Below are 56708 nucleotides of genomic sequence, written 5' to 3'. Positions count from 1 at the left end.
CGGTGGGCAACCGGCCGCGGCCAGCGCCTCCAGGGCGGCGGCCCGTACGAGCACGTCCCGGTCGCGCAGCAGCGGAGCCAGCAGCTCACGCGCCCGGGCGGCGCGGCCGTCGGCGGCGGGGGCCGCGAGCGTGGCCAGCGCACCCGCCGCCGCCACCCGCACCTCGCGGGAGGGGTCGGCGGTGGCGGGCGCCAGCGCGTCGAGGGCGTCGACGGAGACCAGGGCCCGTACGGCCTGCAGGCGCACCTCGGTCTCGGAGTCCGTCAGCGCCCGTGCGAACAGCCGCGCCCCGCCGAGCCGCAGCGCGCGCAGCACCTCCAGCGCCGCCGCGCGCACCGTCGGATCGGACACCTCCAGGGCACGCACCAGCGGATCGCGCAGGTCCGGTTCGGGCGGCAGCACCTCGACCAGCTCCCGCAGCGAGGCGGCGGCCCCGGCCCGCACCTCGGCGTCCGGGTCGGCCAGCGCCGCGGCGAGCGCCGGACCGGTGCCCGAGGGCGCGGTCTCGGTCAGCGTGGCGACGGCGGACCGGCGGACCGCGGGGTCGGGGTCGGCCAGATAGGGCTGGAGTGCGGGCAGACCCGGCTGCTCCTCGGCGAGGGCGAGAAGTTCGAGGATGCGCGGGGAGGCGGTGGCGGATGCCCCGGTCCCGCCGCCGTCCGTGCCGGGCGCCCGCTCCGCCCCCCTCGGCGGGGTCTCGCGCGGCCCGGCCGTGGCGACGTGCTCCGGGTGCACCTCGCCGAGCCGCCGGGACGGCCCGCCGACGGGGGAGTACTCCGCCACCGGGACGAGGTAGGGCGCCACGGGCCGCGCGGTGAACTCCATCGCTCCCGACGCCGACTTGCGCAGATCCAGATGGTGCAGCCAGGACGCGTCGTCCCGCTGCGGATGGTCGGTGCGCTCGTGGTACAGCCCCCACCGGCTCTCGGTCCTGGCGAGGGAGGAGCGGGCGGCCATCTCGGCGCAGTCGCGGATGAAGCTCACCTCGGCGCAGCGCATCAGCTCATGGGGGGTCTGGGCGCCCATCTCGGCGAGGTCCCGGCGCATCCGCTCGAACGCCTCGACGGCGAGGGAGAGCCGGGCGCCGCTCTTGGGCGGGGCGACATAGTCGTTCACCATGCGGCGCAGCTTGTACTCGACCTGGGGCTGCGGCGGGCCGTCGGGGTTCCGCAGCGGGGCGTAGATCAGCTCATGGGCCTCGGCGAGCTGGTCGGGCGGCAGTTCGCCCTCGTAACGGCGGTGCCGGGAAGCGTCTGCGCCCGCCAGATCGCCGAAGACAAAGGCTCCGATCATGTAGTTGTGCGGTACGCAGGCCAGATCACCGGCGGCGTACAGCCCCGGGACCGTGGTGCGGGCGTGCTCGTCGACCCGTACGCCGGAGGCCGAATGGCCGCCGCACAGCCCGATCTCGGAGATGTGCATCTCCACGTCGTGGGTGCGGTAGTCATGGCCGCGTCCGGCGTGGAAGGTGGCGCGGGTGGGGCGTTCGGTGGAGTGCAGGATCGACTCCAGCGCCGCCACGGACTCCTCCGGGAGGTGGCTGAGCTTGAGATAGACCGGACCGCGTTCGCTCGCCACTTCCGCCGCGAACTCGGCCATCATCTGGCCCGACCAGTAGTCGGAGTCGACGAAGCGCTCACCGTGCCGGTTGACCTGGTAGCCGCCGAACGGGTTGGCGACATAGGCGCAGGCCGGGCCGTTGTAGTCCTTGATCAGCGGGTTGATCTGGAAGCATTCGATACCGGTGAGTTCGGCGCCCGCGTGATACGCCATGGCGTAGCCGTCGCCCGCGTTGGTGGGGTTCTCGTAGGTGCCGTAGAGATAGCCGCTGGCGGGCAGGCCGAGCCGGCCGCAGGCGCCGGTGGCGAGGATCACGGCCCCGGCCCGGACGGCGACGAAATCCCCGGTGCGGGTGTGGAATCCGGCGGCGCCCACGGCCCGGCCGTCTGAGGTGAGCACCCGCACCGGCATCACGCGGTTCTCGATGCGGATCCGCTCCCGCATCTCGCGGCGGCGCAGTTGCCGGTAGAGGACCTTCTTGACGTCCTTTCCCTCGGGCATCGGCAGGACGTACGAGCCGGAGCGGTGCACCTGGCGGACCGCGTACGCGCCGTGCTCGTCCTTCTCGAACTTCACGCCGTACCGCTCCAGCCGCTTGACCATGTCGAAGCCGCGGGTCGCGGTCTGGCGGACGGTGGACTGGTCGACGATGCCGTCGTTGGCTCGGGTGATCTCGGCGATGTAGTCGTCGGGTTCGGCCCGGCCGGGGACGACCGCGTTGTTGACGCCGTCCATGCCCATGGCGAGCGCGCCGGAGTGCCGGACGTGCGCCTTTTCCAGGAGGAGGACCGAGGCGCCGTGTTCGGCGGCGGTGAGCGCCGCCATGGTGCCGGCCGTGCCGCCGCCGATGACGAGGACGTCGCAGGACAGCTCCTCGACCGTCTCGGGTGCGGGGATCTCCATGATGTCCGAATGCTCCGTGCTTTCCGTGCTTTCCGTGCTCTGTGGGCTTTCCGTGCTGTTCGTGGTCTCCATGGCGGGACCTTTCACATACCGAGGGATGCGAGGACCTGGCGGCGCAGCGCGACGGTCGCGGCGGCGTCATGAGCGGCGCGCTCCCGCGGATGCGGTACGTCCAGCACCCGGCCGGCCTCCGCCCCACCGCCGAGCAGGGCGACGCGGTCACCGAGGAACAGCGCCTCGTCCACGTCGTGGGTGACGAAGACGACCGTGGCACGGGTGCCGCGCAACACCTCGACCAGCAGCCGCTGCATCCCGGACCGGGTCTGCGCGTCGAGCGCGCCGAACGGCTCGTCCATGAGGACCGCGCGCGGCTCGCCGACGAGCGCGCGGGCGAGCTGCACCCGCTGCCGCTGGCCGCCGGAGACACGGTGCGGGTATCGCCGCAGGTGGTCGCCGAGCCCGACCCGCTCCAGCCACCCCTCGGCCCGGGCGCGGCGCTCGGCCCGCGGCACGCCCCTAATGGCAAGCGGGAGTTCGACGTTGGCACGCACGGTGCGCCACGGGAGCAGCGCGTCCTCCTGGAAGACCAGCGCACGGTCGGCGTGCGGCCGGGTGATGGGTGCGCCGTCCTGGGTGACCCGTCCGCCGAGGGGCGGCAGCAGCCCGGCCAGTGTGCGCAGCAGGGTGGACTTGCCGCAGCCGGACGGGCCCACCACAGTGAGGAGTTCACCGGGGGCCACCTCCAGGTCGAGGCCATGGAGGACGGGCGCGCCGGGGCGGCCGAGCGCGACGTCCTCCAGGCGCAGCCGTACGCCCGGCGGGGCGGCCCGGTCCCTCGGCGGGGCGGGGGTGGTGGCGACATCGGGCGTGCTCACGGGGTACCTGCTTCCTTGCGCCGGGGCGTTGCCGGTCCCGCGGTCTCGGTGCGGGGCAGCCATCGGGTCAGCCGCCGCCCGGCCAGCTCGACCGCGGTGGAGGTGAGCCAGCCGAGCAGACCGATGGTGGTCATGCCGACGAAGACGCCCGGATAGTCGACGATCGTGTAGTCCTGCCAGGTGCGGTAACCGACGCCGTACGCGCCGGAGATCATCTCGGCGGAGATCACACAGATCCACGAGACGCCGATGCCGACGGAGAGCCCGCCGAGGATGCCGGGCAGCGCGCCCGGCAGCACCACCGAGCCCAGCACGCGCCGGCGGCCGCCGCCCATGGTCAGCACCGCCTCCTCCCAGACCGGGCTGAGCGCGCGGACCGCGTGCCGGGTGCTGACCATGACCGGGAAGAAGGCGGCGGTGAAGGTGATGAAGACGATCCCCTGCTCATTGCTGGGGAACAGCAGGATCGCCACGGGGACCAGTGCGATGGCGGGGATGGGGCGCAGGACTTCGAGGACCGGGCTCAGCAGGTCGGACGCGAGGTGTGAACGGGCGATGGCGGTGCCGACCGCCACGCCCAGGACCGCGGCGAGCGCGAACCCGGTGAGGATGCGGGTGAGGCTGTCGGTCAGGTCCTGCCAGTAGGCGTCGGTGCCGACGCGGTCGGCGAACTCCCGGGCGACGTCGGTCGCGGTCGGGAACTGCGCGAAGCGCAGCCACAGATTGACGTCGAGCGAGGTGAGCAGCTGCCACAGGCCGAGGGCGGCCAGCAGCGACCCGGCGCGCAGGGCGTAGCGGGGCCAGGGGCGGCGGCGCGGGCGCTGCGCGGCGGGGGCGGCGGGTGCGGACGTCGGCCGCAGCGGAGTCGTGGGCGCCGTCATCCCGACTCCTTCAGGGCCGTGGCGTACGAGACCGTGCGGGCACCGGGGTGGGAGGCGCTCCAGGTGCGGGCGTTCGCCGGGGTGACGAAGGCGCGCAGCCCGGCGCCGTCCTTGACCCAGACCGCCCGGTCCGCGTACCAGAGGGTGCCGGTGGCGGCGTCGGGCACATACGCGGCCCGGATCAGGTCGCGGTGGGTGCTGGCGAACCGCAGCAGCTCGGCGGGGGTGCGGAAACTCCGGGTCCGCTCCTCGCCCTTGAGCCAGATCTGACTGGACGAAGCGGGCGGTGTGGTGCGCAGCGCCTTCGCGTAGGCGTCCGTGCTTCCGTACGCCCGCTTGATGTAACGGTCGTCGACAAAGGAGTTCACGTCCACCGGGCCGACCAGTTTGGCCGCGCGCAGCACCGGGACGTCCTTCTTGAGGGCCGCGATCAGCGAGGGCTTGAGGGTGGGGTCGAAGGTGGCGATACCGCCGGCGCCGTTGTAGAGGTAGACCACCTCCGGTGGCAGCCCGGTGGCCTTCGCGACCTTCCGCGCGGCGGGCAGCGGGTGGGCGCGCAGATAGCGGGTGGCGTCGATCTGGGCGGCGAGGAACGCCTTGACGACGGCCGGGCGCTCATCGGCGAACTTCGCGCGCGTGGTGACACCGTGGAAGGTGGGGAGGTTCAGCCGCGCCCCGTCGTACAGCGCCTTGGCCTTGCCCTGGAAGGCGAGCAGCCCCGGCCAGGCCACGAACTGCGAGAGGGCGTCCGCGCTGCCCGCCTGGAGGGCCGAAGCACCGACGGCGGGCTGCTGGTTGAGCTTGTGGATACCGTCTTCCGGGTCGATGCCCGCCCGCTGGAGGGCCCGTACGAGCGTGCCGTCGGCGGCCGAGCCGACACTGGTGGAGACCTGCTTGCCGCGCAGCTCGGACAGTTCGCGAAGATCGGAGCCGGGGCGGGTGACGATGGTGTTGAGGCCACCACGCAGGTTGTAGCCGGTGACGGAGACCAGACGGGTCGGGGCGTTCAGCTGCTTGCCGCGGCCGGAGTTGATCAGGAGCGGGAAGTCGCCCATCGAGCCGATGTCGACCTTCCCGGCGACCATCTGCGCGGTGATCGGCGCGCCGGTGGCGTAGTCCTGCCACTTTACCTTGTAGGTGTGGCCGTCGCGGCGGCCGAGGGCGCGCAGTTCGCGTTCGAAGGAGCCGAGCGCGCGCAGCAGGGTGCCCGCGGTCACGGTGTTGATCGTCTTGGACTGGTAGCCGACGGTGACCGTCACGGTCTTGCCGCCGGCTTCCGCGTCGCCGCCGCAGCCGGTGAGGGACAGCAGCAGTGCGCCGGTGGCGACAGTGGCCGGGAGGGTGGTGCGCTGCATCGGAGAGCCTTTCACCGCAGGAGATAGGGCATGTTGACCGTGACCGCGCCGGTGGGACAGCGGGCGGCGCACGGGCCGCAGTACCAGCACTCGTCCACGTGCATGTACGCCTTGCCGCTGTCGGGGTGGATCGCGAGCGAGTCGAGGGGGCACATGTCCACGCACAGGGTGCAGCCGTCGATGCACTTCGACTCGTCGATCGTCACGGGCACGTCGGCACGCTGGGGCGCGAGAGGCATGGCTGTCTCCAGGGAGGGCGGAACGGGAACGGAAAGGGGTGGAACCGCGGCGGAACAGGGACGGAACGGGGGCGGGGCAGGGGCGTCAGCCGGTGCGGCGCAGTTGGCCGCTCATGGTGATGCGGTCGCCGCGGAACCGGATGAACTCCAGGTCCACGGGGCGGCCGTCGGCCAGGTGGGTGAGACGCTCGGTCATCAGGACGGCGGCACCGCGCGGTGCCTGAAGGACGGCGGCGGAGTGCGCGTCGGCGTTGACGGCCTCGAGGGTGATCTCGGCGGTGCCCAGATCCTGTCCGGTGATCTTCTCGATCAGCCGGAAGACATCGGTGTTCTCCAGGTCGGCGCCGAGGAGCTCGGCGCCGATGTCCATCGGGATGTAGGTGAGGTCGAGGGAGAGCGGAAGCCCGCCCAGCCGCCGCAGCCGCTCGATGTAGAGGACGTCCGCGCGGGCGGGGACGCGCAGCCGGTCGGCGACGCAGGACGGCGCGGGCACGGGTCCTACGGTCCGTACCTCGTTGCTGACCCGGCCGTGCTCGTGCAGGGTCTCGGCCAGCCCCATCAGCCGGTCGAGGCCGTGCCGGTACTTCTCGCCCACGACCACCGTCCCCACCCCCGGCAGCCGCTCCACCAGGCGTTCGGCGCGCAGCAGGTCGAGCGCCTGGCGCACGGTGTTGCGGGAGGCGCCGTAGTCCGCGCCGAGCGCGTCCTCCAGCGGCAGCACACCCCGGGGAAAGCCGCCGGTGAGGACCTGGTGGCGGAGCAGATCGGCGAGTTGCCGCGCCTGGTCGGCGCGGAGCCTGCGGCGGCGCGCGGCGGCGACCGGCGGGGCGTGCTCGCGGGTGCGGTCGCGGGTGCGTTCGGCTGGCATCGGCCGACTCCGAGGTGTGCTGGGTGGACGGCGGGTTGTGTTCGGACCATACCGAGGGGGTCGCCGCGATGGTGTTGCCGAAGTGTTGCGCCACTTGACGGCGTCTTCGATACCGCCCTGACCTGCGGCTTTGTTCTTCTTGTCGCAAGATCTGCCACTACGCGGCGAGCCCCCCGGCGCTTTCGCCGGGGGGCTCGGGGACGCGGTCGTGGTGCCGCGGGTGCCGCTGGGTGCGGTCGCCTCAGCTGGTGGGGAGGTCGGGCATACCGGTCGGCAGACCGGAGGGCACCGAGGTGGGAAGCCCGGTCGGGAGGTCCTTCGGGGAGGCCGCCTTGGTGAAGGTGTCGTTCTCCGAGAGCGCCTCCCAGTCGACGGTGAGCGTCTTGCCGTCCCCGCTCGGGGCCACCTTGCCCATGGTGCGGTCGGCGTTGCCGTCGCTGCACTTGAGCATCAGCCTCTTCTCACCGGTGTCGGTGTACTCACCGGAGCAGGTGTGCTTGCCCGCGACCAGGGCCGCCTTCTCGCCGCTGATGGACAGCACCAGCGTCTCGTTGCCGCTCTTGGCGACGTAGGCGCCGGTCAGCTGGGCGCCCGCGCCCCCCTCCGCCGGGGCGCTGGACTGCGAGGCCGACGGGGTGTCCTTGGAGGTGTCCTTCTTCCCGTCGTCGCTGTCGCTGCCGCAGGCCGTCAGCAGCAGGGCGGCCGCGGCCACCGTTCCGGCGACGCTCACTGCCTTGATCACGCACATCTCCTCGGTTGTTAGGGCAGGGGCACGACAACGTAGCAGCCGCTCAGGGGGTCGCCGGAACGACGTGGCCGGTCACCTCACCCAGACCGATGCGGGCGCCGTGCGGGCCCGGTGCCCAGGCGGTGAGGGTCACTTCGTCGCCGTCCTCCAGGAAGGTGCGGCTACCGTCGGGCAGCCGCACCGGATCGCGTCCGGCCCAGGTGAGTTCGAGCAGACAGCCGCGCTCGGTGGGGCGCGGGCCGCTGACCGTGCCGGAGGCGAAGACATCGCCGGTGCGCAGCGAGGCGCCGTTCACGGTCATATGGGCCAGCTGCTGGGCGGCGGTCCAGTACATGGTGGAGAACGGCGGGCGGGAGATGGTGTGGCCGTTGACGGCGACCTCGATGCGCAGGTCGAGGCCGCCGGGCTCGGCGGCGGAGTCGTCGAGGTAGGGCAGCAGCGGGAGATCGCGGGCGGGCGGGGCGGTACGGGCCGGGGCGAGGGCGTCCAGCGGGGTGATCCAGGCGGCGAGGGAGGTGGCGAAGGACTTGCCGAGGAAGGGGCCGAGCGGACGGTACTCCCAGCTCTGGATGTCGCGGGCGGACCAGTCGTTGAGCAGACACAGACCGAAGACGTGGTCCTGGAACCCGGAGAGCGGCACCGGTGTATTCAAAGGGGAAGGGGCGCCGACGACGAAAGCCACCTCCGCTTCGAAGTCGAGGCGCAGGGAGGGGCCGAAGACCGGAGTGGGGGAGGACGCATGAGGTGTGGAGGGTGTGGCCGGGGACGCCGCGGGCGGGGCGGACGGCAGATGCTGGCCCTGGGGGCGCACGATCGGGGTGCCGGAGACCAGGACCGTGCCGGCCCGGCCGTGGTAGCCGATCGGCATGTGCTTCCAGTTGGGGGTGAGCGCGTCGCCGTCCGGGCGGAACATCCGCCCCACATTGGCGGCGTGGTGCTCGCTCGCGTAGAAATCGGCGTAGTCGGCCACCTCGATCGGGAGGTGGAGGGCGAGGGTGGTGAGGGGGTGCATCAGCGGCTCGATGGTCGGCCGGTGCGCCGGGTTGGTCAGCCAGTCGAGCAGCTCGGCGCGGACCGCCTGCCAGACCGGGCGGCCCGCGGCCATCAGCGGGTTGAGCGAGGCGGCGCCCAGCAGTTCGGCGTGCGGCGAGGCGGTGGCGGCCGCCGCGGCTCCCGCGTCCAGCACATGACTCCCGTAGCGCACACCGATCCTGCGCAGATGCGGCGCGTGCGGCGTGGTGAAGACGCCATAGGGGAGATTGTGCGGCCCGAAGGGATCTCCTTCGGGCAGATCGAGCGGGCTTCGCTGCGGCATGGATGCTGCCTCGCCTTCTCCTCGTCACCGTGGTGGCCAGGCCACACCCTACGGCGCGAGGGGCGTCGGAGGAGGGGGTGCCGGATGCTGCCCGAAGCGCCGGCGATGTCCGGACAGTTCTTGCTGGAGGCAGTCATTCCGAAGTAGCGCCCTGCATGGGGTCACACACAGCCGGGGGGAGCCATTGCGGTCCTGGCCGCCGCACGCGGGGGATGACGGCATGTGCGTCGGTGGTCGACAACAAGGAGCTGGCCCAGATGGCGGCCCAGTCCCTCAAGCGGATCCGGTTCAGTGGCACCGTCGGTCCGGACTGGCGCTTCGACCGGCGCGACGGCCGGTACAAGCTGCTGGACGCGGAGCGCCAGCCGCGCGGCTGCGGCCCGAATCGCCCTTCGGCCGCCCCTGGTCGCCGTACGCGCTGTCGTACCACGCGGCCGGGTTCCGCAATCTGCCCGCAACGGCCCGGGAGTATCTGGTCCGCGGGGTGCTGGGCCGCAAGGGCGCCTGGTGGCCGCGGGGCCGGTGCGCCGGGCGGGTGCAGGTCACCCAGGGGCCGCACATCCACCGGGTCACCGTGGAGGGTGACGGCCGGCCGGTGCTCTCGCTGCGCGGTGCGGGCGGCCGCGTCGCCGCGGTCGGCGAAGGCGGTGGTGGCGGCCGCCCACGGATGACACAGCGGGGCCCGTTCCCCGGCCGTTCACCGAACGGCCGGGGAACGGGAGGAATGATCTGCTGGTGATCGCGGTACTGCGTGGGGATGCCGGTCGCTCAGGGGCATGGACGCTGTGAGGCGCACAAGGCGGGAAGCCGCCCACAGTGATCGATACCCGACCGGATACGCTGCCTGTTGGTGAAGGCAGCGACACATCGACATTCCGCGTGATCGTAGGCAGACAGGAGTACCCCGTGAGCGTCATCGGGCCCCTTGGGCTGAGCGTGCGGGACCAGACTCTGGAAGCCGACACCCAGGCCGGGCTGACGGCTGTCGAAGAGGGCCTGTTGGAGGCCACCAAGAGTGATGTGCCCTTCATCACCGAGGCCGCCCAGCATCTGGTGCGGGCGGGCGGGAAGCGGTTCCGTCCGCTGGTGGTGCTGCTCGCCGCGCAGTTCGGCGATCCGCACGCACCCGGTGTGGTGCCCTCCGCCGTGGTTGTCGAGCTGACCCATCTGGCGACGCTGTACCACGACGATGTGATGGACGAGGCGGAGGTGCGGCGCGGGGTGTCCAGCGCCAACGCCCGCTGGGGCAACTCGGTGGCGGTGCTCACAGGCGACTTCCTCTTCGCCCGGGCCTCGCACATCCTGGCCGACCTCGGCCCGGAGGCGGTCCGGATCCAGGCCGAGGCGTTCGAGCGGCTGGTGACCGGCCAGATCCTGGAGACCGCCGGACCGCGCGACGGACAGGACCCGATCGAGCACTATCTGGATGTGCTGGCGGGCAAGACCGGCTCGCTCATCGCCGTCTCCGGACGGTTCGGCGCGATGATGTCCGGCGCCGACGAGTCGATCGTCAACATCCTGACCCAGTACGGCGAGCGGCTGGGCATGGCCTTCCAGCTGGCCGACGACGTGCTGGACATCGCCAGCGACAGCCATGAGTCGGGCAAGACCCCCGGCACCGATCTGCGCGAGGGCATCGCCACCCTCCCCGTACTGCATCTGCGGGCCCGGGCGGCGGCCAGCGGTACGGCCGAGGACCGTGAGCTGTGCGAGCTGCTCGCCGGGGACCTCACCGATGACGCCCGTCATGCCGAGGTGCTGCGGCGGCTGCGGGCCCACCCGGCGCTGGAGGAGGCCCGCCAGGACACCCTCCGCTATGCGGCGGAGGCCCGTTCGATGCTGGCGCCGCTGCCCGAGGGTGCCGCGAAGGCCGCCCTCGAGGGGCTGTGCGACGCGGTGGTGCACCGCGCGGGCTGATCCCGCCCGGCCCGCCCGTGCCGTTCCCCCAGGGGCTCCCTCTTCCCCGGGGTCTCCCGGGGAAGTACGGCCTCGCCCGTCCGGCGATGGTTGTCATACCCGAGCATGAGAGCGCACTTGATCCTGCGGGCTGACGCCAGGAGGCGGTCTATTTGGTGGGATGAAATCACCACCACCGGGCGGGAACGGGCGACAATGGCCCGAGAGGTGGACGAGTGCAGGCTGACAACCGCCGCCCACGACGGAGGTAGAGCACATATGGCACGGATCCGACCGACACAGGTCGCGGACGACGGCTTCTGGGACGAGGGGCCCCCGACACGACGTACGAAGGCCGCCCGGTACGCCGTCCCGGTCGCGGTCGCGGGGGTTGCGGCGGCCACGATAGGGCTGGTACCGGCCCTCGCCAGCAGCGGTGACCCCGATCTGCCGAAGATCTCGGCGGAGAAGCTCATCAGCAAGATGGCCGCATCGGACACCGAGCGGCTGTCCGGCTCGGTGAAGATCACCACCGATCTGGGACTGCCCTCGCTGCCCGGCGGCGGTTCCTTCTCCGGCGTCGGCGGCGGAGCGGGCGGGGAGGGCGGTGACGGCGGCGCCTCCGCCGCACCCGAGTCCAAGCTGATGGAGCTGGCCTCCGGTTCGCACACCCTGCGGGTGGCAGCGGACGGACCGGAGCGGCAGCGGGTGTCGATCATCGAGAACGCCGCCGAGTACAGCCTGATCCACAACGGCGACGAGACCTGGGCGTACGACAGCAAGTCCAACGCGGTCTTCCACTCCACCGCCCCGAAGGGCACCGGAGCCGAGAAGGACCACCGGCGCGAGCTGCCCAAGGACCTCGAGGACGTCACCCCGCAGCAGTTCGCCAAGCAGGTGCTCGCCTCCGTGGACGACACCACGGACGTCACGGTCGACGGCACCACCCGGGTCGCCGGGCGGGACGCCTACGAGCTGCTGATCAAGCCCAAGTCCGGCGACACCACGGTCGGCTCGATCCGGATCGCGGTGGACGCGGACAACGGCACCCCGCTGAAGTTCACCCTCGCCCCCAAGAGCGGCGGCAAGGCCGTGGTCGACGTGGCCTACACCAAGGTCGACTTCGGCAAGCCCAAGGCGGGCACCTTCGACTTCACCCCGCCCAAGGGCGCCAAGGTCACCGAGGAGAGCGACCACAAGCGCGGTGCCAAGGACGGGATGAACGGCAAGGACGCGCAGGAGGCGCTGTCCGGGCTGAAGGTGATCGGCGAGGGCTGGGACAGCATCGCCCGCATCGACGGCCCCGAGGGCGGCACGCCCGCGGCACCGGGCCAGGGTGGCGACGGCGGAGCGGACAAGGAGGCCGGAGCGTTCCTCGACGGCCTCGGCGAGAAGGTCAAGGGCGACTTCGGGGCCGGCCATGTCTTCAGCACCCGCCTGGTGAACGCCCTGCTCACCGACGACGGCAAGGTCTTCGTCGGCGCGGTCGACAAGGACGCCCTGGTCGCCGCAGCCAACAAGGCCAAGTGAGCCGTCCGGCCGGTCAGGACGGAACGCGCCACAGCACTGACGCACCGCAGCACTGACGCACCACAGCAGTACGGCGAAGGGGAGCCCGTGGACGGAACCGGGGCCGCGGTCGAGACCCGCGGGCTCACCAAGCGCTACCGGGGCGGTCAGCTCGCCGTCGACGGGCTTGACCTGACGGTGCCGCGGGGCAGCGTCTTCGGCTTCCTCGGGCCCAACGGCTCGGGGAAGACGACGACCATCCGCATGCTCATGGGTCTGATCGAGCCGACCTCCGGAGCGGCCCGGCTGCTCGGCGAGCCCATGCCGCGCGCCGCCCGGAGCGTGCTGCCCAGGGTCGGGGCCCTCATCGAGGGCCCCGCCCTCTACTCCCATCTGACCGGCCGGGACAATCTGCTGCGCTACGACGCCGCCGACCCCACCGCCGATCCGCGCACCCGCCGCGCCCGCGCCGCCTCCGCCCTGGACCGGGTGGGTCTCGCCGCGGCGGCCGGGAAGAAGGCCCGCGCCTACTCGCTCGGCATGAAGCAGCGCCTCGGCCTGGCCGCCGCCCTGCTCCAGCCGCGTGAGCTGCTGATCCTCGACGAGCCGACCAACGGCCTGGACCCGCAGGGCATGCGCGAGATCCGCAGTCTGGTGCGGGCGCTGGCGGGGGAGGGGACCACGGTCTTCCTCTCCTCCCATCTGCTCGACGAGATCGAGCAGGTCTGCACCCACGCGGCCGTCATGGCCCAGGGAAAGCTGATCACTCAGGGCACCGTGGCCGAACTGGCCGCGAGCAGCCGCGGCCGGCTGTCGGTCACCACTCCGGATCCGACGGACGCGGTCCGCGTCCTGAAGGAGCACGGGGTGACCGATCTGGTGGTGCTCGACGAGCGCGTGCTCGGCGAGCTGCCCCGGACCCCCCTGGAACTGGCGGATCTCAACGCCGCACTGGTACGCGAAGGGGTGCGGGTCCGGGCCTTCGGCACCGAGCGCGCCTCGCTGGAGGACGCCTTCGTGGCGCTGACCGGGGAGGGTTTCGATGTCGCGGGCTGAGGCCGGAACACCGGAGGCACCGGCGGTGCGCCGACCGCGTCCGCTGTGGACATCGGCGCTCTTCCGCAGTGAGCTGACCACCACCTTCCGGCGCTGGCGGACCCTGGCCCTGCTCGGGGTGCTCGCGGCCGTTCCGGTCCTCATCGGCATCGCGGTGAAGATCGAGACCAGCGATGGCGGCGGGATCGGACAGGGCGGCGGGGGCGGCGGCGAGGGAGAGGCCCCGGCGTTCTTCTCCCAGATCACCAACAACGGGATCTTCCTGGTCTTCGCCGCGCTGGCGGCGACGCTGCCCGTCTTCCTGCCGATGGCGATCGGTGTGATCGCCGGGGACTCGATCGCGGGCGAGGCGGGCTCCGGGACACTGCGCTATCTGCTGGTGGCGCCCGCGGGCCGGACCCGGCTGCTGCTGGCCAAGTTCACCGCCGTCCTGGCCTTCTGCCTGCTGGCGACGCTGGTGGTGGCCGTCACCGGACTGGCGACCGGGGCGCTGCTCTTCCCGCTCGGGGACATCACCCTGATCTCCGGCACCACCGTCCCGTTCGGCGACGGGCTGGTGCGGGCCCTGGGCGTGGCGGCCGTCGTGGCGCTGTCGCTGGTGGGGATCGCCACGGTGGGCGTGTTCATCTCCACCCTGACCAACAGCGGTATCGCGGCCATGGCCACGACCGTGGGGCTGGTGATCACCACGCAGATCCTGGACACCATCCCGCAGCTGCACGCGATCCACCCGTATCTCTTCCCGCACTACTGGCTGAGCTTCGCGGATCTGCTCCGGGACCCGGTCTACTGGGACGACCTGGTCAAGAACCTGGGGTTGCAGGGGCTGTACGCGGCCGTGTTCGGCTCGGCGGCCTGGGCCCGGTTCACCGCGAAGGACATCACGGCCTGAGCCACCGGGCCGAACACGGCGCGATACCGACGGGGGGCGGGCGATCAGGCGCCGCTCAGGGTCCAGACCGCGTACCCGATGGCGTCGCTGTTGCGGTCCAGGGCGGTGTCGTTGATGTTGCTCGTGGTGTCACAGGAGCGGTGGTAGCAGCTGTCGAACGGCTGCCCGGAGGTACCGCCCCACTTCTGGGCCTGGGCCGCCGTCTTGCGGTAGTCGGCGCCGCTGAACAGCCCGCCCACCGGGATGCCCGCATCCTGGAACGAGGCGTGGTCCGAGCGGCCGTCGCCCTCGGTCTCGGGCTCGGTGGCGATGTTCTGGGCGGCGAAGTACTGCTTGAACACCGACTCGATGCCCGGGTCGTCGTCGTAGACGAAGTAGCCCGGGTTGGGCGAGCCGATCATGTCGAAGTTGAGATAGGCGTCGACCTTGGCGCGGTCGGTGGAGGACAGCCGGTTGACGTAGTTCCTGGACCCGACCATTCCCTTCTCCTCGGCGCCCCACCAGCCGAACCGCAGATGCTTGGTGGGCCGGGCCCCCGTGCGGGCGACGGTGAGCGCGGTCTCCAGGACGGCGGCGGACCCCGAGCCGTTGTCGTTGATGCCGGGCCCCGCGGAGACGGAGTCCAGATGGGCCCCGGCGAACACCACGTTGTTGGTGTCCCCGCCGGGCCAGTCGGCGATGAGGTTGTAGCCGGTGCTGCCGAAGTAGCTGAACTGCTGCACGGTGGTGGTGAATCCGGCGGCGTCCAGCTTGGCCTTGATGTAGTCGAGGGACGCCTTGTAGCCCGGGCGGCCGTGCGCGCGGTTGCCGCTGTTGGCGGTGGCGATGGACTGGAGCTGGCCGAGGTGGGCCTTCACATTGGCCACCGGGATGTCCGGTGCGGCCAGGGCACTGCCGGACGCCGCGGGGCGGGTGGCCGCCGCGGCGGTACCGCCCGGTGCGGCCGTGGGCGCTGCCCCGACCAGGGCGGCGATCGCGGTGCCGACGGCCGCGGCGGTCGTGGTGCGGCGCAGCCAGGATCTTCGGGGAGTGGTGGGGTGCCGATCTGCCGATGACGACATGGGGGGCTCCGAATTCCGAACGAGGACAGGACGGAATGACGTGACGCTGTGTGATACACGTGCCCGTGGGGGGCGATGGAGCGGTGAACCGGCGGCGCGGTGGTGATGCGGCTGATGGTCCGGGTGGTGCTGACTCCGCGTCAAGAGCGGAAATCGGACATCAGCCGCCGGATATCGAGCCGCCGTGCTTCTCCGGGGCCGTACCCGGGGCGAGGTCCGGCACGGCGTCCGGGACAGCGTCCGGAGCGGCGTCGGGGGCGGTCTTTGGACCGGCGCCCGGGATGACATCGGGCATCACTCCCGCGGCGGCCCCGGCGACCGCCTCCGGTACCGCATCGGAACCGGAGGCGGCACCGGCCGGGGACAGTCCCGCCCGCGCGGCGACGTCGGCCAACTCCCGCCGCGCCCGGTGCGAGGTGTGCAGCGCGTCCCAGGTCAGCAGGGTGAGCGCAAGCCAGACCAGGGCGAAGCCCGCCCACCGCTCCGGCGGCATCGACTCGTGGAAGACCACCAGACCGAGGGTGAACTGGAAGATGGGCGCGATGTACTGGAGCATCCCGATCGTCGACAGCGGAAGCCGCACCGCGGACGCCCCGAAACAGATCAGCGGCAGCGCGGTGATGACACCGCAGCTCGCCAGCAGCGCCGAGTGGCCCGCGCCCCCGCTGCCGAACGTGCTGTCGCCGCGCGCCCCGAGGAACACCAGGAAACCGAGGGCGGGCAGGAACTGGACGGCGGTCTCGGCGGCCAGCGACTCCAGCCCGCCCAGCCCGATCCGCTTCTTCACCAGACCGTAGGTGGCGAAGGTGAAGGCGAGGGTGAGCGCGATCCAGGGCAGTTTGCCGTAGCCGATGGACAGCACCACCACGGCCAGCGCCCCGACGCCGACCGCCGCCCACTGCGCCGGGCGCAGCCGCTCACGCAGCAGCAGCACCCCGAAGGCGATGCTGACCAGGGGGTTGATGAAGTAGCCGAGGGCGGTCTCGACAACGTGCCCGCTGTTGACGCCCCAGATGTACAGGCCCCAGTTGACCGAGATGACGCTCGCGGCGATCGCGATCAGGCCCAGCCGCCGGGGCTCCCGCAGCAGCGGCCGGATCCAGGCCCAGCGGCGCAGCGCGAGCAGGATCAGCCCGACGGCCGCCAGTGACCACACCATCCGGTGGGCGAGGATCTCCACCGCGTTCGCGGGCTCCAGCAGCGGCCAGAAGAGTGGCACCAGCCCCCACATGCCGTAGGCGGCGAAGCCGTAGAGGAGCCCGGCACGGTCCTGTTGCTGCGGCTTCATAACCCCTCCCCGACGCGTGGGACGTCCCTGGTGACCTGATGAAGGTAGCGCCCGGGAAGCCGCCTGTCATTTCCGTCTCATGAATACGGTGATGACAGAGGAGGGGATGGTGCGACGGGTCAGCCCTGGGTGGCCGTGAGGTCCCCGAGAGCCGCCGTGACCGCGTCCGCCAGCGGTGTGGTGGGACGGCCGATGAGCCGGGACAGTTCGCCGGGGGCGGCCGCCAGCCGGCCGCGTGCCACCGCGGTGTCGGCGTCCACGAGGATGTCGGCCACCGGCCCGGGGACCCCCGCGCCGGTGAGGACGGACCGGTAGGCCTCCGCGGAGACCGGGTGGTAGCGGATCTCCCGGCCGGTCCGCTCGGCGACCACGGCGGCGTACTCCGCGAAGCTCCAGGCGATGTCGCCGGACAGTTCGTACGCCGTGCCCGCGTGGCCCTCCCCGGTGAGCACGGCCACCGCCGCCGCGGCGTAGTCGGCCCGGGAGGCGGAGGCCACCCGGCCCTCGCCCGCCGCACCGACGACCGCGCCGTACTCCAGGACGGGGCCGAGGTTCTCGGTGTAGTTCTCGTGGTACCAGCCGTTGCGCAGCAGCACGTACGGCAGTCCGGACGCGGTGATGGCCCGTTCGGTGACCTGGTGCTCCTCGGCGAGGGCGAAGTCGGCGGTGGGCGCGCCGAGCACGCTGGTGTAGGCGAGCAGTGCGACTCCGGCCTCCCGGGCGGCGTCGATCACGGCTCGGTGCTGCGGGATGCGGCTGCCGACCTCGCTGCCGGAGATCAGCAGCACCCTGTCGCCCGCGGCGAAGGCGCCCTGGAGGGTGTGGGGTTCGCTGTAGTCGGCCCGGTGCAGCCGTACGCCGCGGGAGGCGAGGGCGGTGGCCTTCGCGGGGTCGCGGACCACGGCGACGATCCGGTCGGCGGGCACCTTCTCCAGCAGTCCCTCGACGACCAGGCGGCCGAGGTGGCCGGTGGCTCCGGTGACAACGATGCGCATGGCGTTTTCTCCCTGTTCATACGGTTCGCATGTGCTTCGCCGGCCACCCTAGATTCAGCACTAACCAGCCGAAAGTACCCACTTCAACGTAAGGTACTGTCATGAACGTAAGTGAAAAGCTCCAGGCCATGGCGGCTGCCGACGGTGACCCCATGGCCTGTCCGGCGCGGCTCATCGTGGAGCACCTGACCAGCCGCTGGGGTGTGCTGGTGCTGGCCGTGCTGCTCGACGGCACCCACCGCTTCAGCGAGCTGCGGCGTACGGTCGGCGGGGTCACCGAGAAGATGCTCGCCCAGACCCTCCAGACCCTGGAGCGGGACGGCTTCGTCCACCGCGAGGCGCATCCGGTCATCCCGCCGCATGTGGACTACTCGCTCACCGACCTCGGGCGCGAGGCCGCGCGGCGGGTGTGGGCGCTGGCCTGCTGGGCGGAGGAGCAGGCGCCGCAGGTGCTGGCCGCCCGCGAGACGTACGACGCGGCCAAGTCCGGCGGCTAGCGACGACCGAGCCGCCTCTTCCGCCGCCCCATCGCCCGTACCGCCCGGCCGACGTCGAACGGCAGGATCGTCACCGCCACCCCCGGCAGATGTTCCAGCGCCTTCGCCAGCGCCTCCGCCGTCCCCCGGTGGAGCAGTTTGCCCAGCGGTGAGGAGTAGGTGCGGCGCGGCACCAGCAGGGTCAGCGCGGTCCGGCCGTCCCCGGTGGTACGGGCCGCCAGCTCCATCACCGTATGGCGCAGCCGCCGGTCCGGGCACTCCACGACCTCCAGCGCCACGGTCACCCCCGCGGTCCGCTCCCACCGGGCCATCAGCCGGCGGGCATGGGTCTCGTCGACCATGATGTGCAGCGCCCGCACCTCGTCGGGCCGCAGCTCATGGGCGTAGCGCAGTGCCTCGACCGTGGCGAGGTCGATGCTGTCCGCCAGGACGTACACCACATGGCGGTGCCAGTGGGAGGCGTCGTCGCCGGGGCTCGGGACCGCCTCCAGGGCCGCGGCCTCCGCGCGGTACTCGCGGTTGATCCGGATCAGCGCCCAGACGCCGAGCGGGAAGACCACCACGACCAGCCAGGCCCCCTCGGTGAACTTGGTGACCGCGAAGATCAGCACCACCGCCGCGGAGACCACCGCGGTGGTGAGGTTGACCGCGACCTTCCGGGTCCGGCCCCGTCCCCTGCGCCGCAGGTGATAGGCGGTCAGCCCGGACCCGGCCATGGTGAACGCGGTGAACACCCCGATCGCGTACAGCGCCACCAGCCGGTCCACATTGGCGTCCGTGACGACGAGCAGCGCGAGCGCGACGACCGCCAGCGAGATGATCCCGTTGGAGAAGGCCAGCCGGTGGCCGCGCCGGGTCAGCTGCCGGGGCAGAAAGCGGTCCTCGGCGACAAAGCTGGCGAGGAAGGGGAAGCCGGTGAACGGGGTGTTGGCACCGGTGTAGAGGATGAGCGCGGTGGCGAGCTGGACGAACGCCAGCCCCAGCGCGCCCGGCACCCCCTCACCGAAGACCAGATGGGCCTCCTGCGCGAGCACGGTCGGGGTGCCGTCCCGGTAGGGGATGGCGTGGGTGAAGTGGGCCAGCGCCGAGACGCCCAGCACCAGCGTGCCCAGGACGCAGCTCATCGCGACCAGTGTGCGGCGGGCGTTGACGCCCTGGGGCTCCCGGAAGACGGAGACGCCGTTGGAGATCGCCTCCAGACCGGTCAGCGAGGAGCCGCCGTTGGCGAAGGAGCGCAGCACCATGAAGAGCGAGGCACCGTAGAGCCAACCGCCGTCCGGCTCCCCGAGGGGCACGGCGCCCGCGGCATGCACATCGGCGTGCGGCAGTTGCCCGGTGAGCCCGCGGACCACCCCGATCACCAGCATCAGCCCGACGGCGAGGATGAACAGATAGGCGGGGACCGCGAAGACCCGTCCCGCCTCGCGCAGTCCGCGCAGATTGCCGTAGGCGAGGATCACGACCACCAGGGCGCTGAGGGGCAGTTGGAGATGGTCGATCCCGGTCCAGGTGCCGCCCAGCAGATGGGCGAAGGAGATGATCGCGTTGGTACCGGCCGAGACCTGGACGGCGACGGTGACGATGTAGTCGACGAGCAGCGCGACCGAGGCGATCTGCGCGATATCGGGGCCGAAGTTCTCCCGGGCGACGATGTACGAGCCGCCCGCGCGGGTGTAGATCGTCACCACATCGCTGTAGCAGAGCGTCAGCAGGAGCAGCACCAGCAGGATCGCCCCGGTGACCGGCAGGATCAGGGTGAACGCCGCGACCCCGATGACCGGCACCAGCACCCGCAGCATCTCCTCGCTGCCGTAGGCCGTGGAGGAGATGCAGTCCGAGGCGAGCACGCCCAGCGCGACGGGATTGCGCAGCTTCTCGCGGGTGATGCGCTCGGTGACCAGGGGCGGGCCGAGCAGCCGTCGCTTGACGCGGTAGCCGAGGCGGTCGGGCGGCTGGAGCGGGGCGGCGGTGTCGGCCATGGGCTTATGACAGCCGCTGCCCGGCCGGGCCGCGGTCCGACGCTCCGGCCGGGCGGCCCCCTGCGCCCGGACGTACGAACGGGCCCCCGCGCCCGGACGGACGAACGCCCCCGCGGGCGCCGGAACGCTCGCGGGGGCGGATGCGGTGCGGGGTGCGGCTCAGCCGACGACGGTCCAGGTGTCGTTCCCCGCGAGCAGCGCGGCGAGGTCGCCCTTGCCCTTCTGCTCGACGGCGGCGTCGAGTTGGGTCGCCATGTCGGTGTCGTAGACCGGCCGCTCGACATCGCGCAGCACCCCGATGGGGGTGTGGTGCAGGGTGTCGGGGTGGGCCAGCCGCGACAGCGCGAAGGCGGTGGTGGGGGAGGCGGCGTGGGCGTCGTGGACCAGGATCCGGTCCTCGTTCTCCGCGGTGACCGTGACCACCTCCAGATCGCCGGTGGCCGGATCGCGCACCACACCCTTGTCCTGGTCGGCACCGAAGCGGATCGGCCTGCCGTGCTCGAGCCGGATGACGGCCTCTTCGGCCTGCTGTTTGTCCTTGAGGACCTCGAAGGCACCGTCGTTGAAGATGTTGCAGTTCTGGTAGATCTCCACCAGCGCGGTGCCCGGATGGGCGGCGGCCTGCCGCAGCACCCCGGTGAGGTGCTTGCGGTCGGAGTCCACGGTGCGGGCGACGAAGCTCGCCTCGGCGCCCAGTGCCAGCGACACCGGGTTGAAGGGCGCGTCGAGCGAGCCCATCGGCGTGGACTTGGTGATCTTGCCGACCTCGGAGGTCGGGCTGTACTGCCCCTTGGTCAGACCGTAGATGCGGTTGTTGAACAGCAGGATCTTCAGGTTGACGTTGCGCCGCAGGGCGTGGATCAGGTGGTTGCCGCCGATGGACAGCGCGTCGCCGTCTCCGGTGACCACCCACACCGACAGATCGCGGCGGGAGGCGGCCAGCCCGCTGGCGATGGCCGGGGCGCGGCCGTGGATGGAGTGCATCCCGTAGGTGTTCATGTAGTACGGGAAGCGGGAGGAGCAGCCGATGCCGGAGACGAAGACGATGTTCTCCTTGGCCAGGCCCAGTTCCGGCATGAAGCCCTGGACCGCGGCCAGGATCGCGTAGTCCCCGCAGCCGGGGCACCAGCGCACTTCCTGATCGGACTTGAAGTCCTTCATGGACTGCTTGGCTTCTGCCTTGGGGACGAGCGAGAGCGCCTCGATACCGGGCACCCCGTGCGCGATGGTCTCAGTCATCGATGGCCTCCTTGAGGGCCGCGGCGAGCTGCTCGGCCTTGAACGGCAGCCCCCTTACCTGGGTGAAGGAGCGGGCGTCGACGAGATAGCGGGCGCGGATGAGGGTGGCGAGCTGGCCCAGGTTCATCTCGGGCACCACCACCTTGTCGTAACGGCCCAGCACCTCGCCGAGGTTGGCCGGGAAGGGGTTGAGATGGCGGAGATGGGCCTGGGCGATCCGGTCGCCCGCGCCCCGCACCCGGCGGACCGCCGCGGTGATGGGCCCGTACGTCGAACCCCAGCCCAGCACCAGGGTGCGGGCGTCGCCGGTGGGGTCGTCCACCTCGAGGTCGGCCACCCTGACGCCGTCCACCTTGGCCTGGCGGGTGCGGACCATGTGGTCGTGGTTGGCCGGGTCGTAGGAGATGTTGCCGGTGCCGTCCTGCTTCTCGATCCCGCCGATGCGGTGCTCCAGACCGGGCGTGCCGGGCACGGCCCAGGGGCGGGCGAGGGTCTCCGGGTCGCGCTTGTACGGCCAGAACACCTCGGTGCCGTCGGCCTGCACATGGTTGGGCCCGGTGGCGAACTGCACCCGCAGATCGGGCAGATCGTCGATCTCCGGGATCCGCCAGGGCTCCGAGCCGTTGGCCAGATAGCCGTCGGAGAGCAGGAAGACCGGGGTGCGGTAGGCCAGTGCGATCCGGGCCGCGTCCAGGGTGGCGTCGAAACAGTCGGCCGGGGTCCGGGGGGCCACGATCGGCACCGGCGCCTCGCCGTTCCGCCCGTACATGGCCTGGAGCAGATCGGCCTGCTCGGTCTTGGTGGGCAGACCGGTGGAGGGCCCGCCGCGCTGGATGTCGATCACCAGGAGCGGAAGCTCCAGCGACACCGCGAGACCGATGGTCTCGGACTTCAGCGCCACACCCGGGCCGGAGGTGGTGGTCACGGCCAGTGCCCCACCGAAGGCGGCGCCCAGCGCGGCACCGATGCCCGCGATCTCGTCCTCGGCCTGGAAGGTGCGCACACCGAAGTTCTTGTGGCGCGACAGCTCATGGAGGATGTCGGAGGCCGGGGTGATCGGGTACGAGCCCAGGAACAGCGGCAGATCGGCCTGGCGCGAGGCCGCGATCAGCCCGTAGGACAGGGCCAGGTTGCCGGAGATGTTGCGGTACGTGCCCGCCGGGAAGGCGGTGGTGGCCGGTGCCACCTCGTAGGAGACGGCGAAGTCCTCGGTGGTCTCGCCGAAGTTCCAGCCCGCCCGGAACGCCGCGACGTTGGCCTCCGCGATCTCCGGCTTCTTCGCGAACTTCTGGCGCAGGAACTTCTCGGTGCCCTCGGTGGGCCGGTGGTACATCCACGACAGCAGGCCGAGCGCGAACATGTTCTTGCTGCGCTCCGCCTCCTTCCGGGACAGCCCGAATTCCTTCAGGGCCTCGATGGTCAGGGTGGTCAGCGGCACCGGGTGGACGTTGTAGCCGTCCAGCGAGCCGTCCTCCAGCGGACTGGTCTGGTAGCCCACCTTCGCCATCGGGCGCTTGGTGAACTCATCGGTGTTGACGATGATTTCGGCCCCGCGCGGCACATCGCCCAGATTGGCCTTGAGCGCGGCCGGGTTCATCGCGACCAGCACATTGGGGGCGTCGCCGGGGGTGAGGATGTCGTGATCGGCGAAATGCAGCTGGAAGCTGGAGACTCCCGGCAGCGTTCCGGCGGGGGCGCGGATCTCGGCCGGGAAGTTCGGCAGGGTGGACAGGTCGTTGCCGAACGACGCCGTCTCGGAGGTGAACCGGTCGCCGGTGAGCTGCATACCGTCACCCGAGTCACCCGCGAACCGGATGATCACCCGGTCCAGACGGCGGATCTCCTTGGCCCCGTCCGGCGTTCGCTGCCCCCCGGCGGGCCCGGGCCCGCCCTGCTGATCGGCTGGTTCGGCCTGCTCGGCCGGGCTACTGACCTGGCTGGTCACTGCTTCGGACCTCCCTTGAGGCGGCGCTCCTGGACAGTCGGTGCCGACCGGTTGTCCCATGACCATCGTACGTCGGTAAGGGTCGCCTTCCTTGGCTGGATCACATGCTGGACATCGTTATCTGGACCCTTTATGTCACGGTTTGACACGACGTGTACCCTCCCCCGTGTAGTCATTTCCGCTGATCCCCCGTTCAGCCTTTGGCCCCGCTTTGGCGCCGGGCCCGCCTCGCACACCCCCACCCGGCCCAGGGCTCTGACGGCAGGTCACACCGGTGGTCACGGTGTTGATCGGTCGATCAGGAATTGAGATACGTCAGCACCGCGAGCACCCGACGGTGATCCCCGTCACTCGGGGACAGCCCCAGCTTCAGGAAGATGTTGCTGACGTGCTTCTCGACCGCCCCGTCGCTCACCACCAGCTGCCGGGCGATCGCCGAGTTCGTCCGGCCCTCGGCCATCAGCCCCAGCACCTCCCGCTCCCGCGGGGTGAGCCCGGCCAGCACGTCCTGCTTGCGGCTGCGGCCCAGCAGCTGGGCGACCACCTCGGGGTCGAGCGCGGTGCCGCCCTCGGCGACCCGCACCACCGCGTCCACGAACTCGCGGACCTCGGCCACCCGGTCCTTCAGCAGATAGCCGACCCCGTGGCTGCTGCCCGCCAGCAGCTCCGTCGCGTACTGCTCCTCCACGTACTGTGACAGCACCAGCACACCCAGTCCCGGATGGTCGCTGCGCAGCCGGACGGCCGCCCGTACCCCCTCGTCGGTGTGGGTCGGCGGCATCCGCACATCGGCGACCACCACATCCGGCAGCGCGCCGTCGTCCGCCAGCTCGCGGATCGACTTGATCAGCGCTTCGGCGTCGCCCACCCCCGCGACGACCTCATGTCCACGGTCGGTCAGCAGCCGGGTCAGGCCCTCCCGCAGCAACACCGAATCCTCGGCGATGACCACCCGCACTCTGTCCTTCACGATGCACGGCCCCCGTTCGTTCGGTTCGTCGGGACCAGCATCCCAGGGTTCGGACGCCCGCGTCGCGCGGATCCGGCGGTACAGGGGTGGGCAGGGGGCAGCGGGTCCCGGCCGTCAGCGCCAGGGCAGCTCGGCGGTGACCGCGGTCGGGCCGCCGGGCGGGGAGTGGACGATGAGGATGCCGTCCACCGCGTCGAGCCGCTCGGCCAGACCGGCCAGGCCGGAGCCGACGGAGGTGTTGGCTCCGCCCCGGCCGTCATCGGTGATCTGGAGCATCACCCGGTCCTCGGCCCGCCACACATCGACCTCGGCGGTGCGGGCGCCGCTGTGCTTGCTGATGTTCTGGAGGAGTTCGGAGACGGTGAGGTAGGCGATGCCCTCGATGGCGGGCGCGGGCCGCTCCGGCAGTTCGACGGTGACGGTGACGGGGACGGTGCAGCGGGCGGCGAGGGCGGAGAGGGCGGGGCCGAGTCCGCGGTCGGTGAGGATGGCGGGGTGGATGCCGCGGGCGAGGTCGCGGAGTTCCTGGAGGGCGAGTTTCACCTCGCCGTGGGCTTCGTCGACCATTCTTGCGGCGGCTTCCGGGTCCTCTTCGAGTTTTTCCTTGGCGAGACCGAGGTCCATGGCGAGGGCGACGAGGCGGGCCTGTGCTCCGTCGTGCAGATCGCGTTCGATGCGGCGCAGATCGGCGGCGGCGGTGTCCACCACCGTCCCCCGGTCCGACTCCAGCTCCGCGATCCGCCGCTCCAGCTCGTCCGAGGGCGACAGCAGCCCGCGCACCAGCGCCCGGTCCACACTGGTAAGCCCACGGGCGATCCAGGGCAGCACCGGCCAGGCGACGAACAGCGAGGTCAGCGCGATGACGAAGGTGAGCACGCCCCAGGGCAGCCGGATGAAGCCGTACAGGGTGCTCCGCCAGCCCACCGGGTCCCGCAGACTCGTCCACAGCCAGCCGAAGAAGCTCTGGCCCCGCACATGCGGCAGCCGGCTGGGCTCGTCCACGTGCACCGAGAGCAACGCCCTGGCCCGCGACCGCTCGAACCGGCCGTACAGCCGCCCGCCGACCAGCCCGGCGGCCAGCAGCGGCAGCCCCACCACCGTGATCGACAGCCCCACGCCCACGCACAGCCATGTGACGGCGTAGACGAAGCCGACGATGCCCACCGGCAGATTCAGCAGCAGATGGGCGATCTCCCGCCATGTCTGCGCGGGAAAGGCGAACGCGGGCGGACGGGGCAGGCGCTCGTCCGCGCCACCGGCGTCGGAGCCGGAGAATCCGGCGGCTGGGCCGGAGGAACCGGAAGAACCCGAGGAACTGGAGGTCATAGCAGCCAAGAGTGCCGGGCCCGGAAGCCCGGCGCCATGGGGTGCGTCGCCGGGCCGGACGTAGGGCTAACCCCACCCGATGCGGGACGTATCACCACAGGCCGCGGGGCGTGGCACCACCGCGTGGCGGTCCCGCTCCCACCGCATGCCGGACGGGCGGACCAGCCAGGGACCGTCAGGGCCTAGACTCCCGTCCGTACGGATCGTCGAACACACGAGGTCGACGAGGAGCGGGCCAGACAGCCAGGACAGGGAGCGAGGGGCGGACGTGCCGGAGGCGACGACCGTGCGCACCACCACCAGCGTCCAGCTCGCGGCCGACTACTTCCACGGTTACGCGGTGGTCGGTCTGCTCGGAGCGGTCGGGGTGATCTTCGTAGCGGTGGCCTTCGGGGCCGGGCGGTTGCTGCGCCCCGTGGTGCCGACCCCCGAGAAGCTGCTGACGTACGAGTGCGGTGTGGACCCCGTGGGCGAGGGCTGGGCACACACCCAGGTCCGCTACTACGTCTACGCTTTCTTGTATGTGATTTTCGCGGTGGACTCGATCTTCCTGTTCCCGTGGGCGACGGTCTTCGCCGCCCCCGGCTTCGGTGCCGCCACGCTGGTGGAGATGTTCATCTTCCTCGGGTTCCTCGCCGTAGGTCTGCTGTACGCATGGAAGAAGGGCGTCCTGGAATGGACGTGACACCGACGCCGACTCCGGTCCCGACGCCGACTCCGGTGGACCTTCCGGAGCCCCGCCGCCTCGGCGCGCTCGCCCGGCTGGCCCCCGAGCCGATGAAGGTGGTCCTGAACTGGGGCCGCCGCTACAGCCTGTGGGTCTTCAACTTCGGCCTGGCCTGCTGCGCCATCGAGTTCATCGCGGCGTCCATGGCCCGCCACGACTTCATCCGGCTCGGCGTGATCCCCTTCGCGCCGGGGCCGCGCCAGGCCGACCTGATGGTCGTCTCCGGCACGGTGACGGACAAGATGGCGCCCGCGGTGAAGCGGCTGTACGAGCAGATGCCGGAGCCGAAGTACGTGATCTCCTTCGGTGCCTGCTCCAACTGCGGCGGCCCGTACTGGGACTCCTACTCGGTGACCAAGGGCGTCGACCAGATCATCCCCGTCGATGTCTACGTCCCCGGCTGCCCGCCCCGGCCGGAGGCCCTGCTCCAGGGCATCCTCAAGCTCCAGGAGAAGATCGCCCGCGAGTCGCTGGGCGAGCGCTACGGAGCGGACGCCGCCGCGGGCCGTCCCTCCACGGCCGCGCTCCGCAGCGGCCTGGTCACGCCTCCGCAGCAGCCGCCGCAGCCTCCGGCGCAGGAAGACACCCGATGACCGAGCAGCGACCCGAACCCATGGAGCCCTCGGAGGAGACGGCGCGGACAGCCGGGACCCCGGCCGCGCCGCCCGTGGGCTGGCTGCCGCGGTCCGCAGCCGAGCTGTTCGGCGAGGGCGCCACGGCGGAGGAGGCCTACGGCCTGCTCACCGTCGACGTTCCCGCCGACTCCTGGACCACGGCGCTGGAGACGGCCCGCGACACCCTCGGCTGCACCTACTTCGACTGGCTGAGCGCGGTCGACGAGCCGGGCCAGGGCTTCCGCGTGGCCGCGTACGTCGTCGCGCTCGCGGGCCCCGCGGGCCCGGGCCCGGCGGTGCGCACCCTGCTGGTCCGCACCACCGTGCCGCACGACGCGCCCACCCTGCCGACCGCCACCGGCGTCTACGCCGGTGCGGTCTGGCACGAGCGCGAGACCCACGAGATGTTCGGGATCGGCTTCACCGGCCATCCCCATCTGGCACCGCTGCTGCTCCCCGACGGGTTCGAGGGCCATCCGCTGCGCAAGGACTTCGTGCTGGCGGCCCGGGTCGCCAAGGCATGGCCGGGCGCGAAGGAGCCGGGGGAGTCCGACCACGGCGGCCCCAAGCGGCGGCAGATGCTGCCGCCGGGCGTTCCCGACCCCAACGAGTGGGGGCCGCTCAAGGGCCAGCTGCCGCCCGCCCCGGCCCGTCCGGCCCGTGGCGCCCGTGCGGCGGGTGGAGCGGCGGGCGAACGCCCCGCGCGCGGCACCCGCACCGCGAGCGCGGGCTCGGCCGGCCGGCAGACGGCGGCCGCTGCCGCCGAACCGACGGCAAAGACCCCGGCGGGTACCGCCGAGCGCCCGGTGCGGCGCACCCGCACCGCGAGCGGGGGCTCGGCCAGTCAGCGCGAAACGGCGGCCCCGGACGCGGCGGCCCCGGACGCGGCGGCCCCGGCCGAGCGCCCGGCCCGCCGGGTACGCAGCGCCGGTGGGGGCTCGGCGAGCCGGCGCGCGGAGACCCCCGAGACCCCGGCGGCGGACGCCGCTGCCCCGGCCGCGCCGGAGCAGCCCGCGCGCCGGACACGGTCGTCCGACGCCCCCTGGCACCATGCCCGTCCGGCGCACGACGACGAAGCCCCGGGCGACAAGGCGGCGCCGGCCGAGGCGGCGCCGGACACGGCCGAGGCGGCGCCGGACCGCGCCACGTCCGGGAAACCGGAAGCCGAGGAACAACCCCGCCCGTCCGGCGAGGACCACCGCGCCGACGAGAACACCACCGACGACCAGCCAGGAGGCACCGGGTGAACGACGTCCTCGACGTCGCACTGCGACTGCTCGCCCTGCTGCTGGCCTTCCTGGTCCTCCCGCTGGTCGTCGGGCAGACCGAGCACAAGGTGATGGCCCATATGCAGGGCCGCCTCGGACCCATGTACGCGGGCGGCTTCCACGGCTGGGCCCAGCTCGTGGCGGACGGTGTGAAGTTCGCGCAGAAGGAGGACGTCGTCCCGAACGGGGCCGACCGGCGTATCTTCCAGCTCGCGCCCGCCGTCGCCCTGCTCCCGTACCTCCTGGTGCTCGTCGCGATCCCGATCGGCCCCGCCGAGGGCGCCGTCGGCCAGTTCGTGGACGCCGGGATCTTCTTCGTGCTCGCCGTGATGGGCGTCGGCGTCCTGGGCTCGCTGATGGCGGGCTGGGCCTCGGCCAACAAGTTCTCGCTCCTCGGAGGCCTGCGGACGGCCGCCCAGCTGATGGCCTACGAACTGCCGATGCTGCTCACCGCGGCGTCCGTGGCGATGGCCGCGGGCACGGTCTCGCTGCCCGGCATCCTCGACGCCTTCGAGTGGTGGTGGGTGCCGTGGCAGATCGTCGGCGGGGTGGTGTTCTTCACCGCGGGCCTCGCCGAGCTGCAACGTCCGCCGTTCGACGCCCCGGTGGCCGACTCCGAGATCATCTTCGGTGCGTACACCGAGTACACCGGGCTGCGCTTCGCGCTGTTCCTGCTCGCCGAGTACGCGGGCATCGTGATCCTGTGCGGGCTGACCACCGTGCTTTTCCTCGGTGGCTGGCACGGCCCGTTCGCCGATGACCTCGGCTGGCTGTGGACCCTGCTGAAGACGGCCGTCCTCGCCTTCGTGGTGATCTGGCTGCGGGTGACCTATCCCCGGCTGCGCGAGGACCAGCTCCAGCGGTTCGCCTGGACCTGCCTCATCCCGCTCTCCCTGGCCCAGATCGCCTTCACCGGCGTCATCAAGGTGGTGATCTCCTGATGGGCATTCCCGGTTCCGGTCTGGCCAAGGGCCTGGCCGTCACCCTCCGCACGATGACCCGGAAGTCGCACACCGCGCAGTATCCGGACGCACAGCCCGAACTGCCGCCCCGCACCCGCGGGGTGATCGGGCTGTTCGAGGAGAACTGCACGGTCTGCATGCTCTGCGCCCGCGAGTGCCCGGACTGGTGCATCTACATCGACTCCCACAAGGAGACCGTGCCCCCGGCCGCCCCCGGCGGGCGCGAGCGCAGCCGGAACGTGCTGGACCGGTTCGCCATCGACTTCGCGCTGTGCATGTACTGCGGAATCTGCATCGAGGTGTGCCCGTTCGACGCGCTGTTCTGGTCGCCGGAGTTCGAGTACGCCGAGACCGACATCCGCGAGCTCACCCATGAGCGGGACAAGCTCCGCGAGTGGATGTGGACGGTGCCCGCACCGCCCGCGCTCGATCCGGCCGCGGAGGAGCCGAAGGAGCTCGCCGCCGCCCGCAAGGCCGCCGACAAGCTGGCCGCCGCGGAGGCGGCCGCGGCCGCCGAAGCCGCCGCGTCCCCCGATGCCGACGGCGGCACCAACGGCGACACCCCCGGCGCGAACGGAGCCGCATCGTGAGTTCCGCAGGTTCGCTCGCGGCAGCCACCGGCCGCGAGCTCGCCGGGCACGGTCTGGCCGCCGGCGGCCACGGCTTCCTGTCGCCCACGGGTGTCGAGATCGCCTTCCTCCTGGTCGGCCTCGCCACCTTCGGCGCGGCCGTCGTCACCGTCACCACCAAGCAGCTGGTGCACGCCGCCCTCTGGCTGGTGGTCGCGCTCGGCGGTCTCGCCGTGGAGTACCTGCTGCTGACGGCGGAGTTCATCGCCTGGGTGCAGGTGCTGATCTACGTCGGCTCCGTCGTGGTCCTCCTCCTCTTCGGGCTGATGCTCACCAAGGCGCCCATCGGCCGCTCGCCGGACGCCGATTCGGGCAACCGCCCGGCCGCGCTCGCGGTGGCCCTCGCCGCGGCGGCCGCGCTGGTCTGGGTGGTCGTGGACGCCTTCCGGACCACCTGGATCGACCTCGACAAGGGCGTACAGGGCTCCACCGCCGTCTCCGGGGCGAGCCTCTTCCGGTACTGGGTGCTGCCGTTCGAGGCGCTGTCCGTACTGCTGCTCGCCGCGCTCGTCGGCGCGATCGTCCTGTCCCGCAAGAGCGGCGACAGGAACGCCGGTACCGGTGGAACCAACAGCGGCAAGGAGAAGCGCTGATGCACCTCGCCTACCCCGCCGTCCTCGCCGTCCTCCTCTTCTGCACCGGCCTCTACGGCGTGCTCGCCCGCCGCAACGCGATCCTGGTGCTGATGTCGGTCGAGCTGATGCTCAACGCCGTCAACCTCAACCTCGTCGCCTTCGACGTCTGGCTCCGCGACACCCTGCACGCGGGCCAGGCCCTCACCCTGTTCACCATCGCCATCGCCGCCGCCGAGATCGGCATCGGTCTCGCCATCGTCCTCCTCGTCCACCGCAACCGCGGCACCGCCGACGTCGACCGGCTCCGGGACCTCGCCGACCCCCCTCCGTCCGGCACCCCCGCTGACGACAGCGTGACAGCCCCCACTGACAACGGCGCCGACCAGGCAACTCCCGTTCGGAGGCAGACCGCGTGACGACCACGACCGCCGCCGTTCTCGTCCCCCTGCTGCCCTTCCTCGGCGCCCTGGCGGGTCTCGGGGCGGGCCGCCGCGCCCCCGGCTTCGTCCGCCCGCTCGCCGTACTGCCCACCCTGGCCGCGGCCGCGCTCGCCGTGCTCGTCGCCGTACGCCAGGGCGGGGGAGCGGGCTCCGGGACCGCGCCCCTCCACGCCTCGACCCGGCTGGCCGACACCGGCTCGGTCCCCATCGACCTCGCCCTGAACGTCGACGGTTTCGCCGCCCTGGTCGCCGTCCTCGTCGGCGTCGTGGCCTGCTGCGTCCAGATCTACTCGACCGGCTATCTGCGCGACGACCCGCGCTACCCCTCCTATGCCGCGCTGGTCTCCCTCTTCACCTCCGCGATGCTGCTCGTCGTCTACTCCGACGACCTCATCGTGCTGCTGGTCGGCTGGGAGATCATGGGCATCTGCTCGTACTTCCTGGTCGGCCACTACTGGGAGACCGCGGCCGCCCGCTCCGCCTCCCTCAAGGCGTTCCTGGTCACCAAGCTGGGCGATGTCCCCTTCCTGATCGGCCTCTTCGTGCTCGCGGGCGACACGGGAACGTATCGCATCAGCGGGATCGTCACCCGGCTCACCTCCGACTCCGGTGCGCCGCTGGACCATCCGACCCTGATCGCGCTGCTGCTGCTCGCGGGGGTCGCGGGCAAGTCCGCGCAGTTCCCGCTGCACACCTGGCTGCCCGACGCGATGGCCGGTCCCACCCCGGTCTCCGCGCTCATCCACGCCGCGACCATGGTCGCGGCCGGTGTCTACTTCATCGCCCGGCTGCTGCCCGTCTTCCTCTCCTCCGCCGCCGCGCTGGCCGTGCTCGCCGCCACGGCGGCCGTCACCATGGTCGGTTCGGCGCTCGCCGCGCTCGCCCAGGACGACATCAAACGTGTCCTCGCCTACTCGACCGTCGGCCAGCTCGGCTACATGACCGGTGCGCTGGCCGTCGGCGACCGCGGCGCCGCCGTCTTCCACCTCATCGCGCACGGCGCGTTCAAGGCGCTCCTCTTCCTCGGCGCCGGCCTGATCATCCACGCCGCGGGGACCAACTCGCTCTCCGCCATGTCCCGGATGAGCGGCCTCACCAAGCGGATCCCCGACGCCTTCTGGACCGTGACGGTCGCCCTGCTCGCGCTCGCCGCCCTCCCGCCCTTCGCGGGCTTCTTCTCCAAGGAGGCCGTCCTCGGCGCCGCCGAGCACGCCGCCACCGGCCACACCACGGACGTCCCCGAGGGCGTCGGCTGGACCGTGCTCGTCGCCGGGCTGCTCACCGCCCTGCTCACCGCCGGGTACGCCGCCCGGCTGTGGCTGATGGCCTTCCAGGGCAAGGGCGAGCCCGCCCCGGACCACGGCAGGCAGCCGGTCGCCATGAACGCGGTGCTGTGGGTGCTCTTCCTGCCCACCGCCGGGCTCGGCCTGACCTACGGCGTCCTGCCGGACTGGTTCGACGGCGGGAGCCTCACCCCGACCCTCACCACCTCCGTCCTGGGCACCGGGGCGGCCCTCGCCGGAGCGCTGGTGATGTACGGCGCCTGGCGGCACACCTCCGCCCGCGCCGCCCGTCTCCCGCTCGGCGCGGTGGCCGCCCACCCGGACGCCGCCGACGCCGTCTCCGAGGCCGAGGCCATCGCCACCCACGAGGCCGCCTACGGCTCCGTCGCGGCGGCGGCCGACCCGGCCGACCCCGGCCGCCTGCTGCTCGGCCCGCTGCACCGCCACGCGGCCACCGGCTTCCACCTCGACGCCCTCTACAGCGCGCTGTTCGTCCGCCCCGTGCGCGCCGCCGCCGGTCTCGTCCGCTTCCTCGACCGCGAGGTCGTGGAGACCTATGTGCGCGGCGCGGCCGGTGCGCCGGGCCTGTTCGGCGCGGCCGTCCGCCGCGCCCAGAACGGCAATGTGCAGACCTATCTCGGCGCACTGCTCGCGGGCTCCCTCGTCCTGGCCGTCGCCGCCGTCCTCGTCGCAGCGGGAGCCTGACCCGTGAACCACACCGCCCTGCACGTCCTGCTCCTGGCCGTCGTCGTACTGCCGCTGCTCGGCTCCGTCGCCGCCCTGCTCCCGGCCCCGCCCGGGCTGCGCGGCCGCGACCCCCGGCAGGCCGTGCTCCGGCACGGCGTGACCGTCACCGGTGCGGTGCTGGCCGCCACCGTCGCCCTGGCCATCGGGTTCGACCACGGCCACCCGGCCAGGATGCAGGCGCAGACCGACGTCAGCTGGATCCCGGCGCTGGACATCCGGATCCACCTCGGGGTGGACGGCGTCTCGCTGCCGCTGCTGGTGCTGACCGCGCTGCTGACCTTCCTCTGCGCGCTCTACGGCTACTACAACCAGCCCGCCGGGCCGTCGCCCAAGGCGTTCGTCGCGCTGCTGCTGCTCCTGGAGGGCGGCACCCTCGCCAGCTTCGCGGTCCTGGACCTGATGCTGTTCTTCCTGGCCTTCGAGACGGTGCTCATCCCGATGTACTTCCTCATCAACCGATGGGGAGGCGCCGAACGGGAGCGCGCCGCCTGGCGGTTCATCCTCTACACCCTGCTCGGCTCCGTCGTCATGCTGCTCGGCCTCCTCCTCGTCGGCCTCAAGGGCGGCACCTTCGACATGGTGGCCCTCGCCGCCCCTGCATCCGATAGCGCCTCCGGCGCGGGCGGCTCCGGACTCGGCCACACCACTCAGCTGATCGCCGCCCTGGCCATCATCGTGGGACTGGCCGTCAAGGCCCCGATGTGGCCGCTGCACAGCTGGTTGCCCGACGCCCACACCGCCGCCCCCACGGTCGGCTCCGTCCTCCTGGCGGGCGTCCTGCTCAAGATGGGCACCTACGGGCTGGTCCGCATCGTGCTGCCGATGACCCCCGACGGCGCCCACACCTACGCGCCCTACCTCGCCGCGTTCGCCGTCGTCGGCATCCTCTACGGATCGCTCGCCTGTCTGGCGCTCGCCCGCACCGGGGCCAGGGGCGACCTCAAGCGGCTGATCGCCTACTCCTCCGTCGGCCACATGGGCTTCGTGCTCCTGGGCATCGCGACCCTCACCCCCACCGGGGTCAACGGCGCGCTGTTCGCCAACATCGCCCACGGCCTGATCACCGGGCTGCTGTTCTTCCTCGTCGGCGCGCTCAAGGACCGCACCGGCACCACCGACCTCGACCAGCTCTCGGGCACCACCGGCGCGGCCCTCTACGGGCGCGCGCCGCGCCTGGGCGGACTGCTCGCCTTCGGCGCCGTCGCCTCGCTGGGGCTGCCCGGGCTCGCCGGGTTCTGGGGCGAGATGCTCGCCATGTTCGGCGCGTTCGACCCCGCCGACGGCCTCAGCCGCCCGGCGTACCTCACCTTCATGGCGCTCGCCGGTTTCGGCACCCTGCTGACCGCCGCGTACATGCTCGTCGTCGTACGGCGCGTATGCATGGGCGACCACCCCGCCGAGCCCGGACAGCACCCCGCCGAACCCGGGGCCGCACGGCCCGCCCTGGCCGACGTCCGCGGCCACGAGGCCGCCGCCTGGAGCCCCCTGGTGGCCCTCACCGTCCTCGCCGGACTGTGGCCCGCGGCCCTCCTCGGCCTCAGCGACCCGGCCGTGCAGCAGCTCCTCGCGGGAGGCAAGTGATGACCCCGATCGCCCCGGGCCCCTCCGGGCTCGCCGCGGACTCCACGGCGCTGGCCGGCAGCCTGGTCCAGTCGGTCGACTGGCTCGCCATCGCCCCGCCCACCCTCGCCGCCGTGGCCGCCCTGGTCTGCCTCGTCGCCGACCTCTTCCTGCCCGAGCGCCGCAAGCCCCTCCTGGGCTGGCTGGCCGTCGGGGGCCTCGCCCTGGCCGCGCTCAGCCTGCTGCCGCTGCTGGACGGCGACCGCTCCACCTTCTGCCTGACCTCCGACGCCGACGTATGCAGCTACACGGCCGACAGCTTCGCGCTCGTCGTCCAGTTCCTGGTGCTCGGCGGGGCGCTGCTCACCGCGCTGCTGTCCATCAGCAACGTCGCCGATCTCAAACTCCCCGCGGGCGAGTTCTGGTTCCTGCTGCTGTCCTCCGCCTCCGGCGCGGCCCTGCTGCCCGCCTCGCGCGATCTGGCGACCCTCGTCATCGCCCTGGAGGTGGCCTCCCTCCCGGCCTTCGCCCTGGTCGGCATGCGCCGCGGCGACCGCCTCTCCTCCGAGGCCGCGCTGAAGTTCTTCCTCTCCTCGGTCACCGCGACCGCCGTGATGCTGCTCGGCGTCAGCTTCGTCTACGCCGCCACCGGCAGCCTCCATCTGTCCCGGATCGCCGAGGGCCTCACCGACGTCGATCCACGGCTCGACACGCTCGCCCAGGCGGGCGTCGTGCTCACCCTGGTGGGCTTTGCGTTCAAGACCGCGGCCGTCCCCTTCCACTTCTGGGTGCCGGACACCTATGTGGGCGCGCCGGTCCCGGTGGCCGCCTATCTGTCCGTCGTCGGCAAGGCGGTGGGGTTCTCCGGCCTCATCCTGGTGACCGTCCTCGCCTTCCCGTCCTACGCCGATGTGTGGGGCCCGGTGGTCGCCGTCCTCGCCGCGCTGACCATGACCGCGGGCAACGCCGCCGCGCTGCGCCAGCGCCCCGAGCGCGCCTTCAGCGCCGTCCGGCTGCTCGCCTGGTCCTCCGTGGCGCAGGCGGGCTATCTGCTGGTGCCGATCGCCGCCGCCGGATACGGGGACAGCGCGCGGGACATCTCCCACGCCGTGGGCTCCACGGTTGCCTACGCCCTGATGTACGCGGCCGTGAACCTCGGCGCGTTCGCCGTGGCCGCCCTGGTGGCCCGTACCAGCCCGGGCAACCGGCTCACCGACTACCGCGGCCTCTACGCCGCCCGCCCGGCCGCGGCCCTCGCCCTCGGCTTCTTCCTGCTCTGCCTGGCCGGGCTGCCCCCGGGCGTCATCGGGCTCTTCGCCAAGGTGGCCGTCTTCTCCGCGGCCGTCGACGCCGGGCTGGGCTGGCTGGCCGTGGTGATGGCCGTGAACGTGGTGATCGCGCTCTACTACTACCTTCAGTGGACGGCGACGCTCTTCCGCGCCCCGGCCCCCACCCCCCGGACGGCCGCGGCGGAGACGCCCGCCGGGGAGGTGGCGGTCACCCGGACGGCGGCGGTCCCGCTCACCGCCGCCATCGGCCTGGCCGCCGCCCTCGGCATCGTCCTGTCCGGCGCCCCTCAGCTCGTGCTCCGCTTCGCCTCGGGCACCCTGCTGTGATCTGATCCTCACCGGCCGGCGGCCCGCGACCGCGTGCACAAGGGAACTAGTGGCCCTCACCTGGCGTTGACCAGTTCGGGAGGGTCCACTGGAAGGTGGAGACACCCACCGAAGGTTCCCCCGCGGCACTACTTGGGAGGGCGTACCGTGCACCGCCGGCACAACGGGCTGAAGACCGCCGTACTCCTCGGGGGACTGTCCGCGCTCATCATCGTCATCGGCAGCCTCTTCGGCCGCACGGGACTGATCATCGCGGTCTTCGTCGCCCTGGCGACCAACGCCTACGCCTACTGGAACAGCGACAAACTGGCCCTTCGCGCCATGCGCGCCCGCCCCGTCAGCGAATTCGAGGCCCCTCAGCTCTACCGCATGGTCCGCGAGCTCTCCACGGCCGCCCGCCAGCCCATGCCCCGCCTCTACATCTCCCCGACCGAGGCGCCCAACGCCTTCGCGACCGGCCGCAACCCGCGGAACGCCGCGGTGTGCTGCACCGACGGCATCCTGCGGCTGCTCGACGAGCGTGAGCTGCGCGGTGTCATCGGCCATGAGCTGAGCCATGTCTACAACCGCGACATCCTCATCTCGTCGATCGCGGGCGCCCTCGCCACCGTGGTGATGTTCCTGGTCAACTTCGCCTGGCTGATCCCCTTCGGCCGGTCCGACGACGACGAGGGCCCCGGCTTCCTCGGCATGCTGCTGATCATGATCCTGGGCCCGCTGGCGGCCTCCCTCATCCAGCTCGCCGTCAGCCGCTCCCGCGAGTACGAGGCGGACGCCGCCGGTGCCCAGCTCACCGGCGACCCCCTCGCCCTCGCCGGCGCCCTGCGCAAGCTGGACGCCGGGACCAGGCAGCTCCCGCTGCCCCCCGAGCCCCGGTTGGAGACCGCCGGCCATATGATGATCGCCAACCCCTTCGGAGCCGGTGGCGGCATGTCCAAGCTCTTCTCCACCCACCCGCCCATGGCGGAGCGCATCGCCCGGCTCGAGCAGATGGCAGGCGACCAGCGATGAAGACGATCCTGAACATCATCTGGCTGGTCTTCGCGGGCCTCTGGATGGCCCTCGGCTATGTGCTGGCCGGTCTGCTGCTGTGCATCACCATCATCGGCATCCCCTTCGGCATCGCCTCGTTCCGCATCGCGGGCTTCGCCCTGTGGCCCTTCGGCCGCATGGCCGTCCCCCGCCGCGACGCGGGCGCCCCCTCCTGCGTCGGAAACGTCCTCTGGCTCGTCCTCGCGGGCTGGTGGCTCGCCCTCGGGCACATCATCACCGGTGTCGCGATGTGCCTGACGATCATCGGCATCCCCCTGGGCCTGGCCAACTTCAAGCTGATCCCGATCTCCCTCACCCCCCTCGGCCACGAGATCGTCCCGACCGACCAGCCCTTCGCGGGCCGCTGAGCGCGGGTGGCTCGGGCCCGCCGCTCGCTCAGCGCAGTGCTTCGCCACAGGAACAACTGGGCCGCTTCGCCGGACCGTTCGAGGTCGACCACGCCACGGCCCAGAGGTACGTGCGAGCCGAACAGCCCACGCGTGCCGTACCGTTCCCGCGTGCCGCCCCGCGCGGCATCGGTTCCGCGCGACCGTCCGAGGAGCACTACGTGACGCCACCAGAAGCCATCACTGTCGGGCGCCTGGACGGGCGGGCCGCGCGCCCAGGTGGCGGAGCGGACCTCCACGACGTGCTGCTGCCCGACCTCGGACGAGGACCGAGCGCGACCGAGGGCACAACGAGGACACCGGCTGAGACTCCGCTCGGCGATATGCCCCGTTGTGCCCCCACGAACTCTGCGTGATGGCGTTCGCGCAGGTCGGACGGGCTAGCGGTAGTTCACGAACTGGAGCGCGAAGTCGAAGTCCTTGCCCTTGAGCAGCGCGATCACCGACTGGAGATCGTCCCGGCTCTTGGATGTCACCCGCAGCTCCTCGCCCTGCACCTGCGCCTTGACGCCCTTCGGCCCCTCATCGCGGATGATCTTGGCGACCTTCTTCGCGTTCTCCTGCGTGATCCCCTCCTGCAGCGAAGCGAAGATCTTGTACTCCTTGCCCGACGCCTGCGGCTCGCCCGCGTCCAGCGACTTGAGCGAGATCCCGCGCTTCACCAGCTTGGACTGGAAGACATCGAGGATCGCCTTCACCCGCTCCTCGGAGTTGGCACGCATCTCGATCTTCTCGCCCGACCACTCGATCGAGGCGCCGACGTTCTTGAAGTCGTAGCGCTGGGAGATCTCGCGGCTCGCCTGGTTGAGAGCGTTGTCGACCTCCTGCCGCTCGACCTTCGAGACGATGTCGAAACTGGAGTCGGCCATCTTGAGTTGGCTCCTCGTACGTAGATCCGTCAGTGGCACGGCCCCACGGACCGCATCAGCCAGCCTAGCGATCTCGGCCATGATCCAGAGGCGATCAACCGGGTGGCGAACCACCCCTCCGCATCAGGTATTGTTTACGTCGTTGCCAGGGAGCAGCGACGCGCAAGCGGAGCGCCTGGCCACATCCCAGGCGGTGTGCCCGAGTGGCCAATGGGAGCGGACTGTAAATCCGTCGGCTTAGCCTACCCAGGTTCGAATCCTGGCGCCGCCACACTGGGCAAACGGCCCCCGAGCCGCGGAAACGCGGCCGGGGGCCGTTCTCGTGAGGAAGTGGGGATCGCGCCCGATGGGCGATCTCGTCCTTCCGCCCCTGAGTTCAGCCGCAGCATGACGCATGCGTGCCGAAGAGGCCGACGCGGGGCTGCTGGACACACGCGCGCCGGGTGCTCCGACGGAGCACCCGGCGCGCGTGTTCCGTGGAGCCTCGGTCAGCATGACGCGGGCGGCTCCCGCGGTGGACGCGGGGCACCGGCGGGGGCGCCGGGCGGCCTCGACGGCGTCGCCGGTGCTCCATCAGGGGTATGAGGCGTGCTCCCCACAGGTGATTAATCAAACAATATAGAAGTATGCGCCGCTCCCGTGGAATGTCGCTTCTCGCCCTGGGTCTGGCGGGCCCGTTTTTCGCCCCTGGTCAGCGGGCCGCACACCTCGGCTGACCAGCGGTTGGGCCGTCGTTGTTGGTCGTTGTTGGTCGTCGGCGGTCGACCTCGGAGGGCCCAGAGAGGGCCCGGCGGTCTCGCCCCGGGCCTCACTCACGAAGAAGAGCAGCCCCCTCCCGGCTTGGGGGTGTCGTCCGTGAAACCGTGCTCAGCAGGACGTGTTGGGCGCTGAGCAAGCCAGCCAGACACCCGAGGGCCGCCGTTCACGGCCACTCCCTCAAGGACTGTCCGAACATGCTCGAAGCCTTGCCGAAGGTAGTACGCCTGAAGCCCCTCGTTAGTCGTCCACGCGTCCAGACGGAGCCACTTGGCTCCGGCCTCATAGGCCCGATCCCCCGCCCAATCGAGCAGGCGCCCCCCGACGTTCGCCCCGGCATGCGTGCGCGCCACAGTGAGCTTGTTGATGAACAGAGAGGGCTCCGCGAGTTCCTGCTCTGTCCAGAGCCCCGCTTCTGCGTCGGGAGTCAGAGTGATGGTCGCGACCGTCGCATCGCCGTCCACAACCATGAAGACAGTCCCTGCCTCGATGGTCTCCAGCAGCTTGTCAGCGGGATAGGGGCGTCGCCACTGGTCGGTGCCGAGACGGGCAAGCCAAGCTGCGGCCTCCTCCCGGAAGGCCAGCAGCTTGGCCACGTCGTGCGGCTCCGCGAGAGAGATGATCACGCGTTCTCGATTCGGGCGGACAGTTCGCCGATCTCGTAGTTCATCCGGTTCAGGTCGCCCCGAAACGTCGTGATCGTGCATCGGATGGGGCGATCCGGCGAGTAGCCCGTTCGGGTCCAGAGCATGACCGGCACACCGGCTCCAATCTCCAGTAGGCGAGCCTCCTCAGGCGTGGGCATTCGAGCCGCGATCTCGTCGAAGTACCCGACCTGTTCGATACCCCGGGAAGCGAGATAGCGTGTCGTGCCCTCAGCGATGTCGCCCGGCTCAGCCAGTCGCGGCGACTCGTCTACCAGCCACGATGGATAGTAGGTCGCTTGTGTGGACCATGGAACGTCGTCCACATAGCGATGACAGAACCGCAATACCGTCTTCGTACTCGGCTCGATCTTCAGTCGCTCAGCGATCTCCTGCGACGCAGGCAGCATCTCGACACGGAACGTCTGGTGCGGGCGGCGCCCCGCGTTCGTCACGTCCGTGTTGTACGCGTCGCCGTTCTGCGGAAATGTCAGGTTCTCGAAGCGAGACGCGTTGAGCTCGAACACCTCATGCGACTTGACCTCGTATCCGAGTCCCTGACTGGACGAGATCAGCCCCTCACTGACCAACAGACTCAGCCCATTGCGGATGGTGTTCCGCGACGCGTCGAAGCGCTGCTGTAGGTCGTTCTCAGAGGGCAGCCGCGATCCAGGCGCATGGGTGCCGTTGACGATCTCGCGGCGTAGGACGTCGGCCACTTGCCGGTACTTCGGCTGCTTGTTCATGGCCCCATCATGACGCACTCGCGCAACTTGTTGGTACATGCAGTCCCTAACCCCTTGACGCATCACTGTCCGTCGGTGCAGCATCACTGCATCGGCTTGTACCAACAAGCTGAGCAGGTGGTGTAACACCTCCAAGTGTGCCCGCCTGCGCCGAAAACTCAACAGCGTGATCCGCCACAGACACGACGGCCGTGACCAAACCAGCCGAGGTGAGCGGAGACCAGTCGGTCATCTCCCGTCAGGGACACGTGCCGACTCAAAAGAACGGATCTGCCCAAGGGCACCCACGCCGTGCGAAGAGACCGGGATGCGATTCCTCGGAGGAGCGGGACTGAGGCACAGATCCATATCGCGCAGTACGGGCCGTCACCTCCCGCAAAAGGTGTCCAGCGCGGCTCAGGCCCGCGCATCTCTGACTTCCGCCGCATCCGTGCGGCGGCCGGTTGCCTCCGCTGCTCGTCTCGTACGAGCAGCGCTGAGGGGAGCCGGATCTACCGACTTCAACGGCGCGCGGCCCCGGTGCTGGAACACCGGGGCCGCTGTTCGGGCCGTTCACCTGTGGAAGGACACACGACCCAATGGAACACATCGTTACTGTTCAGGACGCTGTTACCGCGTTCGCCGACTTCATGGAGCCGACGAACGCCGAGCTGGACGCGATCGAGGAGGAGATGCCCGCGATCCTCGCGGATGTCGACCTGTTGGACGCGCAGATCATCACCCTCGACCGCACGCCGACGGAGCTGGATATCCGGCGTATCCGCCGGGCCCGCCGCCGACTGCTCACCGCGCTGGTGAACCAGGCCACGGACGCGCACTGGGGTGGCGCGGCGTGAGCGGACAGAAGAGCGCGCGGGAGTTCACCGCGCAGATGTCCGTCCGACAGGGCCGCTGGCGTCTGTACGTGGCGCTGCTGAACACGACCGAGCAGTGGCCCGAGCATCGGTTCGGGCGCTCGGTCCCGACGTTCACGGACCGTACGGACGCGCTCAGCCTGCTCGGGTTCGAGCCGGTAGCGGGCGCTGAGTGGACGTGGACCGAGGACAGCGAGATCCCCAATGACCCCGCTTCCCCGGTCGTGCTGATCGCTGCGATCCGGGTCCGTTCACTGCCGGAGGTGAGCGCGTGAACGCCGTTCAGATCCGTTCAGCCGAGCGCGCGCTGTCGGTCGGCACGTGGTTGATCGTGGCGGGCGCGATGCTCTACTCGATCCTCACCGTCACCCCGCTCGCCGCCGCGCACACCCCCGAACGGTGGGACTGGACCGCGCCCATCCTGCCGCTTGTCGTGGATGCCGCCGTGGTCATCGTGGTCCGCCTGGACGCGGTGCTGGCCCGCCTCGGGGGCAACGGCGGACGGTGGCCCATCGTCCTGCGGTGGATGACTGGATGCATGACCCTGGCCCTGAACGTCGCGGACTCCGCGCTGCAAAAGGACCTGGTGGGCGTGGCCGTGCACGCGGTCGCGCCGCTGCTGCTGATCGTCACGGCAGAGACCGGACTCGCCTACCGGCGAGCGATCACCGCCGCCGTGCTGGCGCTGGAAGCCAAGCAGCAAACCGACCGGGACGCCCGCGAGCGGGCCGCCGCCGAGCGGCGTGACGAGGCTGCGCGGCGGGCCCGTGAGGAACGCGAGCACACGGCGGCGCTGGCCCGTGAACAGCGTGAGCACGAAGCCCGCATGGCCCGTGAACAGGCCGACCGGGAAGCCGCCGCGCGGCGTGAGGAACGCGACCGCGAGCAGGCCCGTGAGCGTGCCGAGCACGAGGAGCGTGAACGCCTTGAGCGTGAGCGTGAACAGATTCAGCGGGAGCGTGAACGCCGTGAGCGGGAAGCCGCCGAACGCGCGGAGCGGGAGCGGGCCGAGCGTCTGGAGCGTGAGCGCCGTGAACAGGCGGAGCGGGAGGAGCGGGCCGCGCGTGAACGCGCTGCTCTGCTGTCCGGCGGCCCCGCCTCGGACAAGCTGCCCGAGGACGACGCGCGCGCCATCGTGGCCGCCGCGCATGCCGAGGGCCTGTCGGTGCGGACCGCAGCCGAGCTGTGCGGCTGGTCGGTCGGGTGGGTCTCTTCCCGATATGCCGAGCTGCGCGGGCCGGTCAACGGCGTTCCGGTTGACCTGGCTAGCACGGGCCGCTGATGACCACCGCATCGGCCAGTGGCTCGCTGCCTGTGTACCGGTGGCGGCTCGCCCCGGACGGATTGGCCACCCGTCGGCAGCTCCGTGCGCTGGGGCTGCGTCCGGGTGGTCAGGACGTGGCCGCCGAACTCCAGCGCCCGCGCCGAGCGCGGGGGCCGCTGGTCGCCTATCTCTACCGCATCGACGGAGCGAAGGCCGTCCGGCCGATGACACCGGCCCGCCGGGCGGCCCTCGCCAGGGCCAACCGTGCCCGGCGGACCTGCCCCCTGTGCCGACGTGATGCCGGATACGTCATCCCCGCCGCGCTCGGGGCGTGCGTGCCCTGCGCAGCCCCCAACTGATCTGAGGGAGAGCCCTGATGGCCCACCGTGACCCGCCGGGGATCATCGCCCCGCACATACCCGCCGACGCCTACCGCCGCGCCGAAGCCACCGGGCAACCGGTTGTCATCGTCGTGCACACCACCGACCAGACCGGGCGCCCCCTGCGTCACTACCTGTTCCCCATCATCGTCGCAGGTGCGGGCGTCGTGGGGGTGTTCGGTCTAGTGGCGATGTTCGTGGCGCTGCTCGACTTCGCCGTGCACACGGCCGTCGCCATCGGCAGCGTGGCCGGACCCGTCGGCATCGGCGGGATCACCCTCCGCCTCGCACGCCCCAAGAACTGAGTCGGCAGAGCCCGCACCGTCGGCCTACGGCCCCCGCCTTCCCTGGAAAGGGGCGGAGGCCGTAGACGGCCCGCAGCGCGTCCGGCCCCCCTTCTGTGGGGGTGGAGACCCCCCGGGCCGTGAACGGCCCTTCAGGGCCCCGCGAGGGGGGTTGCACAACCAGTTATTCCGCCGCTCTACGCGCGCGTGCGCGTAGGGCCCCCACCCCTCCCCACCGCTCAACTCTGCAACGTCGCAGATCAGATGTGGTTGCAGGGGTTCAACCGGTGCTGTCGACGCAACCGACAGCACCGACCGCTGCAACTCGGGCGGGCCGGTCACGCCACGCAACGGCGCACCGGCCCTCATCCACGGTCTTGGAGGACCCTTTCGTGGACTGGAAGCAAGCATGGTCGACCACCACCAACACCACCAACGCGGCACTGGACTCGCTCGCCCCGGTGTGCGTGCCGTTCGCGGCCCGCTGGGACCTTGAGGCAGACCGGCGTGACAAGCTGCGCACCCCAGAACACCTCAAGGCGCTCATGGCGGCGCAGAAGGAGCACAACGCCGCGCGTTCCACGCACGCCACCGCCAAGTCGCAGCAACTCAGCGCGCGCGCCGCGTCGAAGAATCCGTTCGCGGCCGGTCGCCGCGCCGCACGTGTCGCGAGCAAGGCAGCCTTGAGGCACGAGCGGGACACCCGCGCCAAGCTCAAGGCCGCGCGGGTGAACTACCCCAGCACCCTCAAGGCTCGCGCGATCCAGGCGCACTCGGTGCACGCCATGCCGAGTGCTGTCGCGTCCGCGCTCATGTCCACCTCGCACCTGACCGTCTGGCCGGTCGCCACCTCGGCTGTGCTGATCGGGGCGAATGTCGCTGGTCTCGCGCTCGGGCGGCGCAGGCTGCGGGTGCCGGTGGATGAGTCGCTGTCGCTGGAAGAGCGTCAGCTCATGGAGCGGCTCGACCCGTCGTACTGGGTCGAGCACGCCCCCGACCGTGGCCTGTCGGGCACGGTCACCACGCCTCCCGCCATGGAGCCGGGCGGCATCCGGTGTGAGATCCGGCTGGATGGCACGTGGACGGTCAAGACGCTCGCGGACAAGGCCGACTCGGTCCGGGCGCTGCTGGGTGCCCGCACCGCGCTGCGCATACGGATCACCTCCGCCTCGCGCGGCGGGTGGGCCGTTCTGACCCTGGCCACCCGGTCGGCAGCCGCGGGCGTCTCCTCGCTGTGGACTCCGGACCGCATCCCGTCCGACCTGATGATGATGAGCCTCGGTCTGGACACCGAGACCGGTGATGAGGTCCTGATCCCGTTCGATGAGCGGCTGTTGGTCTCCGGCGCCTCCGGCACCGGCAAGTCCTGGTCGTTCCGTCCGCTCATGGCCACCGCCCACCTGCGCGGTGACCTGCTGCTCATCGACGGCAAGGGCGAAGAGGCCAACATCTGGGAGTCCGCGTGCCGCGTCGCCGTGGAACGCGACGACATCACGGACGCGGTGGACGAGGCGCACGCGGAGATGACCCGCCGCAAAGTCGACATGAAGAAGCGCGGCATCAGCGTGTGGGACGGCCGTCAGCTCACCGTCGTCGTGGACGAGGGACAGGTGATCCTGGCCCTGATCACCAAGGACAAGGACCGGCTACAGCGTTTGATCGAGCTGTCTTCTCTGGGTCGCTCGCGCGGTGTCGTTTTGTGGTGGGCGACGCAGTACCCGTTGACCGATGGTGGTGCGCCGGGTGTGCACAAGCTGATCGCGCCGAACCTCCTGACGCGGTTCTCGCTGCGGGTGGCCGGTACGACTCAGGCCCAGGTCGCGCTGGATGACTGCGCGCACTACGCGCCGCACCAGATCCCCGACGGCCGCGAGTACCGGGGGCACGGCTACCTCAAGGGCTACGGGCCGCGCATGCTGCGCACCTGGACCCTGGACGACGCGGGCGTGCGCGCCCTGCCCAAGTCCATCTGGACCCCCAAGCAGACCCCGGGCGATTCGTCGCCGCGAACGCCGCTGCACCTGGTCAAGGAGACGGCCGCACCGTCTGGGGCGGCGACCAACCGGGACAAGGTGCTGGCAGCCGTGCAGTCCGGTGCCCGCACCGCCAAAGACATCGCCGAGGCGACCGGCCTCAACAAGGGCACCGTCTCCCGGGAGATCAAGGCACTCACCGCTGGCGGGGCTCTGCATCGGACCGCCGACGGCCGTCTCCTGCCTGGTCAGCAGGCTGCCTGACGACTCCACGTGAACGACAACGGCGGCCCCCACTCCGCCAAGAACCGGGGCCGCCGCCAATCCAGCACGCCACTCACGAACTGGAGACCTCCAGCATGACCCAACCGACCACCATTCGGGCAGAGCACCTGCATACCGCTCTCTCTCTGGCAGCCTCCGGCGTGCCCGTGCTGCCGTTACGAGCCGGGAAGGTGCCGTTCGGTAACTGCACGCGCTGCGCGAACAACGCCTGTGGCGGCCGACCCAACATGAAGACCCCCGGCCCCTGCGCCTGCCCGGCGCCCTGCCACGCGTGGTCCGCCGCGACCACCGACCCAAACGTCGTCGGTTCTGGCGTCTGGCGGCGCGCCTGGCGGTGCGCGAGTGCGGTCGCCTACCACCCGGGCGGGGCGGGGTTGACGGTCGTGGACCTGGACGACGCCGACGCGATCGCGTGGGCCCGCGCGAACCTGCCCGCCACGCAGACCGTGCCCACCACGCGCGGCGAGCACTGGCTCTACTTCGGTGCCATGCAGTCCGCGAACGCGGTCCGGCCGGGCGTGGACATCAAGTCCACGATGGCCTACGCCCGGTGGCTCGGATTCGGCTCCGGCACGATGGCCCACCTGCCGGACGCCGTGCGCGCCCTGGCCGTCCAGAAACCCGCCACACCCCGGTCCGCGCCGCAGCCCCTCACGGTGCCCACACGGGCCAGGGGCGGGGAGTGCCCTCACCGCACGCCCACGTACCTGGACCGTGGCATCGCCATGGCGGAACAGCGCATCGCCCAGGCCACCAGTGCGGTGCACGCCACCGTCTACCGCACGTTCCTCGCCGTGCTGTCCACGCACGGCCGGTGCGGCTGCCTCACCGAAGCGCACACCGCGCGGCTCTTCACCGCCGCACAGGCCAAGGGCGAGACCGCCCGGCACTGCACCGACGCGTGGACCAACGCCCTGACCAGGTTGGGACTGTAGCCATGTCCGACGACGACAAGACCCCGGCCCGCGAGATCATCACCGACTACGCACAGGCGCACTTCCGGTACTTCCGCACCCCCGACGGCACCGTGTACGCGCAGAAGAACGGTCACCCCGTGGCCCGTCCGATCCGCTCCCAGGGCACCACGGGCAGCCACCGCCAGGAACTCATGGTCGGCCTGTTCAAGGACGGGCGCGGCGTGTTCAACGGGACCGCGTTGAAGGAGGCGTTGGACCTGATCGAAGCGCTCGCGCTGTCTGAGGACGTGCAGCCCGTCCACATCCGCGTCGCCCCCGGATTCGACGGGGCGACGTGGCTGGACCTGGGCCGCGATGACGGGAAGTCCGTCCGCATCCACCCCACCGGCTGGGACATCCTCACTCCCGACCCGCGCGAGGTGTGCTGGCGGCGCACCCAGCTCACTGGGGAACTGCCCCTGCCCGCCAAGGACACCGACGGCAAGGGCATCGACCTCCTGCTCCGCCTGTGCAACTTCGCCAACGCAGAGACCGAGTGCCTGGCTATCGCCTGGCTGGTCGGTTGCCTCGGGCCGTCCGTGCCCGTTCCCGCGCCGTTCCTCACCGGACCGCAGGGCGCGGGGAAGTCCACCGGCGGCCGGATGCTCGTGCGGATCATCGAGGGCATGAGCGGTGACCTGCGCCGCGCGCCGAAGGACGAGGAGAACCTGATCGCGGCGGTGGCGGCCGGATGGGTCACCGCCCTGGACAACCTCTCCCACATGACGCCGGACCTGTCCGACGCCATGTGCTGCATCGTCACCGGCGCCGAGAACGTCAAGCGCGCCCTCTTCACCGACGGGGACGTGTTCCGCGCTCGCTACCGCCGCCCCCTGCTCCTGACCGGGATCGATGTGGGAGTCATCCGGCCCGACCTGGCGGAACGGCTCCTGCCGCTGCGACTGGAGCGGCCCCGCGTCCGGCGCACCGAGGCAGAACTCTGGACGGAGTACGCGGAAGTTCTGCCCGTCGTTCTCGGCTCTCTCCTTGACCTCACTGTCAAGATCCGCGCGGTTGAGGCGGAAACCCCCACCGACCTGCGGATGGCAGACTTCGCGCACCTGTGCGCGCAGCTCGATGCGGCAACCGGCCTGGGGGCGCTCACCGCCTACCGGGCCAGTCTGGACGACCTGAACGACGACGTGATCGAGGGCGATCTCCTCGCGCAGACCGTTCTCAGGCATGCCGACACCATCGAGCCGGGCGGCGAGCAGCGGATGACGTCTACCGAGTGGCTGCACTGCCTCAGTCGCCTCTACAGCGGCGATGAACTGCGTGCCCTGCCCAAGGGCTGGCCGACCACGGGCAAAGTCCTCTCCGACCGGCTCAAGCGCCTCCAGCCGACGCTTGCCGCTCGTGGTGTCCTCATCGACACCGGCCGCACCAGCGAGGGCCGCTACCTCGAAATGACCCGCCCGGCCACCCCGCCCCCACACGAGCAGAAGCGGCTGGCCTGACCCGCGAACGCCGCTCGCCTGGACAAGCAAGAAGAGCACCAGGGCCGAGGCGTGCTCCTCTTGCTGTTCGGCGGAACGCCGCCCAAGGGTCGCGCCGCGAAGCGGCTCCTTCTTCACGCTTTGAGGCGCCACCGAACTACAACAGACACCCCCTCTTTTGTCCTAAGAGGGAAGACGCTGCGTCATCTGCGTCATGCGGACGAGAAAACGGCCCCTGACCTGCGGCAAGAGGCATGACGCAGACGGCGGCCTCTGCGTCATCCTGCGTCATCTGCGTCATGCGATGACACAGCTCATGACGCGCCGATGACGCACCCCCTAGCCGCTGCGTCACACAAAACCGCAGGTCAAAAGCATGAATGACGCTGATGACGCAATGACGCAGAAATCCGCACCTCGGACACACGCGGAGTCCGAGACACCCCCGAAGCCAACGCGACTCAACCTCTGAGGACCCCATGAGCCGAACCCGTTCCGCTCAACCCGACCCCCGCGCCACCCTCCGCAGCGGTGTCCTCGACCGGTACCTCACTCCCGACGACATCGCCGAGATCTTCGGCGTCCCCCTCGAAACCGTCTACCAGTGGCGCAGGAAGCGCACCGGTCCTCCCGGCTTCCGCGTCGGTAAGCACGTTCGCTACGACCCCGCCGAAGTAGGGGCCTACGTCACTCAGCTCAAGAACGTCGACCGCGTCGCGGCCTGACGCAACCTCACACACCGTCAGGGGCAGCCGTTCAACGGCTGCCCCTGCTCCATGCTGGGAAAGGACCCCGCCTCTCATGGCAGGCAGCATCCAAGACCGCTGGCTCAAGACCGAGACCAACGCCGACGGCAAGACCGTCCGAGTCAAGACCGCTCGCTACGGCCAGGGGCTGCGTTACAGGGCCCGCTACTTCGCGCCTGACGGGAAACGCAAGAGCAAGTCGTTCGCCGACGGACAGAAGCGCCTCGCCGAGCAGTGGCTGAGCAAGATGGCTGCGGACGTGGCTCGCGGTGACTACATCGACCCGAACGCGTCCCGGACGTCCTTTCAGGAGTTCGCGGAGGAGTGGCTTGCGAGCCAGAGCGGAGACCCGAACACCCGAGCGTCGATGCAGTCCCAACTCAGGCTGCACGCCTTTCCCCGCATCGGGTCACGTCCGCTCGGGTCGTTCCAGCCGAGCCACATCCGCGAGTTCGTAACGCAGCTCGAAGCGTCCGGCATGTCCGGCGCGTACGCCCGTGTGATCTTCTCCAACGTCCGCGCCGCTCTCAGCGCGGCCGTCGAGGACGGCTACCTTCGCCGGAATCCCTGCAACTCGCGCACGGTGACGCTCCCCGAGATGGGCATGCGCCGTGTCGTCCCGTGGCAGCCGGAACGCGTCTTCACCGTGCGGGCCGCCATGGTCGAGCGCTTCCGCACCATGGTCGACATGGGCGCTGGCTGCGGCCTGCGACAGGGCGAGATCCTCGGCTTGTGCGTCGATGAGCTGGACTTCGACACCAACACCCTGCACGTGGTGCAGCAACTCAAGCTGAGCCTGAGCAAGGCCGTGTTCGCGCCTCCGAAGGGCGGCAAGCTCCGTGACGTGCCTCTGCCCGATCCCGTGGCGGAGGCGCTGAAGAAGCACATCGAGCGCTTCCCGCCCGTCGAGGTCACGTTGCCGTGGATGCGGGCGAACGGCCAGCCTGTGACCAAACGCCTGATCTTCAGTGGGCCCAACGGCGGGCACGTCTGGCGTACGTCGCTGAACGAGGACCATTGGAAGCCCGCCCTCGCGAAGGTCGGCGTCATCCCGAAGGCCAAGAGCCGCGAGCACGCCGCCGCTCGCGAACACGGCATGCACGCCCTGCGGCACTTCTACGCGTCCGTTCTCTTGGACGCGGGGGAGAGCATCAAGGCCGTGAGCGAGTATCTCGGGCACTCCGACCCGGGCCTGACCCTGAAGGTGTACGCGCACCTCATGCCGAGTAGCCGGGACCGCGCCCGGAAGGCTCTCGGGCTGGCGCTCCGGCCGCAAGGCTCGGGGGACTGAGGGCCCACAGTGGGCCCGGGCCGTGAAAACGCCCCCGATCCGCGCCGTAGGCGCAGGTCGGGGGCGTGATCGCAAAGGCTACTTCTTCTTGCCATGGTCCTTTACGGCGTTCTGGATGGATCAGCGCAATGCGGTCTCGAAGAGATGCCTTCCGCTCGGCCGCCGATGGACCCTTTATTCACGGCCAGAAAGGCAGGAACATGAAGAAGCTCGCTTGGGCGGCCAGGGGCCTCGCGGCAGCGTCGGGAGTTCTCCTCGTCGGGGCTCTCGGGACCGTACCCGCGACCGCGGACGACCCATCGGCCACTTCCACCGCTTCGTCGTCGGTTTTCTCGTCCGTTTCCCCGTCCGCTTCCCCCTCCATTTCGTCGTCCGCTTCGTCGTCCGTGTCCACGGGCGGATTCTGTACGTCGCGGGAGCGCGACGTCAGCTCCGCCGTCGTGGACTACTCGGGCAGCGGTCTGTTCGAGACGCTCTTCCGTGCCACGACGGACCGCTGGGGACACGCCTTCCTCGAGGACAGCCGGGGCCCGGGGGTCTGGATCGACCTCACCCTCGTCCCCGGTGCGCCGACCTGCACGGAGGACACGGCCCTGTCCGTGACCGAGGAGGACCCCGGCCACCTCTTCATCTCCCTGCTGGGAGGTGACGGAGTCATTTACGCGGCCCGGTGCAACACCAGCGCGACCGCCTTCACCGCGGCGAACATCGCGACGGCGTGCGCCCCTGGGTTCACGCCCGTGCCGGGTACCCCGGTCTGACGACAGGGGCCGGGGTCGCGTCCTGGCATCGTCGCCACACTGGGTAAACGGCCCCCGAGCTGCGAGAATGCCGCCGGGGGCCGTTGTCGTCGCCTGGTGCTGTGGGATGGTGGGTCGCGTGACGCTGGAGGACCTCGTCCGGCTGCGCCGGGCCCGTGACCGGATGGACCGCGACTACGCGAAGCCGCTCGACGTTCCGGCGCTGGCGCGCGTCGCCCTCATGTCGCCGGGCCACTTCTCCCGCAGCTTTCGCGCCGCCTTCGGGGAGACGCCGTACAGCTATCTGATGACGCGCCGGATCGAGCGGGCCAAGGCGCTGCTGCGGCGGGGTGATCTGACCGTGACCGAGGTGTGCTTCGAGGTCGGCTGCACATCGCTGGGGTCGTTCAGCTCGCGGTTCACGGAGCTGGTCGGCGAGAGCCCGAGCTCGTACCGGGCCCGCCGTCATGAGGAGGGCGCCGCCATCCCGGCCTGTATCGCCAAGATCTACACGCGACCGGTCAGGAATGGAGAAGCGAAACCCGCAGCCCGACCGTAGCGTCAAGCGCATGGACATCACGCTTTCGCAGTGCTTCATCGCCGTTCACGACCACGACCAGGCGCTCGCCTTCTACCGGGATGTTCTCGGCTTCGAGGTACGCCACGACGTCGGGTTCGAGGGGATGCGCTGGGTGACCGTCGGCGCGCCGTCGCAGCCCGATGTGTCCATCGTTCTCGAGCCGCCCCTCGCGGACCCGAACGCCTCGCCCGCCGACCGGACGGCCATGGCGGAACTCCTGGCGAAGGGCCTGCTGCGCGGTGTCATCTTCAGGACCGACGACTGCGACGCCACCTTCGAGCGCATCCGCGCCGCGGGGGGCGAGGTGCTCCAGGAGCCGATGGACCAGCCCTACGGGGTCCGCGACTGCGCCTTCCGCGATCCCTCCGGCAACATGCTGCGCTTCAACCAGCCTCGCGGGCAGTGAGCTCCGGTTCCGAGCACCGGACGCCACCCCACCGGCGCCAAGCGCGGCCCCGGCCCGACCGATGTCACCGAACAGGTGAGCGGTGAACCGTTGCTGCCGCCGCGCTGACCAAGTAGAACCAGACGTACTGCTCGAAGCCGATCAGATCGAGTCAGATCGAGTCAGGTCGAGTCAGGCGACGCCGACGGAGACCGCGCAGGCGGCCCGCGTAACAGAGGGAGACACGATGAGCACCGCCCCGAGTGTGGCCCCGAGCGCGGACCCGCAGTCGCCTGCGCCGCACAACGCCGACAGCCACGACCTGATCAGCGTGCACGGCGCGCGCGAGAACAACCTCAAGGACGTCAGCGTCGAACTCCCGAAGCGCCGGCTGACGGTGTTCACCGGCGTCTCCGGCTCGGGCAAGAGCTCGCTGGTGTTCAACACGATCGCCGCGGAGTCCCAGCGGCTGATCAACGAGACGTACAGCACCTTCGTCCAGGGCTTCATGCCGACGCCGGCGCGGCCCGAGGTCGACGTACTCGAGGGGCTGACCACCGCGATCATCGTCGACCAGCAGCGGATGGGTGCCGACACCCGTTCCACGGTCGGCACCGCCACCGACGCCAACGCGATGCTGCGCATCCTCTTCAGCAGGCTCGGGCAGCCGCACATCGGCCCGCCCGGCGCGTACGCCTTCAACGTCCCCTCGGTCCGGGCGAGCGGTGCGATCACCGTCGAGCGCGGCGCCAAGAAGGCGGTGAAGGCGACCTTCTCCCGCACCGGCGGTATGTGTCCGCGCTGCGAGGGCCGGGGCACGGTCTCCGACATCGACCTCACCCAGCTCTACGACGACTCCAAGTCGATCGCCGAGGGTGCGTTCACCATCCCCGGCTGGAAGTCGGACAGCTTCTGGACCGTGCGGGTCTACGCCGAGTCGGGCCTGCTCGACCCGGACAAGCCGATCCGCGAGTTCACCGCGAAGGAGATGCAGGACTTCCTCCACCGGGAGCCGACCAAGGTGAAGGTCGAGGGCGTGAACCTCACCTACGAGGGGCTGATCCCCAAGATCCAGAAGTCGTTCCTGTCCAAGGACAAGGAAGCGTTGCAGCCGCACATCCGGGCGTTCGTGGAACGGGCGGTCACCTTCACCACCTGTCCCGAGTGCGACGGCACCCGGCTCAGCGAGGGGGCCCGGTCGTCGAAGATCGAGGGGATCAGCATCGCCGACGCCTGCGCGATGGAGATCAGGGACCTGGCCGTGTGGGTACGCGGTCTGGCCGAGCCGTCCGTCGCGCCGCTGCTGGCGGCGCTGCAACACGCGCTCGATTCGTTCGTGGAGATCGGGCTGGGCTATCTCAGCCTGGACCGGTCGTCGGGGACGTTGTCGGGTGGCGAGGCGCAGCGCGTCAAGATGATCCGCCAGCTCGGCTCCTCGCTCACCGACGTCACCTACGTCTTCGACGAGCCGACCACGGGGCTGCACCCCCATGACATCCAGCGGATGAACGACCTGCTGCTGCGGCTGCGGGACAAGGGCAACACGGTGCTCGTCGTGGAGCACAAGCCGGAGACGATCGCGATCGCCGACCACGTCGTCGACCTCGGGCCCGGCGCCGGTACGGCGGGCGGCACCGTCTGCTTCGAGGGCACCGTCGAGGGGCTGCGGGCCGGTGGCACCGTCACCGGCCGCCATTTCGACGACCGGGCCTCCCTCAAGGAGTCGGTGCGGACGCCCACCGGCCGGCTTCCGATCCGCGGTGCGACGGCGCACAACCTGCGCGACGTCGACGTCGACATCCCGCTCGGGGTACTCACCGTCGTCACCGGCGTCGCCGGCTCCGGCAAGAGCTCGCTCGTGCACGGGTCGATACCGGCCGGTGCGGGGGTGGTGTCGGTGGACCAGGCACCGATCCGGGGCTCGCGCCGGAGCAACCCGGCGACGTACACCGGACTGCTCGACCCGATCCGCAAGGCGTTCGCGAAAGCCAATGGTGTGAAGCCGGCGCTGTTCAGCGCCAACTCCGAGGGCGCCTGCCCCCACTGCAACGGCGCCGGTGTCATCTTCACCGACCTGGCGATGATGGCGGGCGTCACCACCACCTGCGAGGAGTGCGAGGGGAGGCGGTTCGAGGCCTCGGTGCTGGACCACCACCTCGGCGGCCGTGACATCAGCGAGGTGCTGGCGATGTCGGTGACCGAGGCGGAGGAGTTCTTCGGCGCCGGGGAGGCGCGTACGCCCGCTGCGCACCGCATCCTCGGCCGACTCGCCGACGTCGGGCTCGGCTACCTCACCCTCGGCCAGCCGCTCACCACGCTGTCCGGCGGCGAGCGGCAGCGGCTCAAGCTGGCCACGCACATGGCGGAGAAGGGCGGCGTCTACGTCCTCGACGAACCGACCGCCGGTCTGCATCTCGCCGACGTCGGGCAGCTGCTCGGCCTGCTCGACCGGCTCGTCGACTCCGGTAAGTCGGTCATCGTCGTCGAGCACCACCAGGCGGTCATGGCGCACGCCGACTGGATCATCGACCTCGGCCCCGGTGCCGGCCACGACGGCGGCCGGATCGTCTTCGAGGGCACACCCGCCGACCTGGTCGCCGCCCGCTCCACCCTCACCGGCGAGCACCTCGCGGCGTACGTGGGCGGCTGACCGAGGCTCTCGAGGACACCGGACACAGCCACAAGTGGACTCACTGCTTACACAGTTGTGTACTCAGTGCTCATGACGTGTCGGCCGCGTTCCGGGATTCTGGAGGAGAGGCGTTCGCCGAATCCCCTCGGCGGGCGCCTCATTTGCCGTCGCCTCATTTGCCGTCGCCTCATTTGCCGTCACCAAGGTGACGCCCGCGGACGTCGCGCTGTCCGGACAGCACGCCTAGCACGTACGCCCTGGGTCGAAGTCCAGCTCCAGCATCCGGATCGCGTTGCCCCGCAGGATCTTGTACGTCGTCTCCGCCGACAGCCCCGCCACGTGCTCGGCCGCGATCCGCCGGGTGTGCGGCCAGGTCGAGTCGACGTGCGGGTAGTCGGTCTCGAACGTCGCGTTGTCCTCCCCGACCGTCTTCAGCGAGGCGACCCCGTGCTTGTCGCGGAAGAAGCAGCAGTAGATCTGCCGGTAGTAGTACGTGGACGGCGGCTCGGGGATCAGGTCGCGTACTCCGCCCCAGGCCCGGTGCTCCTCCCAGACGTCGTCCGCGCGCTCCAGGGCGTAGGGGATCCAGCCCATCTGGCCCTCTGCATAGGCGAGTTTGAGCCGCGGGAACTTCACCAGCACACCGCTGAAGAGGAAGTCCGTCATCGACGCCATGGCGTTGTTGAAGCTCAGCGACGCCTGGACGGCGGGCGGGGCGTCCGGGGAGGCGGCGGGCATCTGCGAGGACGAGCCGATGTGCATGCACACCACCGTGCCGGTGGCCTCGCACTCGGCGAAGAAGGGGTCCCAGTAGCCGCTGTGGATGCTGGGCAGGCCCAGATAGGTGGGGATCTCGCTGAAGGTCACCGCCCGCACCCCGCGCGCCGCGTTCCGCCGGATCTCCTGGACGGCCAGCTCCACGTCCCACAGTGGGATCAGGCACAGCGGGATCAGCCGTCCGCCGCTGTCGCCGCACCACTCCTCGACCATCCAGTCGTTGTACGCGCGTACACAGGCGAGGCCGACGTCCTTGTCGTCCGCCTCGGCGAAGGTCTGGCCGCAGAAGCGGGGGAAGGTCGGGAAGCACAGGGACGCCTCGACGTGGTTCATGTCCATGTCGGCGAGCCGGGCCTTGGGGTCCCAGCAGCCGCGGCGCATCATGTCGCGGGTGATGCCCTCGAGCGTCATCTCGTCCCGGGAGAAGCCGACGGCCGCGATGATGCGCTTGTACGGGAAGAGGTCCCCCTCGTACTCCCACCAGTCGGTGGGCTGGCCGTCCGGATCGGTGGTGATCCGGTACTTGCCGCCGATGTACGCCAGCTCCCCGATACCGGCCGTGAGCGGTTTGGGGCCACGGTCCCGGTACTTGGCCGGAAGCCAGGTCTCGAAGAGGTGCGCGGGCTCGATCACATGGTCGTCCACGCTGATGACCATGGGCAGCCCGGCCCCGCCGTTCGTCTCGCCAGTCATCCCGCCATCTCCCCATGTCGCCCGGCGGTCCCTGGCCGCCGGGAACCATATCTGACGGGCCGTCAGATATGTTGCAGGGTAGGGGGCGCCGCCCCAGGCAACAAGGGACATGTTCCGTGAGCCCCGTTTTCGCCCGGGTGCGCAGGGCAAACGCAGTGCACACGTCCAACGGCCGGGAGGTATCGGTGAACGCATCGTCGATCACACGTGGTCTCGGCTCGGCAACGCGCGCACGCACCGGCACCCCGGGTGAGGCGGGCGACCGGGCCATCGAGGCGGCGGCTCGCTGCGGGCTGACCGCGCGCGGCCTCCTCTACCTGCTGGTCGGCCTGCTGGCGCTGCGGATCGCCTTCGGCGACGGCGGCGAACAGGCCGACCGGGGCGGGGCACTGGAGGTACTGGCCGACCAGCCCTATGGCTCGGTCCTGGTCTGGGCGGTCGGAGTGGGGCTCGCCGGGATGGCGCTGTGGCGGCTGTCCGAGGCGGTCTTCGGCGCGGCGGGGCCGGACGGCCGCAAGGCGAAGAAGCGGCTGGCTTCCGCGGCCCGCGCGGTCTTCTACGGCGTCGTCGCCTACTCCGTGCTCTCCTTCGCGGCCGGGGAGAAGGGCAGCGGTTCCAGCGACAAGCAGTCGCAGGACGTCACGGCACGCGCCCTCGACCTGCCGTACGGCCGCTGGCTGGTCGGCGTCGCCGGGGCCGCGGTGACCGTGGCCGGGATCTGGATCGCCGTACGCGCGCTGCGGCGCAGCTTCCGCAAGCACCTCGCGATGGCCGGTACGCCGCGCAAGGTGAAGCGGACCGTGGACGCGCTGGGCGTGTGCGGCGGGGCGGCGCGCGGGATCGTGTTCGCGGTGGCGGGCGGCTTCGCGGTCACCGCCGCCAGGCGCTACGACCCGGACACGGCGAAGGGCCTCGACGAAACCCTGCGCACCTTCGCCGACACGGCGATGGGCCCCTGGCTGCTCGTGGCCGTGGCGGTGGGCCTGGCCCTGTTCGGCGTCTTCTCCTTCGCCATGGCCCGCTGGCGCCGGGTCTGAGCCGGCGCCCCGCCACTCCCGGGGATCTCCCGACCGGGCGGTCGGCCCCGAGCGCATCCGCCGTGCCGGGACTGGCGCATGGAGCGAGGGACGAGCTCTGCTCGCGTCTCGGCTGAATCCGGC

General features: G+C 71.0%; 54 protein-coding genes, 1 tRNA gene and 1 pseudogene (1 of these 56 cut by a window edge). 35 read left to right on the top strand and 21 right to left on the bottom strand.

Annotation, left to right across the window (positions count from 1 at the left end):
* The 8 genes from HUT19_RS17590 to fahA all read right to left on the bottom strand — a co-directional run.
* Nucleotides 1-2463, bottom strand: the 5' portion of a protein-coding gene (locus HUT19_RS17590; protein WP_176181397.1) for a fumarate reductase/succinate dehydrogenase flavoprotein subunit. It extends 312 nt beyond the left edge of the window; only the first 2463 of its 2775 coding nucleotides appear in the window; it begins with the start codon at nt 2461-2463; its stop codon lies beyond the left edge, outside the window.
* A gap of 83 nt (nt 2464-2546) precedes the next feature.
* Nucleotides 2547-3269, bottom strand: coding sequence for an ABC transporter ATP-binding protein (locus HUT19_RS17585; RefSeq protein WP_254886180.1), 723 nt, complete (start codon nt 3267-3269; stop codon nt 2547-2549).
* A gap of 65 nt (nt 3270-3334) precedes the next feature.
* Nucleotides 3335-4219 (bottom strand): ABC transporter permease, encoded by an 885-nt coding sequence (locus HUT19_RS17580; protein WP_254885626.1) that lies wholly within the window; start codon nt 4217-4219, stop codon nt 3335-3337.
* A complete protein-coding gene (locus tag HUT19_RS17575) occupies nt 4216-5574 on the bottom strand; it encodes an ABC transporter substrate-binding protein (protein WP_176181395.1) in 1359 nt (452 codons plus the stop codon). The genes HUT19_RS17580 and HUT19_RS17575 overlap by 4 nt, the downstream gene beginning before the upstream one ends.
* Before the next feature lie 11 nt (nt 5575-5585).
* Nucleotides 5586-5813 carry a ferredoxin family protein gene (locus tag HUT19_RS17570; RefSeq protein ID WP_014054080.1) on the bottom strand — a complete coding sequence of 76 codons (228 nt, stop codon included), beginning with the start codon at nt 5811-5813 and terminating at the stop codon, nt 5586-5588.
* 85 nt (nt 5814-5898) lie between these two features.
* Nucleotides 5899-6681 (bottom strand): GntR family transcriptional regulator, encoded by a 783-nt coding sequence (locus tag HUT19_RS17565; protein WP_176181394.1) that lies wholly within the window; start codon nt 6679-6681, stop codon nt 5899-5901.
* Between the two features lie 241 nt (nt 6682-6922).
* Nucleotides 6923-7429 (bottom strand): hypothetical protein, encoded by a 507-nt coding sequence (locus tag HUT19_RS17560; protein ID WP_254885625.1) that lies wholly within the window; start codon nt 7427-7429, stop codon nt 6923-6925.
* Nucleotides 7430-7472: 43 nt separating this feature from the next.
* On the bottom strand, nt 7473-8744 hold the full coding sequence (fahA, locus tag HUT19_RS17555) for a fumarylacetoacetase (RefSeq protein WP_176181392.1): 1272 nt from the start codon (nt 8742-8744) through the stop codon (nt 7473-7475).
* 184 nt (nt 8745-8928) lie between these two features.
* Between fahA and HUT19_RS43060 the strand changes: the two are divergent.
* From HUT19_RS43060 to HUT19_RS17530, 6 genes and pseudogenes are all read left to right on the top strand, one after another.
* Nucleotides 8929-9097: pseudogene (locus tag HUT19_RS43060) on the top strand (ATP-grasp domain-containing protein); the annotation flags it as partial.
* A gap of 131 nt (nt 9098-9228) precedes the next feature.
* Nucleotides 9229-9483 (top strand): hypothetical protein, encoded by a 255-nt coding sequence (locus HUT19_RS44295; RefSeq protein WP_368661754.1) that lies wholly within the window; start codon nt 9229-9231, stop codon nt 9481-9483.
* Between the two features lie 167 nt (nt 9484-9650).
* Nucleotides 9651-10661, top strand: a complete 1011-nt coding sequence (locus tag HUT19_RS17545; protein WP_176181391.1) for a polyprenyl synthetase family protein — start codon at nt 9651-9653, stop codon at nt 10659-10661.
* A gap of 258 nt (nt 10662-10919) precedes the next feature.
* Nucleotides 10920-12170 (top strand): sigma-E factor regulatory protein RseB domain-containing protein, encoded by a 1251-nt coding sequence (locus tag HUT19_RS17540; protein WP_176181390.1) that lies wholly within the window; start codon nt 10920-10922, stop codon nt 12168-12170.
* A gap of 87 nt (nt 12171-12257) precedes the next feature.
* The gene (locus HUT19_RS17535; protein WP_176181389.1) at nt 12258-13205 is read left to right on the top strand and encodes an ABC transporter ATP-binding protein; all 948 of its coding nucleotides are present in this window, start codon (nt 12258-12260) and stop codon (nt 13203-13205) included.
* Nucleotides 13192-14097, top strand: a complete 906-nt coding sequence (locus HUT19_RS17530) for an ABC transporter permease (RefSeq protein ID WP_176181388.1) — start codon at nt 13192-13194, stop codon at nt 14095-14097. The genes HUT19_RS17535 and HUT19_RS17530 overlap by 14 nt, the downstream gene beginning before the upstream one ends.
* 44 nt (nt 14098-14141) lie before the next feature.
* Here the strand turns inward: HUT19_RS17530 and HUT19_RS17525 are convergent, their stop codons facing one another.
* The 3 genes from HUT19_RS17525 to HUT19_RS17515 all read right to left on the bottom strand — a co-directional run bounded on the left by HUT19_RS17525 (nt 14142) and on the right by HUT19_RS17515 (nt 17441).
* Complete coding sequence (locus HUT19_RS17525) at nt 14142-15158, bottom strand: M28 family metallopeptidase (RefSeq protein WP_176181387.1); 1017 nt, start codon at nt 15156-15158, stop codon at nt 14142-14144.
* A gap of 160 nt (nt 15159-15318) precedes the next feature.
* Nucleotides 15319-16446, bottom strand: coding sequence for an EamA family transporter RarD (gene rarD, locus HUT19_RS17520; protein WP_176181386.1), 1128 nt, complete (start codon nt 16444-16446; stop codon nt 15319-15321).
* Nucleotides 16447-16565: 119 nt separating this feature from the next.
* The gene (locus HUT19_RS17515) at nt 16566-17441 is read right to left on the bottom strand and encodes an SDR family oxidoreductase (RefSeq protein WP_176181385.1); all 876 of its coding nucleotides are present in this window, start codon (nt 17439-17441) and stop codon (nt 16566-16568) included.
* Nucleotides 17442-17542: 101 nt separating this feature from the next.
* Between HUT19_RS17515 and HUT19_RS17510 the strand changes: the two genes are divergently transcribed.
* Entirely contained in the window at nt 17543-17938 is a 396-nt protein-coding gene (locus HUT19_RS17510; protein WP_254885624.1) for a helix-turn-helix domain-containing protein, read from the top strand.
* On the opposite strand, the gene HUT19_RS17505 is transcribed toward HUT19_RS17510, so the two are convergent.
* The 5 genes from HUT19_RS17505 to HUT19_RS17485 all read right to left on the bottom strand — a co-directional run bounded on the left by HUT19_RS17505 (nt 17935) and on the right by HUT19_RS17485 (nt 25397).
* A complete protein-coding gene (locus HUT19_RS17505) occupies nt 17935-19917 on the bottom strand; it encodes an APC family permease (RefSeq protein WP_176181384.1) in 1983 nt (660 codons plus the stop codon). The two genes, HUT19_RS17510 and HUT19_RS17505, sit on opposite strands and share 4 nt — an antisense overlap.
* A 159-nt stretch (nt 19918-20076) precedes the next feature.
* A complete protein-coding gene (locus HUT19_RS17500) occupies nt 20077-21156 on the bottom strand; it encodes a 2-oxoacid:ferredoxin oxidoreductase subunit beta (RefSeq protein WP_176181383.1) in 1080 nt (359 codons plus the stop codon).
* Entirely contained in the window at nt 21149-23101 is a 1953-nt protein-coding gene (locus HUT19_RS17495) for a 2-oxoacid:acceptor oxidoreductase subunit alpha (RefSeq protein ID WP_176181382.1), read from the bottom strand. The genes HUT19_RS17500 and HUT19_RS17495 overlap by 8 nt, the downstream gene beginning before the upstream one ends.
* Before the next feature lie 298 nt (nt 23102-23399).
* Nucleotides 23400-24059 carry a response regulator transcription factor gene (locus tag HUT19_RS17490; protein WP_176186987.1) on the bottom strand — a complete coding sequence of 220 codons (660 nt, stop codon included), beginning with the start codon at nt 24057-24059 and terminating at the stop codon, nt 23400-23402.
* Nucleotides 24060-24185: 126 nt separating this feature from the next.
* Nucleotides 24186-25397: a sensor domain-containing protein gene (locus HUT19_RS17485; RefSeq protein ID WP_176181381.1), complete on the bottom strand. Its 1212-nt coding sequence runs from the start codon at nt 25395-25397 to the stop codon at nt 24186-24188.
* A gap of 268 nt (nt 25398-25665) precedes the next feature.
* Between HUT19_RS17485 and HUT19_RS17480 the strand changes: the two genes are divergently transcribed.
* From HUT19_RS17480 to HUT19_RS17425, 12 genes are all read left to right on the top strand, one after another.
* Nucleotides 25666-26082: an NADH-quinone oxidoreductase subunit A gene (locus HUT19_RS17480; protein WP_176181380.1), complete on the top strand. Its 417-nt coding sequence runs from the start codon at nt 25666-25668 to the stop codon at nt 26080-26082.
* Nucleotides 26073-26717, top strand: coding sequence for an NADH-quinone oxidoreductase subunit B (locus HUT19_RS17475; RefSeq protein WP_176181379.1), 645 nt, complete (start codon nt 26073-26075; stop codon nt 26715-26717). The genes HUT19_RS17480 and HUT19_RS17475 overlap by 10 nt, the downstream gene beginning before the upstream one ends.
* A 20-nt stretch (nt 26718-26737) precedes the next feature.
* Nucleotides 26738-27985, top strand: coding sequence for an NADH-quinone oxidoreductase subunit C (locus HUT19_RS17470; RefSeq protein WP_176186985.1), 1248 nt, complete (start codon nt 26738-26740; stop codon nt 27983-27985).
* The gene (locus HUT19_RS17465; protein WP_176181378.1) at nt 27982-28947 is read left to right on the top strand and encodes a complex I subunit 1 family protein; all 966 of its coding nucleotides are present in this window, start codon (nt 27982-27984) and stop codon (nt 28945-28947) included. The genes HUT19_RS17470 and HUT19_RS17465 overlap by 4 nt, the downstream gene beginning before the upstream one ends.
* Complete coding sequence (locus tag HUT19_RS17460; RefSeq protein WP_176181377.1) at nt 28947-29558, top strand: NADH-quinone oxidoreductase subunit I; 612 nt, start codon at nt 28947-28949, stop codon at nt 29556-29558. Before HUT19_RS17465 ends, HUT19_RS17460 begins: the two co-directional genes overlap by 1 nt.
* A gap of 53 nt (nt 29559-29611) precedes the next feature.
* A complete protein-coding gene (locus HUT19_RS17455; RefSeq protein WP_176186983.1) occupies nt 29612-30190 on the top strand; it encodes an NADH-quinone oxidoreductase subunit J in 579 nt (192 codons plus the stop codon).
* A complete protein-coding gene (nuoK, locus tag HUT19_RS17450; RefSeq protein WP_176181376.1) occupies nt 30190-30588 on the top strand; it encodes an NADH-quinone oxidoreductase subunit NuoK in 399 nt (132 codons plus the stop codon). The genes HUT19_RS17455 and nuoK overlap by 1 nt, the downstream gene beginning before the upstream one ends.
* Nucleotides 30585-32600, top strand: coding sequence for an NADH-quinone oxidoreductase subunit L (locus tag HUT19_RS17445; protein WP_176181375.1), 2016 nt, complete (start codon nt 30585-30587; stop codon nt 32598-32600). Before nuoK ends, HUT19_RS17445 begins: the two co-directional genes overlap by 4 nt.
* A gap of 3 nt (nt 32601-32603) precedes the next feature.
* The gene (locus HUT19_RS17440) at nt 32604-34223 is read left to right on the top strand and encodes a NuoM family protein (RefSeq protein ID WP_176181374.1); all 1620 of its coding nucleotides are present in this window, start codon (nt 32604-32606) and stop codon (nt 34221-34223) included.
* Nucleotides 34223-35818 (top strand): NADH-quinone oxidoreductase subunit N, encoded by a 1596-nt coding sequence (locus tag HUT19_RS17435; protein WP_176181373.1) that lies wholly within the window; start codon nt 34223-34225, stop codon nt 35816-35818. Before HUT19_RS17440 ends, HUT19_RS17435 begins: the two co-directional genes overlap by 1 nt.
* 147 nt (nt 35819-35965) lie before the next feature.
* The gene (gene htpX, locus HUT19_RS17430; protein WP_176181372.1) at nt 35966-36829 is read left to right on the top strand and encodes a zinc metalloprotease HtpX; all 864 of its coding nucleotides are present in this window, start codon (nt 35966-35968) and stop codon (nt 36827-36829) included.
* Entirely contained in the window at nt 36826-37218 is a 393-nt protein-coding gene (locus tag HUT19_RS17425) for a YccF domain-containing protein (protein WP_176181371.1), read from the top strand. Before htpX ends, HUT19_RS17425 begins: the two co-directional genes overlap by 4 nt.
* 419 nt (nt 37219-37637) lie before the next feature.
* On the opposite strand, the gene HUT19_RS17420 is transcribed toward HUT19_RS17425, so the two are convergent.
* Entirely contained in the window at nt 37638-38126 is a 489-nt protein-coding gene (locus HUT19_RS17420) for a YajQ family cyclic di-GMP-binding protein (protein WP_176181370.1), read from the bottom strand.
* Between the two features lie 189 nt (nt 38127-38315).
* Between HUT19_RS17420 and HUT19_RS17415 the strand changes: the two genes are divergently transcribed.
* A tRNA-Tyr gene (locus HUT19_RS17415) sits at nt 38316-38397 on the top strand.
* A gap of 541 nt (nt 38398-38938) precedes the next feature.
* Here the strand turns inward: HUT19_RS17415 and HUT19_RS17410 are convergent.
* Both HUT19_RS17410 and HUT19_RS17405 read right to left on the bottom strand, forming a co-directional pair.
* Nucleotides 38939-39508, bottom strand: a complete 570-nt coding sequence (locus HUT19_RS17410; protein ID WP_176181369.1) for a GNAT family N-acetyltransferase — start codon at nt 39506-39508, stop codon at nt 38939-38941.
* Nucleotides 39505-40272 carry a GntR family transcriptional regulator gene (locus HUT19_RS17405; protein WP_176181368.1) on the bottom strand — a complete coding sequence of 256 codons (768 nt, stop codon included), beginning with the start codon at nt 40270-40272 and terminating at the stop codon, nt 39505-39507. The genes HUT19_RS17410 and HUT19_RS17405 overlap by 4 nt, the downstream gene beginning before the upstream one ends.
* 578 nt (nt 40273-40850) lie before the next feature.
* Between HUT19_RS17405 and HUT19_RS17400 the strand changes: the two genes are divergently transcribed.
* The 10 genes from HUT19_RS17400 (at nt 40851) to HUT19_RS17355 (ending at nt 49741) form a co-directional block, all read left to right on the top strand.
* The gene (locus tag HUT19_RS17400; RefSeq protein WP_176181367.1) at nt 40851-41108 is read left to right on the top strand and encodes a DUF6284 family protein; all 258 of its coding nucleotides are present in this window, start codon (nt 40851-40853) and stop codon (nt 41106-41108) included.
* Nucleotides 41105-41401 (top strand): DUF6303 family protein, encoded by a 297-nt coding sequence (locus tag HUT19_RS17395; RefSeq protein WP_176181366.1) that lies wholly within the window; start codon nt 41105-41107, stop codon nt 41399-41401. Before HUT19_RS17400 ends, HUT19_RS17395 begins: the two co-directional genes overlap by 4 nt.
* A complete protein-coding gene (locus tag HUT19_RS17390) occupies nt 41398-42408 on the top strand; it encodes a DUF2637 domain-containing protein (protein WP_176181365.1) in 1011 nt (336 codons plus the stop codon). The genes HUT19_RS17395 and HUT19_RS17390 overlap by 4 nt, the downstream gene beginning before the upstream one ends.
* Nucleotides 42408-42749 carry an RRQRL motif-containing zinc-binding protein gene (locus HUT19_RS17385; RefSeq protein ID WP_176181364.1) on the top strand — a complete coding sequence of 114 codons (342 nt, stop codon included), beginning with the start codon at nt 42408-42410 and terminating at the stop codon, nt 42747-42749. Before HUT19_RS17390 ends, HUT19_RS17385 begins: the two co-directional genes overlap by 1 nt.
* 17 nt (nt 42750-42766) lie before the next feature.
* Nucleotides 42767-43075 (top strand): hypothetical protein, encoded by a 309-nt coding sequence (locus tag HUT19_RS17380; RefSeq protein ID WP_176181363.1) that lies wholly within the window; start codon nt 42767-42769, stop codon nt 43073-43075.
* Nucleotides 43076-43446: 371 nt separating this feature from the next.
* Nucleotides 43447-45291 carry an ATP-binding protein gene (locus tag HUT19_RS17375; protein ID WP_176181362.1) on the top strand — a complete coding sequence of 615 codons (1845 nt, stop codon included), beginning with the start codon at nt 43447-43449 and terminating at the stop codon, nt 45289-45291.
* A 95-nt stretch (nt 45292-45386) separates the two neighbouring features.
* Nucleotides 45387-46247 carry a bifunctional DNA primase/polymerase gene (locus HUT19_RS17370; protein ID WP_176181361.1) on the top strand — a complete coding sequence of 287 codons (861 nt, stop codon included), beginning with the start codon at nt 45387-45389 and terminating at the stop codon, nt 46245-46247.
* A gap of 2 nt (nt 46248-46249) precedes the next feature.
* On the top strand, nt 46250-47725 hold the full coding sequence (locus HUT19_RS17365) for an ATP-binding protein (RefSeq protein WP_176181360.1): 1476 nt from the start codon (nt 46250-46252) through the stop codon (nt 47723-47725).
* 458 nt (nt 47726-48183) lie between these two features.
* Nucleotides 48184-48429, top strand: a complete 246-nt coding sequence (locus HUT19_RS17360) for a helix-turn-helix domain-containing protein (RefSeq protein WP_176181359.1) — start codon at nt 48184-48186, stop codon at nt 48427-48429.
* 76 nt (nt 48430-48505) lie between these two features.
* Nucleotides 48506-49741 (top strand): tyrosine-type recombinase/integrase, encoded by a 1236-nt coding sequence (locus tag HUT19_RS17355; protein WP_176181358.1) that lies wholly within the window; start codon nt 48506-48508, stop codon nt 49739-49741.
* 178 nt (nt 49742-49919) lie between these two features.
* Here the strand turns inward: HUT19_RS17355 and HUT19_RS17350 are convergent, their stop codons facing one another.
* Entirely contained in the window at nt 49920-50135 is a 216-nt protein-coding gene (locus tag HUT19_RS17350) for a hypothetical protein (protein WP_176181357.1), read from the bottom strand.
* Here HUT19_RS17350 and HUT19_RS17345 point away from each other — a divergent pair.
* The 4 genes from HUT19_RS17345 (at nt 50128) to HUT19_RS17330 (ending at nt 54096) form a co-directional block, all read left to right on the top strand.
* A complete protein-coding gene (locus HUT19_RS17345) occupies nt 50128-50502 on the top strand; it encodes a hypothetical protein (RefSeq protein WP_176181356.1) in 375 nt (124 codons plus the stop codon). The two genes, HUT19_RS17350 and HUT19_RS17345, sit on opposite strands and share 8 nt — an antisense overlap.
* A gap of 118 nt (nt 50503-50620) precedes the next feature.
* Nucleotides 50621-51040, top strand: coding sequence for a helix-turn-helix transcriptional regulator (locus HUT19_RS17340; protein WP_254885623.1), 420 nt, complete (start codon nt 50621-50623; stop codon nt 51038-51040).
* 10 nt (nt 51041-51050) lie between these two features.
* The gene (locus HUT19_RS17335) at nt 51051-51467 is read left to right on the top strand and encodes a VOC family protein (protein ID WP_176181354.1); all 417 of its coding nucleotides are present in this window, start codon (nt 51051-51053) and stop codon (nt 51465-51467) included.
* Between the two features lie 226 nt (nt 51468-51693).
* Nucleotides 51694-54096, top strand: a complete 2403-nt coding sequence (locus HUT19_RS17330) for an excinuclease ABC subunit UvrA (protein WP_176181353.1) — start codon at nt 51694-51696, stop codon at nt 54094-54096.
* Nucleotides 54097-54321: 225 nt separating this feature from the next.
* Here the strand turns inward: HUT19_RS17330 and HUT19_RS17325 are convergent, their stop codons facing one another.
* The gene (locus tag HUT19_RS17325; RefSeq protein ID WP_176181352.1) at nt 54322-55548 is read right to left on the bottom strand and encodes an amidohydrolase family protein; all 1227 of its coding nucleotides are present in this window, start codon (nt 55546-55548) and stop codon (nt 54322-54324) included.
* A gap of 269 nt (nt 55549-55817) precedes the next feature.
* Between HUT19_RS17325 and HUT19_RS17320 the strand changes: the two genes are divergently transcribed.
* Nucleotides 55818-56585: a DUF1206 domain-containing protein gene (locus HUT19_RS17320; RefSeq protein WP_254886178.1), complete on the top strand. Its 768-nt coding sequence runs from the start codon at nt 55818-55820 to the stop codon at nt 56583-56585.
* Nucleotides 56586-56708: the final 123 nt, after the last annotated feature.

Source organism: Streptomyces sp. NA02950 (assembly GCF_013364155.1).
GTDB lineage: Bacteria > Actinomycetota > Actinomycetes > Streptomycetales > Streptomycetaceae > Streptomyces.
This window is presented reverse-complemented; position numbering and strand designations above follow the sequence as displayed.

Excerpts from the sequence above, each read along its gene's own strand:
- HUT19_RS17405 (WP_176181368.1), bottom strand. The coding sequence starts at position 40,272 with ATGAACAAGCAGCCGAAGTACCGGCAAGTGGCCGACGTCCTACGCCGC.
- HUT19_RS17325 (WP_176181352.1), bottom strand. The coding sequence starts at position 55,548 with ATGACTGGCGAGACGAACGGCGGGGCCGGGCTGCCCATGGTCATCAGC.
- HUT19_RS17370 (WP_176181361.1), top strand. The coding sequence starts at position 45,387 with ATGACCCAACCGACCACCATTCGGGCAGAGCACCTGCATACCGCTCTC.
- HUT19_RS17385 (WP_176181364.1), top strand. The coding sequence starts at position 42,408 with ATGACCACCGCATCGGCCAGTGGCTCGCTGCCTGTGTACCGGTGGCGG.
- HUT19_RS17475 (WP_176181379.1), top strand. The coding sequence starts at position 26,073 with ATGGACGTGACACCGACGCCGACTCCGGTCCCGACGCCGACTCCGGTG.
- HUT19_RS17425 (WP_176181371.1), top strand. The coding sequence starts at position 36,826 with ATGAAGACGATCCTGAACATCATCTGGCTGGTCTTCGCGGGCCTCTGG.
- HUT19_RS17460 (WP_176181377.1), top strand. The coding sequence starts at position 28,947 with ATGGGCATTCCCGGTTCCGGTCTGGCCAAGGGCCTGGCCGTCACCCTC.
- HUT19_RS17565 (WP_176181394.1), bottom strand. The coding sequence starts at position 6,681 with ATGCCAGCCGAACGCACCCGCGACCGCACCCGCGAGCACGCCCCGCCG.
- HUT19_RS17505 (WP_176181384.1), bottom strand. The coding sequence starts at position 19,917 with ATGGCCGACACCGCCGCCCCGCTCCAGCCGCCCGACCGCCTCGGCTAC.
- HUT19_RS17580 (WP_254885626.1), bottom strand. The coding sequence starts at position 4,219 with ATGACGGCGCCCACGACTCCGCTGCGGCCGACGTCCGCACCCGCCGCC.
- HUT19_RS17525 (WP_176181387.1), bottom strand. The coding sequence starts at position 15,158 with ATGTCGTCATCGGCAGATCGGCACCCCACCACTCCCCGAAGATCCTGG.
- HUT19_RS17420 (WP_176181370.1), bottom strand. The coding sequence starts at position 38,126 with ATGGCCGACTCCAGTTTCGACATCGTCTCGAAGGTCGAGCGGCAGGAG.
- HUT19_RS17500 (WP_176181383.1), bottom strand. The coding sequence starts at position 21,156 with ATGACTGAGACCATCGCGCACGGGGTGCCCGGTATCGAGGCGCTCTCG.
- rarD (WP_176181386.1), bottom strand. The coding sequence starts at position 16,446 with ATGAAGCCGCAGCAACAGGACCGTGCCGGGCTCCTCTACGGCTTCGCC.
- HUT19_RS17355 (WP_176181358.1), top strand. The coding sequence starts at position 48,506 with ATGGCAGGCAGCATCCAAGACCGCTGGCTCAAGACCGAGACCAACGCC.
- HUT19_RS17330 (WP_176181353.1), top strand. The coding sequence starts at position 51,694 with ATGAGCACCGCCCCGAGTGTGGCCCCGAGCGCGGACCCGCAGTCGCCT.
- HUT19_RS17360 (WP_176181359.1), top strand. The coding sequence starts at position 48,184 with ATGAGCCGAACCCGTTCCGCTCAACCCGACCCCCGCGCCACCCTCCGC.
- HUT19_RS17510 (WP_254885624.1), top strand. The coding sequence starts at position 17,543 with ATGAACGTAAGTGAAAAGCTCCAGGCCATGGCGGCTGCCGACGGTGAC.
- HUT19_RS17365 (WP_176181360.1), top strand. The coding sequence starts at position 46,250 with ATGTCCGACGACGACAAGACCCCGGCCCGCGAGATCATCACCGACTAC.
- HUT19_RS17435 (WP_176181373.1), top strand. The coding sequence starts at position 34,223 with ATGACCCCGATCGCCCCGGGCCCCTCCGGGCTCGCCGCGGACTCCACG.
- HUT19_RS17560 (WP_254885625.1), bottom strand. The coding sequence starts at position 7,429 with ATGTGCGTGATCAAGGCAGTGAGCGTCGCCGGAACGGTGGCCGCGGCC.
- fahA (WP_176181392.1), bottom strand. The coding sequence starts at position 8,744 with ATGCCGCAGCGAAGCCCGCTCGATCTGCCCGAAGGAGATCCCTTCGGG.
- HUT19_RS17515 (WP_176181385.1), bottom strand. The coding sequence starts at position 17,441 with ATGCGCATCGTTGTCACCGGAGCCACCGGCCACCTCGGCCGCCTGGTC.
- HUT19_RS17575 (WP_176181395.1), bottom strand. The coding sequence starts at position 5,574 with ATGCAGCGCACCACCCTCCCGGCCACTGTCGCCACCGGCGCACTGCTG.
- HUT19_RS17540 (WP_176181390.1), top strand. The coding sequence starts at position 10,920 with ATGGCACGGATCCGACCGACACAGGTCGCGGACGACGGCTTCTGGGAC.
- HUT19_RS17530 (WP_176181388.1), top strand. The coding sequence starts at position 13,192 with ATGTCGCGGGCTGAGGCCGGAACACCGGAGGCACCGGCGGTGCGCCGA.
- HUT19_RS17380 (WP_176181363.1), top strand. The coding sequence starts at position 42,767 with ATGGCCCACCGTGACCCGCCGGGGATCATCGCCCCGCACATACCCGCC.
- HUT19_RS17335 (WP_176181354.1), top strand. The coding sequence starts at position 51,051 with ATGGACATCACGCTTTCGCAGTGCTTCATCGCCGTTCACGACCACGAC.
- HUT19_RS17470 (WP_176186985.1), top strand. The coding sequence starts at position 26,738 with ATGGAGCCCTCGGAGGAGACGGCGCGGACAGCCGGGACCCCGGCCGCG.
- HUT19_RS17570 (WP_014054080.1), bottom strand. The coding sequence starts at position 5,813 with ATGCCTCTCGCGCCCCAGCGTGCCGACGTGCCCGTGACGATCGACGAG.
- HUT19_RS17400 (WP_176181367.1), top strand. The coding sequence starts at position 40,851 with ATGGAACACATCGTTACTGTTCAGGACGCTGTTACCGCGTTCGCCGAC.
- HUT19_RS17485 (WP_176181381.1), bottom strand. The coding sequence starts at position 25,397 with ATGACCTCCAGTTCCTCGGGTTCTTCCGGTTCCTCCGGCCCAGCCGCC.
- nuoK (WP_176181376.1), top strand. The coding sequence starts at position 30,190 with ATGCACCTCGCCTACCCCGCCGTCCTCGCCGTCCTCCTCTTCTGCACC.